The sequence below is a fragment of the Actinomadura sp. SCN-SB genome (assembly GCF_043906805.1).
GTDB lineage: Bacteria > Actinomycetota > Actinomycetes > Streptosporangiales > Streptosporangiaceae > Spirillospora.
Map to the genome: position 1 here is coordinate 1 of NZ_JBIMPP010000057.1, position 52,730 is coordinate 52,730.

Sequence of the window (52,730 nt, forward strand, 5' to 3'; positions counted from 1 at the left end):
CCCCTTGCATTGCGCCCATTGTGTTCTTCACATGCATCGCCATGACGATAATCTAGACCGTCCAGGCGGTCAATTAGTTTTATTCGATGCTTGAAGCGCTTGTCATCATATGAAAGGCAATGCCTACTTCGAACTGGGCCCCGGACTCGCCGTCTTCAAGGCGTCGCATATTCCACATCACCCCATTGAACTGTTTGCGCAGGTCAGGGATCGGCCCACGGGCGCCCAGCGAGAGATGCGGCTCGATCAGAGCCCGCTCATCATCGGTCAGATCACCACGGGTCACGCCACCGTGTTACCGCCCACTCACACGTGCGAGCGCAAAGTCACCGAATCGGTCTGGACTCCGTGATCCGAACTCCGAACAGGCCCCTAGTTCCGTTCGGCGCACCAGGTCGGGTGGATCCACACGTCTGACTCAGGGTGCATCTGCGGGGCGACCTTGTACCGGACCAGGTAGGCGACCTTGGCGTCCTATGGGGCAGAAGAGTGCCGCAGCGTGTGCTGCGGGGCTGGGCTTGGGGTGACACGTCGGTGGCCTGGCTTGTTGACTAGGCTCGGCTCATCCTTGAGCCCTTCATCTCGCGAGCGATTGGGGAATGGATGGTCTTGAGGGATCCCGCTGCGCGGTGGGTGCTTCATTACGACTTCGATAAATATGGTGGCGCGTGGATCCAGGCGGTGGAGGTTCGGACACCGGTCCGCAGCACCGTTCATCGGCTGGAGCATCCGCTGCCGGCACGGCCTGATCTGTTGCCCAGGGATGGCTCGCCCGGAGAAGCACGTGCAGAGTTGCTGATGGCCGAAGCGAAGCTTGTGGTGCTGCCCGAGCCGGTGCGGATGGCGTTCACACTGGCTGAGACAGCGGGTGATGCCCTGAAGGGCGAATCGCCGCAGGAGGCGGGCTACGCGATCCTGGGTAAGGCGCTGGAAGTCGTCACGCTCGCGATGTTCCAGACGGTTGACCTGGCCGCGATCGCACCCCTGGTGAAGGCGGCGAACGACGAAATCGGCGGCAAGACCGCGATCGTGGACCCGGGAACACTCCAGCACTTGGTCGATGGGATGGAGGGGCCTCATCGAACCGCTGCGCAGAAGCTGCTGGACGGGGTCAAGAAGTTCACCGAGACGCTTCAGGAGCCCGAGCCGCCTCCTCCACCCGTCCCCCAGCGACCTGTGCCCGAGCTTGAGAGACCACAGGAACCGAAGGTAGGTGACGACACCGGAACGCCACCTCCGCCGAAACCCCCGAGCCCCCATCCTTCTCCCCCGCCTCCCGAACCCCCAGGGCTTGACTTTGGGTGGCATTGAGTGTGAGACCACCCCGAACCATTTGCAGGGCGTTGGTGACTTCGGCCACATCGTAGAGGATGGCGCATGTAGATGACATAAGTCCGGTCCCATAGGGCCTGCAAGCGGCCGTTAGCTGCACCCGTACCGCACATTGAAGCAGCCATTAGAAAACCAATGATCGTCATCATTAATTGTGGATGGCGAGCTAAAATATGGATCATTAGGCCAGCCACCCGGTCTGCTCTCGCGAACGTCCCGTCTGCGGCTACGCGTCAGTCCTTCCCGTGGCGGGCGGATCAGGGGGCGGCGTGGCGTTCCCTGGCGGTGGCGATGTCCGCGCCGTGCGCAACCGCCCAGTCCGCGAGGGCGGACAGCGGCTCGAGGAGCGTACGGCCGAGGGGCGTGAGGTCGTACTCGACCGTTGGAGGGTTGGTCGGATGGACGGTCCGGCTCACCAGGCCGTCGTGTTCAAGGCCACGCAAGGTACGCGTCAGCATCCGCTGGCTGATCCCCTCGATCGACCGGTGCAGCTCATTGAACCGGTACGAGCGCTTGCCCAGCAGGATCATGATCAGCACGCTCCACCGGTCGCCGACGCGCCGCAGGACGTCCGTCACCGGGCAGGCCTGATGCTCCTCCAGCGGTACCGGGATCGGCAGCGGCGCGCTGACCACCGAGGGCACATCGGTGTGCGTATCAGACATCGAATTGCCTTCTTTCGCCCGGACGAGTGGTCGCTTGATGATTGTCGCCGAACGACCGAGGAGCGAGCGCATGTCCGGGCATACGACCAAGACAGTGGTGGTCAGCGGTGGGACCGACGGCATGGGCCGGGCCACGGCGCTCGCGCGCCTTGGCCGGGGTGACACCGTGATCGTCATCGGCAGCAGCGGGCCGAAGGGCCGGGCGCTGGCCGAGGAGGCGACCCGTACGGGTGCCGGCGAGCGGTTCCGGTTCCTGCGCGCGGATCTGAGCGCTGTGGGTGAGGTCCGCCGAGTCGCAAAGGAGATCACCGATCGGCATCCCGTGGTCGACGCGCTCGTCCTGTGCGCGAACCGGCAGAGCCCGAAACGGCGGGAGACGGCCGACGGGCTGGAGTTCACCTTCGCGCTGTACTACCTGAGCAGGTACCTGCTGGGCGACCTGCTGCGCCCGGTGATGGACGCGGCGCCCGCGCCGCTGATCGTGAACGTCGCCGGGGTCGGCAACACGGCCGGTTCGGTGCATTGGGACGACCTGCAGCTGCGGCGCAAGTACGGCATGGCTCGGGCGCAGCTCCAGGCGGGGAGGGCCAACGACTTGCTCGGCGTCTCCTTCGCCGACCGGGCGGCGGGCAAGGCCCGGTACGTGCTCTACCATCCCGGCTTCACGCGCAGCGGAGACCTGTCCCCACTGAACCCGCTGGTGCGCGGGGTGATCAGGCTGCTGGCGCGGTTCAAGGCCCGGCCGGTGGAGACCGCGATCCGGCCCATCGTCGAGTGGATCGACGAACCGCCGTCCGCTCCGCTCACCGCCGTCGACCGTGGCAGGCCCGTGGACCTGTCCCTGCGGACCCTCGACAAACACGACGCCGAACGCCTCGCCGAACTCACCGAGGACCTCTTGCGCTCGCTCTCCCACCGGTAAGCCGCGCTACACCGGCTGAAGTGCCATGCGGTGGGATGAAGGGCTACACCGCGATCGGCGGGTGGATCGCAGACGCGCCCGCCAACGTCCTGTTTGACTGTGCTGTATTCGTGTAGCTACTTCAGTGCCTTGGGCGACCGGGGGTCGAAGTTGGCGGACCCAGCTACCAGCCGAACACCTCGGTGTAGACGCTGCGCGGGTTGCGGCCAGGTTCGAACAGGTAGGCATGCATTATCAAGCGTCGCCCCGAACCCCTCGCCGTCATATGGAGACGTGGCCTCGGAATCCTCGGTGTATCGCACCCGCCAGCGACCATCGACCACGACCGCTTCCACGAGCGCACCTTGCAGGGCCTCAACAGGTGGCACCGGACGAGGCAAGTCGTTCATACGGTAATGATTCACTCGACCGGCGGGAACTGGCCGAAGGCCGGGAGCATGGACCCTGCGGTCCGCCTCGCCGCCGGACACCAGGTCGCCGGACTCCTTTAACCGCTTCCCGTTCGTCGAGGACCATCGTGACACCTACGGGGTGAAGCGGTTGTGCCGGGTGCTGCAGATCGCACGCTCCAGCCTCTACCGGTGGCGTAACGCCGCCGCCGCACGGCTGGCGCGGCGGCGGGCCGATGAGGAACTGGCCGCCCGGATCCGGCGCATCCACGCCGAGTTGGACGGCATCTACGGGTCGCCGCGGATCACCGCCGAGCTGCGCGCCCGGGTCGACCACAAGCGTGTCGAGCGGGTGATGCGCGTGTTCGGGATCGCCGGGCTCCGGCTGCGACCGGCCATCCCTCGCGGTCCACCATCCCACCGGCGGTTCGTGGCCGTGAGCGTCCGGTGGCGCGACGTCGCAGTAGGAGGCGAACGCGGCGGCCGAGCGCGTTCTCAGACGGGTGCGGGCATGGCTCGGCCCTCGGGGAATCGGCGGAGGCTCCGGAGCAACTTGACGTCCCGGTCTCCGGGAGGGCTTGTGCTGTCACGGTGGGCGAGCACACCGGTGGGGACGGTGGCCTCTTGCTCCTGTCGTGGGGGGTGCATAATATGACGTTGACGTCATTTTCAGAATCTATGCTGCGACGGGAACCACTGGTGCACTCCTACGAATCCGTACGACCCCAGCGAGCGGCATGAGCGCCTCCCCCAGCGAGGACGCCGCCACGACCGTGATCCAGAGCGAGCCGCTCCCCGGGGTCCGGCTCATCGAGCTCAACCGTCCGCACCGCCTCAACGCGATGTCGACGGACCTGCTTCGGGAACTCCACGAGGCTCTCGACGCGCTGACCGACGACACCGCCTGCCGGGTGGTCGTCCTGACCGGCCGCGGCCGGGGCTTCTGCGCGGGACTGGACCTCGTCGAGCACGAGGGCAACCGCGACGGGTCGCCCCAGTCGCGGTTGTGGCTGCAGAAGCACATCGCCGCGCTGGTGCCCAAGCTGCGCGCCCTCCCCCAGCCTGTGATCGCCGCCGTGAACGGCCCCGCCAGCGGCGGCGGCCTGGCCCTCGCGCTGGCCTCGGACATCCGGATCGCGGCGCCCAGCGCCAAGTTCAACGCCTCCTTCGTGCGGATCGGGCTGTCCGGCTGCGACATCGGGGTGAGCTGGCTGCTCCCGAGACTGGTCGGCGCCTCCCGGGCCTTCGAGCTGCTCCTCACCGGACGCCTGATCGACGCCGCCGAGGCCGACCGGATCGGCCTGGTGACCAGGATCGCCCCCGAGGGGGAGGTGGTCGCCGCCGCGCTGGAGACGGGACGGGCCATCATCGGCAACAGCCCGATGGGCGTACGCATGACCAAGGAGGTCATGTGGAGCCAACTGGAGGTCTCCAGCCTCGTCGCCGGCCTCGACCTGGAGAACCGCACCCAGATCATGACCTCTTTCACCGAAGACCACGGCGAGGCCGTGGCGGCGTTCCTCGCCCGGCGCGCGCCGGTTTTCGAGGATCGCTGATCGGGTCACCCGCACGTTGACATCCGGAGGTGCCGTGAGCGATCCTCAAAAAGTGACATCGACGTCACAATCATACTAGCCCCAGCCGTGCCGGGACGGGACAGGAGATCGTTCGCATGATGACGGGATCGGAGTACAAGAAGTCCCTCAAGGACGGCCGCAAGGTCTACTTCGAGGGCCGGTTGATCGAGGACCTGGAGGCCGAGCCGACCCTGCGCGCTCCGCTCGACGCCATCGCCAAGGGCTACGACGAGTTCCACTCCGCCGAGCCGGGCGCGGTCAACAAGCTGATGACGGCCCCGCGCAGCCCGCAGGAGCTGCGCGACCGGATCCCGATGGTCGTCGACCACGACCTGGCGCTCAACGTCACCTACCAGTCCCTGATGACCCTCCTGGTCTCGGCCACCCGGATCGCCGACACCGCGCCCCAGTTCGTCCCGCGGATCCATGCCTACGTCGAGGACGCCCGGCGGCGCGACATCCGCATCGTCGAGTGCATCACGGACGCCAAGGGCAACCGCAGCCGGCACCCGGCCATGCAGGACGACCCGGACGCCTACGTCCGGGTCGTCGACCGCAAGCCCGGCGGCGTGGTGATCCGCGGGGCCAAGCTGCACATCACCGCGGCGGCACTGGCGCACGAGCTGATGGTCATCCCGACGAAGAACATGAAGGAGGGAGAGGAGGACTACGCCATCGCCTGCGCGGTCCCGGTCAACTCCCCCGGTGTGCACATCGTCAACACCACGTACCACCCGGTCGGCCGCGACGAGCGCGACTACCCCACCAGCAGCAGGCTCAGCATGCCCGACTGCATGTGCATCTTCGACGACGTCTTCGTCCCCGAAGAGCGGATCTTCCTGGACGGCCAGACCAGCCAGGCCGCGGTGTTCGCCCACTCGCTCGGCCTCTGGGAGCGGCTCGGGGGCACCTCGCTGATGGTCCACCAGGCCGATGAGCTGGTCGGGCTCGCCCAGCTCATCGCCGAGGCCAACGGCACCGCGAAGATCGCGCACATCCGGGAGAAGATCGATGAGATGATCATCCACGCCACCCTGCTGCGGGCCGGCCTGGAGGCGGCGATCGCGCACGCGCACGCCACGCCCGAGGGGTACTACTACCCCGACGACATGTTCACGAATGTCACCAAGTATCAGGGGGCCACGCAGTTCGGGAAGATGGTCCGGCATCTGCATGACATCGCCGGCGGTGCCGTGGTCACGGCGCCGTCGATGTCGGACTTCGACAACTCGACGCTCAGGCCGTTCCTGGACAAGTACATGTCGACCGGGGACGGGGTCTCCGGCGAGTACCGGACCAGGCTGTTCCACGCCATCCGGGACACCACCGCGGACGCGCTGGGCGGTTGGCACCTGGTCACCAACCTGCAGTCCGGCGGTGGCCTGTTCGCCCAGCGCCTCGTCACCCGTCGCCACTACGACATGGACCGAGCGAAGGCCCTGGCCCGCAAGGCCGCCGGTCTGCCGGACGAGTGATGGACGACAGGGAACTGGTGGAGCGGGCCGCCCGGCGGGTGGTCGCCGAGCACGACCCGCGGAAGGTCTCCCAGCGGGAGTTCCTGGGGGCCGTGTACGACGCCGGCCTGGCCTGGGTGCGGTTCCCGGTCGGGCTCGGCGGTCTCGGGGTCGCACGCGGCCTGCAGGAGGCGGCCGACCGGATCCTGCGGGCGGCCGGCGGCCCGGATCCGTTCGTGGTCAACGCGATGGGCTACGGCATGGCCGCGCCGACGATGCTGGAGCACGGCCGCCCGGAGCTGTACGAGAAGCTGCTGCGGCCGCTGGCCACGGGCGAGCACATCTGGTGCCAGATGTTCAGCGAGCCCGGTGCCGGCTCGGATCTGGCGGGCCTGGCCACCATGGCGGTCCGGGACGGCGCCGACTGGCGCGTGACCGGGCAGAAGGTGTGGACGAGCAGGGCGCACGAGGCCCGCTACGGACTGCTGCTCGCCCGCAGCGACCCCGACGCGCCCAAGCACCGGGGCCTGACCTACTTCGTGATCGGCATGGACTGGCCCGGGGTCGAGGTCCGGCCGCTGCGGCAGATGACCGGCAACGCCGAGTTCAACGAGGTCTACCTGACCGACGTCAAGGTGCCCGACCTGTATCGGCTCGGGGAGGTGGGCGACGGGTGGCGGGTGGCGATGACCACGCTGATGAACGAGCGGTCCGCGCTCGGCGGGCACACGCCGCTCAGCGGCGCCACCACCATCGCCGACGCGCTGGAGCTCTGGGCCGAGCGGCCCGACCTGCACACTCCGGTGATGCGGGACCGGCTCGCCGGCCTGTGGATCGAGGCACGGGCGCTGCGGCTCGACGGGGAGCGCGGGCGGGCCATCGCCGCCACCGGTGCCCCCGGCCCGGAGGCGACGGTGTCCAAGCTGGCCGGTGCCGAGCTCAACCAGCGCATCTACGCGTTCTGCATCGAGCTGCTGGGCCTGGAAGGCACCCTCTACGGGTCGTACGACGCGCCCGCACCCGACTTCAGCGGCCCGATCCAGCAGCGTTTCCTGAGGTCGCGGGCCAACACCATCGAGGGCGGCACGTCGGACATCCTGCGCGACATTCTGGGCGAGCGAGTGCTCGGGCTGCCCGGCGAACCGCGTGACGACACGCGCCGGCCCTGGCGGGAGGGCCCCGTGGCTGACCGGGAACGTGCGGAGACCTCGCGGCGGTACGTGTTCTCCCCCGCGCAGGAGGAGTTCCGGGAGGTCGTGCGGCGCTTCTGCGCCGAGACGGCTGGCCCGGCCGCGGCCCGGCGCCTGATGGAGTCCGAGCTGGGATACGACCCAGGCGTCTGGAAGCGCCTCGGCGCCGAACTCGGAGTGCCGGGGCTCACGGTGCCGGCCCGATACGGCGGTTCAGAGGAGGGCCTGGTCACCCTGGCCATCGCCGTCGAGGAACTGGGGGCCGCGCTGCTGTGCGGGCCGGTTCTCGGCACGCTCGGGCTGGCCGTCCCGGCCCTGACGGCGCTCACCGCCGAGGCTCCGAAGGCCAAGCTGCTCCCTCGCCTCGCCAAGGGCGAGATCACCGCGGCCTTCGCCGTTCCGGACCGCGGCGGCCGCTTCGCCCCGGACGCCGTCCAGGTGGAGGAGATCGCCCCCGGAACGCTGGAGGGCACGGTGCGGCACGTCGTCGACGGGCACGCCGCCGACGTCCTGATCGTCGCGGCCCGTACGGGCGGCGGCGTCGCCCTGTTCGCGGTCGACGGCACGGCCGAGGGCCTCAGGCGCGAGCCGATGTCGACGATGGACCTGACCCGGCGCCAGGCGGAGGTCACGCTGCGGTCCTGCAGCGCGGAGCCGATCGCCCCTCCGCGGGAGGCGGCCGGGGTCTGCGACCACGCGTTCGCCACCGCCGGCGCCCTGCTGGCGGCCGAGCAGGTCGGCGGCTGCCGGCACCTGCTCGAACTGTCGGTGGCCTACGCCCGGGACCGGTTCCAGTTCGGCCGCCCGATCGGCTCGTTCCAGGCCGTCAAGCACAGGCTCGCCGATATGCTGGTGCGCTCGGAACTCGCCCGTTCGGCCGCCTACCATGCCGCCTGGGCGCTCCAGGACGGCTCGGAGGATCCACATCTGGCGGCCGGGTTCGCCCAAGCGGTCTGCGGGCCGGCGTACCAGGAGGTCGCGGCGGCGGCCGTGCAGGTGCACGGTGGCATCGCGTTCACATGGGAGCACCAGGCCCACCTTTATTACAAGCGGGCCGTCACCGACGCGCTGTTGCTCGGCGGCGAGCACTCCCACCGTGACCGGATCGCGGCGCTGGTGCTGGACGCGGCGGGCACCGATGAGTGAGTGCCCGGAAAGGACGGAGCGGGTGCTGCTGACGGAGCGCACCGGCGCCGTCCTCACGCTGACCCTCAACCGGCCGCACGTGCGCAACGCGCTCGATTCGGCCCTGATCGCCGCACTGCGGCGCGGGCTGGCCGGGGCGGCCGCGGACCCGACGGTCGAGGCCGTGATCATCACCGGCGCCGACCCGGCCTTCTGCGCCGGCCTCGACCTGAAGGAACTCGGCGACACCGGCGAGCAGCTGACCGCGACGGACGGGCGGCCGCCGGCGGGCCGCGCGTGGGCGCCGCTGCCCAAGCCGGTGATCGGCGCGGTGAACGGCGCCGCCATCACCGGTGGCCTGGAGATCGCGCTGAACTGCGACGTGCTGATCGCGTCGGACCGGGCGGTCTTCGCCGACACCCATGCCCGGATCGGGGTCCTGCCCGGCTGGGGCCTGTCGGTGCTGCTGCCGCGTCGCGTCGGTTTCCCGATGGCGCGCCGGATGAGTTTCACCGGCGATTTCGTGCCGGCCGGCGAGGCGCTGCGGATCGGCCTGGTGACCGAGGTCGTGCCGCACGAGGAGCTGCTCCCGGCGGCCCGGAGGCTGGCCAGGGCGATGACGGGCGGGCACGCGCCCGCGGTCGCCGCGCTGGTGGAGTCCTACCGGCGGATCGAGGAGGTGGCGGCCGGGGAAGGACGAGTGATCGAGGCCGAGGCGTCCCGGTCCTGGCTGACCGGCTTCGATCCGGCCGAGGTGGCGCGTCGTCGCGCGGGGGTGATGGCACGCGGCCGCGCCCGCCGAGCTGCGGCGACCGCCGGGGAGAACGAGGACGGGACCTGACCGCGCCGCGGGGCGGGGCCCGCGTTCAGCGCTCCACAGGCTTCGCCGCCGGCCGGACGCCGACGGCCCGGGTCCAGATGCGGGTGAGGCCGTCGAGGAGGCGGTCCTCGTCGAACTCCTTGCCCAGGCTGAACCAGATGTAGCAGGTGTGGTCGACCATGGCGCCGAGCAGTTCCGCGAGCAGCTCCACATCGGCGTCGGGGTCGGCGTGCCCCTCGGCCTGCAGGCGCTTGAGGCCCTGGACGGTGCGCTGCACGAACGCCTCGCGCAGCGTCAGCCGCAGCTCGCGCATGGCCGGGGTGAAGGTGCCGACCTGCTCGATCAAAGCGATGATCTTCGCGTGCGGGCGGTAGGCCTCCACGAACCGGCGCATGGCCGCGTGCGTGCGGACGATGGGGTCCTCGTAGTGGACCTCGGTGTGCAGCGCCTCCAGCATGGAGCGGGTGGCCTCCTGCGCGACCTCCCGGAACACCGCGTCCTTGGAGTCGAAGTAGCTGTAGAACGTGCCTTGCGCGACGTTCGCCTCCTGGACGATGTCGGCGACCCGCGCGTCCAGGAAGCCCTTGCGCTCGAAGACCCTGCGGGCGGCGGCGAGCAGCTCCAGCCGGCGCGCCTGTCCCTTGTCGGTCACCGGACCGGCCTGGCGGCGCGCCTGCTGAGCCGGCGGCGAATCCGCCGGGCCCATCCGCCTATTCCCGACACCCACCATGCGTTCCTCGTTCCCGGATGGTGACAACGGCACGCCCATGGAGGGGAACTGAGCCACTCGTCCCCCATCGTCGCGGAGCGAGGCACCGCGGTCAAACGCCTTGCCCGCAGGGCCTTGGAAGTCTGGGGGGAGCATCCCGACCAATATGACGATGATGTCACACTCGACTTTTCTCCACTACTCACTATAGCATGACGTTGACGTCAACCTCAGATCTGGGAGCGCGCATGGCGGAATCGCTGTCGACGGTCCGGACCGGTCCGGTCACCACGATCACCATCGACCGGCCGCATCGCATGAACGCCATCACCCCAGAGCTGTGGGCCGACCTGCTGGCCGCCTTCCGCCAGGTCGCCGACTCCGACACGCGCGTTCTGGTGCTCACCGGAGCGGGCGGGAACTTCTGCACCGGCGCCGACCTGTCCGGCGACGAGGACGCCGGACGGCCGCTGACCTTCATGCGGACGGTGGAGGAGACATGCCTCGCCCTGCACCGCCTGGACGTTCCGGTCATCGCCCGGGTCGACGGATACGCGGTCGGAGCAGGCATGAACCTCGCGCTCGCCTGCGACTTCGTGGTGGCCAGCGACCGGGCGCGATTCTCCCAGATCTTCGCCCGCCGGGGCCTGACCATCGACGCGGGCGGCTCGTGGCTGCTGCCGAGGCTCGTGGGCCTGCACCGGGCCAAGGAACTGGCGATGCTCGGCGACATGATCGGCGCCGACACGGCCCGCGAGTACGGGCTCGTGCACAGCGTCGTCCCCGCCGCCGACCTGGACGCGGCCGTCGCGGCCCTGGCGGAGCGCCTGGCCGCCGGACCACCGGCCGCGCTCGGCCTCATCAAGCGCCTTCTCAACCGCTCCTTCGAGAGCGACTTCGCCGGGGCCCTGGCCAACGAGACCGTCGCCCAGAGCCTCATCATCGGCTCCGACGACGCGCGGGAGGCCCTGGACGCCTTCCGCGAGAAGCGTGAACCCCGGTTCACCGGCCGCTGACCGGCCCCGGGACAGGGGCCGGCCCGCTCAGGGTCCGGGGTGCCCCGGCCGCCGGAGGGATCAGGCCCGGAACGCCCGCCCTTCGGTCATAGCGCCGGCCCCAGCCGCTCGGCCGGCTTCGCGGAGGAGGCGTACCTCTCGCGCAGCACGCCTTTCTGGATCTTGCCGATGGCGTTGCGCGGCAGCTCGGGCACGATGTCGATCCAGGACGGCGCCTTGAAACGGGCCAGCCCGCTCGCCAGCGCCGCCTGGCGGATCTCCGCGGGGGTGGCCTCGGCGCCGGGCCGCAGCACGACCGCCGCCGCGACGTTCTCGACCCATTCGGGGTCCTCCACGCCCACGACGGCCGCTTCCATCACCGCGGGGTGCCGGTAGAGGGCCTCCTCGATCTCCTTGCTGGCCAGGTTCTGGCCACCGCGCATGATGCGCGCCCGCGGAGATCGTGGGCACGGTTCTGTACGCCGCCACGAGCGCCTCCTCGTACACGACCGGCGCCGACATCCGTGTGGACGGCGGCCACGTCTGACCAGAGAAGATGGCCTGCTGCGAGAAACTCGCCGAACAGCCTGGATCAGGGCGATGTCTCCGTGGTCCCCGACGCGGGCGGTGTGTCGGTCTGCAGGGCGTGGAGGACCAGTGTGCTGAGTTCCACGTAGGCGTCGCCGGAGGAGAGGCCGGTTCGGTCCAGGAGGCGTCCGTGCATGATGCCCTCGATGAGCAGGCTCACCGCCTCGCCGACGAATTCCGCGTTGACCTGGCGGAACGCACCGGCGTCGACGCCTTCGCGGATGAACTCGCGGACCCGGCGCGCCGACGCGCGCGCGTTCAGGCGGTAGATGTCGTCGGTGGCCTCGAAGATCGTCATGTCGTCGTAGCAGGACGGCGACATGCGCCGCATCTCCTCGCCGACCGAGGCCAGATAGACGGCGATGCGTTCCGGCGGGGAGGTGATCGGGGTGATCCGCTCCTCGATCCGCCGTGTCGCTTCCCGGAAGAAGTGCTTGATGGCCGCGGTGACCAGTTGTTCCTTGCTGGAGGCCACCGCGTACAAGGTGGACTTCGAGCACTGCAGGCGCGCCGCGATGTCGTCGACGGTCAACTGGCCGAAGCCCTCCGCGAGAAACAGATCTTCAAGGCGCTGGAGCAGCTCCTCTCGGCGTTCGGCTTTGATCCTGCGGCGGGGAAGCCGCACGGACCGGGGTGGTCCCGTTCCCGCGTGCGGACGGGTCGGCATGCTTTGCGCTCCTCGTCGGCCCTCTCGGCGTGCGTCTGACGCTACTCCACGGTACTTCTCATGGTACTGGCGTATGGTAAAGCGTACTCGGTCACCGGAGGGCGGAGCCGATCCCGATGCCGCCGTCGACGTCGAGCACGACGCCGGTGACGTAGCCCGCCGCCTCCGAGCAGAGGAACGCGGCGGCCTCCGCGATGTCCGCGGGCCGGCCGATCCGCCCGAGCGGTACCTTGGCGGCCAGCTTGGCGCGGATCCGCGGGTTCATCGACGCCAGCATGGGGGTGTCGATGAGGCCGGGGGCGATGGCGTTGACGGTGATCCCGTACTGGGCGCCCTCCAGCGCCAGCGTACGGGTGAGGCCGATGATCCCGGCCTTCGCCGCGGCGTAGTTCGCCTGCCCGAAGTTCCCGCGCCAGGACATCGACGACAGCGAGAGGATCCGGCCGTACCGTTGCTCCTTCATGAGCGGTACGGCGGCGCGCGCGCAATGGAAGGCGCCGCCGAGGTTGACGTCGATGACCGCGCGCCAGTCCGCGTCGCCGATCGTCTCGATCCGGCCGTCGCGGATGATGCCGGCGTTGCAGACCAGCACGTCGATCCGGCCGAAGCGGTCCCGGATCCCGCCGATCCACGCGGCGACCTCGGCGGCGTCGGCGACGTCGACGCGGGATACCGCGGCGTGGCCGGGCGCGCCGTCGATGGTGCCGACATCGCAGGCCGCCACGGTCGCCCCCTCGTCGCCGAACCGGGCGGCGATGGCGGCGCCGAGCCCGCGAGCGGCGCCGGTGACCGCGACGACCCTCCCCACGTAGCGCTTCACGACGTGCCCGCCTCACGGTCGTGCCGGGCGAACCGGCGCAGTGCCGCGGTCATGTCGGCGCCGGCCCAGTGGACGGCGAACGCCTCCATCTCGGCGGCCAGCGCTTCCTCGTCGTTCCGCCGCGGGGCCCCACCGTCCAGCAGGTCCTTCATCCGCCGCTGCACCGGTCCGTACGCGGCGGCGAGCCGGCGCGCCAGAGCGTCGGCGCCGGTCACGAACCCCTCCTCCGGCAGGACGGCGTGGACCAGGCCGCTGGGGGCCAGCCGTTCGGCCGGGACCAGTTCGCCGGTGAGCAGCAGCCAGCGCGCCAGCGGCTCGCCGATCCGCCGCGGCAGGCGCAGGGACGACCCTGCGGCCGGCAGCAGCCCGTGGCGCAGGTGTCCGTCGCCGATCAGGGTTCCCTCCCGGGCGACCACGACGTCGCAGGCCAGCGCGAGTTCGAGCCCGCCGGCCACGACGTGCCCGTGCACGGCGGCGAGCACCGGTTTGCCGCTCCCGGCGACGGCGGTGAACGTGTCGGACACCCGGGTCAGGAAGTCCAGCGGGTCACGCCCCGTACGCGCGCAGGCGTGCAGGTAGCCGAGGTCGGCGCCGGAGCAGAAGCCCTCGCCGACGCCGCCGATCACCAGGACGCGGACCGTGTCGTCGGCGGCCGCGGCGGCGACCTCCGCGGCCAGCGCGTCGGTCAGGGCCGGGTCGAGGGCGTTGCGCCGGTCGGGACGGTTGAGCAGGAGCCAGGCGGCCTCGCCCCGCCGCCGCACGAGCAGTGGCCGGTCTGAGTCCGCCTCCGCGTCCAGTGGCCAGTCGGGAGGCCGCGTGTTCACCTGGCTCATCGCGCTGGGTGTCCCGGCAGAGCCGGCCGCTGCCCGCGCAGCAGTTGCCGTTGGACCTTGCCGCTGGGCGTCTTCGGAAGCTCCGGTACGAAGTGAACGGCACGGGGGTAGGCGTGGGCGGCGTAGCCTTCGCGGACCTAATCCTGGAGCAGGGCGGCCAGTTCCGGCCCGCCCGACCCTCCGTCGGACGTCACCACGAACGCCTCGATCACCTCGCCGCGGACCTCGTCGGGCACGGCGACGACGGCGCACTCCGCGACGGCCGGATGGGTGGCGAGCACCGACTCGACGTCGAACGGTCCTATGCGGTAGCCCGCCATGATGATCACGTCGTCGTCCCGGGCGGAGAAGTGGAAGTGCCCGTCCTCGTCCCGGCTCCCGGTGTCGCCCGTGAAGTACCAGCGCCGGTCGGCGCTGAACTTCCTCGCGCTCGCGTCCGGGTCGCCGTCGTAGCCGGTGAACCAGGCCAGCGGGCTGGCGTGGAGGTCGACGGCGATACGGCCGAAAGTTCCCGGCGGTACCTCCTCGTCGCGTTCCTCGTGCAGCACCGCGGCCGACCAGCCCGGCGCGACGCGGCCCATCGAGCCGGGCCGCAGCGGCCCGGCCAGGTCGGGATGATGATGGTTGCTCACCAGCATGCCGAGCTCGGTCTGCCCGTAGTGGTCGTGCACCGGCACGCCGAGGGCGGTGGGCGCCCATGCGTTGACCTCCGCCGTCAGCGGCTCGCCGGCGCTGGAGGCGCGGCGCAGGGCCAGGCCGCCGGCCTGTGGGCGCCGCGAGGTCCGCAGTGACCGGTAGACGGTGGGCGCCGCGGTGACGTTCGTGACCCGGTGGCGGTCCAGGACGGACCAGGTCAGCGCCGGGTCGAACCGCGGCCGGACGAGAAGCGAGCGCCGGCCCGCGGCCAGCGGGGCGATGATCCCCGCATAGAGGCCGTAGGTCCATCCGGGGTCGGCGGCGCACCAGTACACGTCATCGGGTGTCACGTACAGCCCGTACTCGAGATAGACCTGCCAGGTCGCGAGGGCCGTCAGCGGGATCAGGACGCCCTTCGGCCGGCCGGTGGTGCCGGAGGTGTGGACCAGGACCAGCGGGGTCCGGCCGCCCCCGGCGAACGGCTCGACCGGGCGCGCGCCGCCGCTCGCGACGGTCGCGTAGTCGATGCCGGAGTCCGCGAGCGCGTCCGCGGCGCCGGCGGTGACGATCCGCCAGGGACGATCGGCCGGTTCCGGCGGTGGCCCGAGCTTGGGCCGCTGGTCGGCGTCGCAGACGACCACCTTCGCCGCGCTGTCGGCCAGCCGCGCGGCGACCGCCGGAGCGGCGAACGCGGTGAACAGCGGGACGTAGACGGCGCCCAGCCGCCAGATGGCGAGCTGGGCGACGACCAGTTCGAGGCTCTTGCCCATCAGCGTCGCCACCCGGTCGCCGGGGCCGACGCCCAGCTCGGCCAGCCCGGCGGCGAAGCCCGCCGAAGCGGTGCGCAGCCTTCCGTAGGTGATGTCCACGGCGGACAGGTCCGCGTCCACGATCGTGAACGCGACGGCGTCGGGGTCGTGCCGGTCGCACAGGATGTCGGCGGGGCACGCGTCCGCCGCGCCGTACTCCTCGAGCAGTCGCCGGCTCCGATCCAGGGGTGTGGCCACGGCTCACCTCCTTGGGTACGAATTCTCGGACTGTAGTACCCATTTGCGTCCCATTACAAGGTCAGAGCGGTGCGGCGAGCCGGGGACGGGTATTGCGGGCGCCGGACACATGGGGTTAACGTAACCGCAACTAGGTACTGCCGTATCGAAGTTAGTACCCAAGGTGTGGACGCACCTGGCAGAGCCCCCACGGAGACGGCCATGCCTGAAGCCGACCCCCCGGACACCCGCTACGACGTCACGCTGCGGCGTGACGTCCGGATCCCCACCGCCGAGCGCGACGTCACCCTGTCCGGCGACCTGTTCCTGCCGGTGGGAGCCGGTCCACGCCCCCTGCTGCTCACCGTCCTGCCGTACCGGCGGGATCTGGGAGGCATGGTCGACCGGTCCGCCAGGCGGTGGTTCGCCGCCCGCGGCTACCCGTCGCTCCTGGTGGACTTCCGCGGCACCGGATCCTCTGACGGCGCCCCCCGCGCGCCGTTCGATCCGGACGAGGCGGACGACGCCCTGGCCGCCATGGACTGGGCGGTCCGGCAGCCATGGTGCGACGGCACCGTCGGCATGTGGGGCATCTCCTACGGCGCGATCATGGCGATGCGGGTCGCGGCGCGCCGGCCGTCCGCGCTGCGGGCGATCGTGCCCATGATGGGCATGATCGATCCCGGGCGGGACTTCGTCCATCCCGGCGGGACGCGCGGCGCGCTCGCCGCGCACGGGACCTGGGCGCTGAGCACGCTGGTCGCCCAGTTGCTGCCCCCGCTCGACGACTACGCCGACCCGGAGGAACAGCGCCGCTGGCGGCGGCGGCTCGGCGCCGAACCGTACCTGCTCGACCTGCACCGGCACGGGCCCGGCGACCCCGCCTGGGACGCGCGCCGGATCGACGCCTCGGCCATCGACGTGCCCGCCCTGTGCGTGACGGGCTGGCGCGACCTGTTCGTCGACGGGATGGTCCGCGCGTACGAGCGGATGCGCGGGCCGAAGCGCCTGATCGCCGGGCCGTGGATGCACACGATGCCGCAGGACTCGCCGTTCGCGCCCATCGACTTCCTTGAGGAGGCGCTGGCGTGGTGGGACCGCTGGCTGCGCGGCGTCCCGAACGGAGCCGGCGACGCCGCGCCGGTGTCCCTGCATGTCCAAGGTCACCGGCCGCGCTGGCTGGCGTTCCGGAGCTGGCCGCCCGAAGGCACCACCCTCGCCGCCACCCCGTCCGTCTGGGAGCGCGCCGGGCCGCCGACCCCCGACCCCGCCGTCGGCGCGCTCAGCGGCCTGTGGGCCATCCCCACCACGGGCTATGGGCTGCCGCTCGACCAACGGGACGACGACGCCCGCAGCCACTGCCACACCTCGCCGCCGCTGGAGGCGCCGCTGCTGATCGGCGGCCGGCCGCGGGTCCGGCTCGCCCGTTTCCGCGGCCGGATCTCGGTCAAGCTGGCCGATGTCGACCCGGCCGGCCGGTCCACCCTCATCTGCGCCGGCCTGGCCGTCTCCGGCACGGGCACCGACGGTGGCGAGGACGGCATCGACATCGACTGCGCGCCGATCGCGTACGAGGTGGCGGCCGGGCACCGGCTCCGCCTGGTGATCGCCACCGGTGACTTCCCGCGCGTCTGGCCGGTCGCCTCCGGACCCGGCGGGCCGCCGGCCGTGCTCACGCTCGCGCTGCCGCTCGCGTCCACCGGCGCCGCCACCACCCTCGACCACCCGCCGCCCGCCGGCGACCCGGCCGACCCCGGCCACCCGGCCGCCGGGGCGGAATGGGAGATCCGCACCGGCGGGGAGGGCGACGCGGTGTCCGTGCGCCTCGCCGAAACGTTCACCGCCCGGCCCTCGGGCCGCACCCACTGCCTGCGGCAGGAGCGGGAGCTCATCGCCACCGCCCGCCGCGCCCACCCCGAAGCCTCGGCGATCGACGGATACGCCACGACGACCGTGCGCACGGAGACGGGCGCCCAGGTCACCGTCCACGTCGAGCTGTCCCTCACTCCGACGACCGCCGAAGCCCGCGGCCGGATCACCGTCGACGGGGAGACCGTCCTCGACCGGCGCTGGCACGGCCGCCACCCCAGCGACGACCCCCGGCCGCAAAGGACCCTCACGCCATGAACGACGTCACCGTTCCCCCGGGCCCCGTCCTGTCCAGACGCGGCTTCACCACTGCCGGACTGCTGCTCACCACGGGGCTGGCCGCCAGCGCGTGCGGCGGGACGCCCCGCACGGCGGCCGGCCGGTCCGGCACCCTGCGGATCGGCTTCAGCCGGCCCAACAGCCTCGACCCGGCCAAGATCAATCAAGCGTTCGAGTGGTACGTGAACCTCGCGTACGACCCGCTCATCTACAAGGCGCCCGATGGCGCCCTCCGGCCGCGCCTGGCCACGGCATGGCGGTACGTCGGCGGCCGTAACACCGAGTTCGAGCTCACCCTGCGCGAGAACGTGACCTTCAGCGACGGCACCCCGCTCGACGCCGATGCCGTCAAGGCGAACATCGACTACTACCGCAAGGCCGGCGGCCAGGCCGTGAGCCTGCTCACGCCGATAGCCTCGGTCCAGGCCGTCACCCCGCTGACCGTACGGTTGAAGCTCTCCGAGCCGCATCCCCAGTTGCCCACGGTCTTCAGCCAGGACTACCTCGCCGGGAACCTGATCAGCCCGGCGGCCATCGCGGCACCGCAGACGCTGGCCACGCGGACCTACGGCGCCGGCCCCTACATGCTGTCCCCCGGCGAGACCGTCGCCGACGACCACTACACCTACGTCCGCAACCCCAAATACTGGAACCCGCGAGACGTCCACTACCAGAAGGTGTTCGTCAAGGTCCTGCCGAACCCGAGCACGGCCCTCGCCGCGCTCAAGACCGGTCAGGTCGACGTCATCCAGGGTGATTTCACCACGGCCGGAAGCGCCGGGTCCGCGGGGCTGCGGGTCAGCCACGTCCCGCAGGTGTTCGTGGGGCTGGCCCTCGCCGACCGCGACGGGAAGATCTGCCGCCCGCTGGCCGACGTCCGGGTACGGCGGGCGCTCAACTACGCCGTCGACCGGCAGAAGATCACCAAGGCGCTGCTCGGCCCGTACGGCATCCCGACCGAGCAGGCGGCGGCCCCCGGCCGGGACGGCTACAACGCCACCGCCTTCTACCGCCACGACCCGGCGGAGGCCCGGCGGCTGCTCGCCGAGGCCGGCCACGCCGGCGGGTTCACCCTGCCGGTGCTGAGCATCGCCGGATCCTTCGGCGCCATCGGCCTGGTCACCCAGGCCATGTCCGGCGACCTGGAGCGGATCGGGGTGCGGCTCAAGACCACCACCGTGAACGACGCGGCGCAGTACGTCGACCAGCTCACCAGCGGCCGGTTCCCGGCCTACGGGATCGGCTACGGCCTTCAGCCGATCTACCTCATGGGCCGGGGCCTGTTCCTGCCGGACGCCCCCGTGTTCAACCCGATGCGCAGCTCCGACCCGGTGCTGATCGACCTCGACCGCAAGGCCGCCTCGGCGTCCGACGCGGACCGGCCCGGCCTGGAGCGCCGGATCATCCGCCGGCTCGTCGAACAAGCCTGGTTCGTGCCCGTCTCGCTGTCGCCGGTGTTCTTCTTCGCCCGCGACTCCGTGGCGGGGATCCGCCCGACCCCGGCGCAGCCCATCGCCAACCCCGTCTCCTGGTACCCGGCACGGTGAGGCGCATGGCCGGCCGCACGGACCGCACGGACCAAGAAGGAGCCCACCGGTTCGGAAGGGAGGCGGGCGGCATGCCGCGACTGGTGCCGCGCCGACTGCTGATCTCCTTCGCGCTGGTGTTCCTGGTGTCGCTGCTGACCTTCCTGCTGCAGTCCGCCGCGCCGGGCGACACCGCCCGCACGATCCTCGGCGAGAACTACACACCGGAGGCGTACGCGCTGCTGCGCCACGAACTGCTCCTCGACCGGCCCCTGCCCGTCCAGTACTGGCACTGGCTCGGCTCCGCACTGCGCGGCGACCTCGGCACCTCGCCGATCAGCGGATTGGACGTCGCCGCCGAGATCGGCGGACGGCTTCCGGTCACCCTGTCGCTCGTGGCCTGCGCGACCGTGGTCGCGGCGGTCACGGGCGTGGGCCTGGGCGTGGCGGGAGCCGTGCGCGGCGGACGGCTCGGGCGGGCCATCGACGCCCTGTCCCTCCTCGGCTTCGGCCTGCCCAACTTCTGGCTCGGCCTGGTCCTGGTCATGGTGTTCGCGGTGAGCCTCCGCCTGCTGCCCGCGACCGGCTACGTGCCGCTCGCCGAATCCCCGGGCGGCTGGGCCCGCAGCCTCCTGCTTCCCGTGGCCACCCTCGCGGCGTACGGCATGACCGTGTTCGCCAAGCAGACGCGCGACGCGATGCTCGACGCGCTCTCCCGCGACTTCGTCCACACGCTACGCGCCAACGGCGCGACCGAGACGTCCATCGTGTTCCGTCACGCCCTGCGGAACGCCTGCATCCCGGTGGTGACCGTGGCCGGGCTGGTCTTCGTCCAGACGCTCAGCGGGACCGTGCTGGTGGAGGCCGTGTTCGCCATGCCCGGCCTGGGCGGTCTGGCCGTCCAGGCGACGACCGGGCACGACGTTCCCATGATCCAAGGGGTGGTGCTCGTGTTCACGCTGTTCGTCGTGGCGATCAACCTCGCCGTGGACCTGGCGTACGGCCGGCTCAACCCGAAGGCGAGGGTGCGGTGACCGCCGCCGTGATCCGCGGCGGCCGGATCGCCGCCCGCCGGGTGGCCGCCGTGTGGCGTCCGATCGCGCGCCGCCCCATCGCGGCCGTGTCGCTGGCCTACCTCGTCCTGGTGCTGGTCGCCGCCGTGACGGCACCGGCGCTCGCACCGTACGGGCCGACCGAGACGGACCTGGAGCGCGTCCTGTCCGGTCCCACCGCCGACCACCCCTTCGGTACCGACAACCTGGGACGGGACCTGCTCAGCCGGCTGATGTACGGCGGTCGTGTCAGCCTCCCCGCCGTGGCCGAGGCCGTGCTGACCTTTCTCGTCCTGGGCGTGACCGGCGGCGTGGTGGCGGGCTTCCTCGGCGGCTGGTGGGACCGCGTGCTCGGATGGGTCGTGGACGTGATGCTCGCGATCCCCGCGATCGTCATGCTGCTGGTGGTGCTCGCCGTCTTCGTCCGCAGCGAGACGGCGGCGATGGTCGCGTTCGGCGTCCTCGGCTCTCCGGCGCTGGCCCGGGTGGCGCGCGGAGCCACGCTCGCCGTGCGCGGGGAACTCTACGTCGCCGCCGCCCGGGTCTCGGGGCTGCCCGACCGCCACATCATCGTCCGGCACGTGCTGCCCAGGGTGGCGGGGCCGATCATCGTCCAGGCGTCGCTGTTCGCCGGTGCGGCGCTGCTGGCCGAGACCGGCCTGGGCTACCTCGGGCTCGGGCCCGAGCCGCCGGCGCCGACGTGGGGCGGGATGGTCGCCGACGCGGCGGCGGTCATCGACCGGCGGCCGTGGCTGCTCGTGCCGCCCGGCCTGGTCATCGGCCTGGCCATCCTGGCGTTCGGCCTGCTGGGCGATGCCGTACGGGACGCGACGGCCCAGGCGGCGGACGGCCCGCGGACGCCACCCCGCCCGAAACGTCCGCTCCGCCGGGACCCGGTCATGCCGCCCGGGGACGCGCCGCCCGCGGCGCTGCTGTCGCTACGGGGCATCACGATCGCCCTCCCCGGTACGCGCGAGATGACCACCGTCGTGCAGGACGTCAGCATGGACATCGGGCGAGGGGAAACGGTGGGCCTGGTGGGCGAGTCCGGATGCGGCAAGAGCCTCACCGGCCGGGCCGTTCTCGGGCTGCTCCCCTCCGGCGGCGTCGTCCGTACGGGAAGCGTCCTGTTCGATGGCGCCGACATGACGGGGGCCGGGCCGGCGGCACTACGCCGGCTGCGCGGACGCGAGATCGCGCTGATCTCCCAGGACCCCATCGCGGGCCTCGACCCGGTCCACCCCGCCGGCCGCCAGGTGGCCGAGCTGGTGCGGCGGCACCACGGCGGATCGCGGCGGTCGGTCCGCGCCCGCACGCTCGACCTCCTCCAGAGCGTCAACCTTCCCGATCCCGAGGCCGTCGCACGGCGCTACCCGCACGAACTGTCCGGTGGGATGGCGCAGCGCGTCGCCATCGCGATGGCGCTCGCGGGCGAGCCCCGGCTCCTGATCGCCGACGAGCCGACGACCGCCCTCGACGTGACCGTGCAGGCCGAGATCCTCGGACTGCTGCGCCGCCTCCAGCGGGAGCGCGGCATGTCCATCCTGCTCATCACCCACGACTGGGGTGTCGTGGCCGCCATGTGCCGCCGGGCGTACGTCATGTACGCGGGCCAGGTGGTGGAGGAATGCCCGGTCACGCAGATGGTCGACCGGCCGCTGCACCCGTACACCGCCGGCCTGCTCGGCTGCATGCCGAGCCGGGGCACCCCCCGCCGGCGTCTGGCCGCGATACCCGGCACGGTGCCGGCGCCGGGGGCCTGGCCGGACGGCTGCCGTTTCGCGCCGCGCTGCGGGCTGGCCACGGCGGAATGCGGCGAGGCCGCGATACCCCTGCTCGAACCCTCGGGCGGGCATCACACCCGGTGTGTCCACCACACCGCCGTCGAGAGGGGAGGCCGGCATGGGCACGCCCCTGCTTGAGATCGACGGCCTGAGGGTCGAACACCGCGGTGAACGCGGCACGCCGGTCCTCGCCGTCGACGGGGTGAGCCTGTCCCTGTCGCGCGGCGAGACGCTGGGCCTGGTCGGGGAGTCCGGCGCGGGCAAGTCGACGATCGGCGACGCGATCCTCGGGCTGGTCCGGCCCGCCGCCGGGCGCATCCTGTTCCGGAACGAGGACATCACCCATGCCGGACCGCGGCGGCGCCGCGAACTCGCCCGGCGTCTGCAGGTCGTCTTCCAGGATCCGTACGGCTCGCTGAACCCGTCCCGCACGATCGGCCAGACCCTCGCCGAGCCGCTGCGCGCCGGACGGGTCACGCGGCGGGAGACCGCCGGCCGGGTCGCCGGCATCCTCCGCCGGGTCGGCATGCCGCCCGAGATCGCCGCCCGCCGCCCGGGGCGGCTCTCCGGCGGCCAGCGCCAGCGCGTCGCCATCGCCCGCGCCCTGATCGTGGAACCCGAGCTGGTGGTCTTCGACGAGCCGACCAGCGCGCTCGACCTGTCCGTCCAGGCGCAGATCCTCAACCTGCTCCTCGACCTGCAAGAGGACCTCGGGCTCGGCTACCTGTTCATCTCCCACGACATCGACGTCGTACGGCACATGTCCCATCGCGTGGCCGTGCTCAAGGCCGGACGGATCGTCGAGCAGGGCCCCGTGGACGCGGTCATCGAGCGCCCGGCCCATCCGTACACGCGCAAGCTGCTCGCATCCGTACCGGCCCCAGACCCACGCGCCCACCCGGAACGAGGCGAAGCGACCACGGCCGAACCAGGGTCACCGTATGTCACGCCACATCATTAGCCTGCCTGCGAGCAGGTCGTCGGCGGCCTTCAGCTCTGGACCTGTTTGCGGACCTCGCTGACGATCTCCTCGACGCTCGGCATCCATGCCTCCTCAAGGTTCGCCGCGTACGGGACCGGGGTGTCATCCGCGCACAGCAGCAGCGGGGGCGCGTCGAACAGGAAGAAGTGGTGCTGGACCATACGGGCGATCAGGGAGGCGCCCCAGCTGCCGCCCGCGGGCGCCTCTTGGACGACGGTGAGGCGGGACGTGGTGTTCAGGCTCTCCACGACGGTGTCGTCATCGAAGGGGACGAGGGTCCGCGGATCGATGACGGTGGCCTCGATGCCTTCGGTGGCCAGCCGTCCGGCCGCTTCGAGGGCGCGCCAGCGCATCTGCTGGGTCGCCACGATCGTGACGTCGTCGCCGCGGCGGACCACGTCGGCCCGGCCCAGCGGGATCGGATCGGCGTCCGGCGGGATCGTGCCCTTCACCGCGAACAGGTTCTTGTGCTCGAAGATCAGCACCGGGTTGTCGTCCTGGATCGCCGCCCGGGTCAGGCCGTACAGGTCGGGGACCGTGCCGGGAACGGCGATCTTGAGGCCGGGGATGTTGAGGAACCAGTTCTCGGCCGCCTGGGAATGCTGGGCCGCGAAGCCGCTCCCGGCGCCGCCCGCCATCCGGATGGTGACCGGAAGGCGCACCTGCCCGCCGGTCATGTAGCGGTACTTGGCGAGCTGGTTGGCGATCTGGTCGAAGCACACGCCGGCGAAGTCCGCGAACATGATCTCCGCGACCGGGCGCAGGCCGCACATGGCCGCGCCCATCGCGGCCCCCACGATGGCCTGCTCGGAGATCGGGGTGTCGCGCACCCGCTCCGGGCCGAACCTCTCGAACAGTCCCACCGTGGACTTGAAGGCTCCGCCGGCCGCGGCCACGTCCTCGCCGATCAGGATGACGTCGGGATCGGCGGCGAGCGCGTCGGCGAGCGCCCGCGCGATCGTCTGCCGGTAATTGATCTGCTCACTCATGCTGTGTCCTTCCTGGGGGCGGTCCCCCAGACCCCCCGAACGGCTCCGCCGCTCACGCTGTGTCCTTCCTGGGGGCGGTCCCCCAGACCCCCCGAACGGCTCCGCCGCTTATGAGTAGATGTCCTCGAATCGGGTCTGCGGGTCGGGGGCGGGCCAGGCGATGGCGCGCCTGGCCGCCTCGGCGACCTCCTGGCGCACCTCCTCGCGCAGCGCCGACAGTTCCTCGGACGAGGCACGGCCCGCGGCGACCATGGCGTCCTGGAGGAGTTTGATGGGGTCGCGCTGCAGCCAGGACTCCAGCTCGCCCGGAGGGCGGTAGGTCCCGGGGTCGGAACGGGAGTGCCCGGACTGGCGGTAGGTCTCGGCCTCGATGAGCGTGGGCCCCTCCCCCGCGCGGGCCCGCTCGACGGCCTCGCCCGCCACCGCCCGTACGGCCACGACGTCGTTGCCGTCAACGTGAACGCCTGGCATGCCGTACGACGCCGCCCGGTCGGCCAGCCGCGTGATGGGGGTCGTCGAGGCCAGCGGGCTGTACTCGCCGTACTGGTTGTTCTCGATGACGAAGACGGCCGGCAGCCGCCATATCGCCGCCAGGTTCAGGCTCTCGTGGAACGCGCCGATGTTGGTGGCGCCGTCGCCGAAGAAGGCGACCGCGACCGCGCCCGTCCCGCGCTGCCGTGCGGCGAGGGCATGGCCGACCGTGATGGGCAGGTGGGCGCCGACGATGGCGTTGGAGCCGTACGCGCCCACCGACACATCGGTCAAGTGCATCGAGCCGCCCTTGCCGCGGCACAGTCCCTCGGCCTTGCCGAGCAGTTCACCGAAGGCGCGGTCGAGCGGGGCGCCCATCGCCAGCACCGCGCCGTGCCCGCGATAGGTGCAGGTCATGGCGTCGCCGTGGCGCAGCGCACGGCACACGCCGACGGACACGGCCTCCTGCCCCTGGCACAGGTGGGTGCTTCCGCGCATGAGGCCACGGGTGAACAGGTCCTGGGTCTCGTCCTCGAAGAAGCGGATGCGGAGCATGTCCCGCAGAAGGTCGGCCGCGTCGCCGGGCGGGCCTGCGGCGAGGGTGCGCGGCTCGGCGGCGGGGCCGGACGGGGTGGTACTGATGTCGGTCACGTTTCCTCCAGGTCGCCGGGTGGCGGTGGCGCCGCGCAGCTGCGGGCGGGACGGAACACCGCCGGCAGCGTGGTGACACGGGCCGATCGGCCTTCCGTGTGGTCGAGCAACAGCCGTGCCGCCTGGCGCCCGATGTCCTCGGGATCGCGGGAGATGGTGGCGATGGGCGGCTCGAACAGCTCGGCGAGCGGCACGTCGTCGCAGGTGATCAGGGAGATCTGGTCGGGGATCCGGAGGTTCGCGCGGCGCAGCGCGCGCAGCACCCCGGTGAGGATCTGGTTGCCGCCGGCGATGATGGCGGACGGCGGTCCGGCCGCCGACAGCAGCGACTCGGTGGCCGCCTCGCCGTGCTCGGCGCTGAACGCGCCGGACCGGACGATGGCGGTGACGTCCGGGTGCGCCCGGCACGTCTTGCGCAGGGCCGCGGCGCGTTCCCTGGCGGGACGCACCGCCGGGTTGCCGTTGATCAGCGCGATGCGGCGGTGGCCGAGGGAGATCAGGTACTCGGCCGCGTCGGCGATCCCGCGGCGGTGGTCGCTCAGCACCGCGCTGGCGTCCGGCAGGGGCGCCGGGTCGCGGTCGACCAGCACGTAGGGGCTGTCGCTGCCGCGCAGCGCGTCGAGGGTCTCGGCGTTGTCCTCGTCGGCGAGCAGCAGGAGCAGGCCGTCCACCCGGCGCTGGCGGAGCATCCGCACGTGGGCGGCGTCGAGCGCGGGGTCGTTCATCGAGTTCATCAGCAGGATCGAGTAGCCCGCCGAGCGCAGTTCGACCTCGGCGCCGAGCGCGATCTGCGAGACCAGGGAGTTGGAGATGTCGCCCGCCACGAACCCGGCCGTCATCGTGGCGCCGCGGCGCAGGCTCTGGGCCAGCAGGTCGGGCTCGTATCCCAGGGCGGCCACGGCGTCGAGCACCCGGTTGCGCATGACCGCGCTCACGTCCGGGTGACCGGACAGGACGCGGGAGACCGATGACGGCGCCACCCCGGCGCGCTCGGCGACCTCCTTCACCCCCGCCCGCCGTGCCGGTGCCGCCGCGCCGCCGTCCGCTCGTCGTGTCCCGCCCGTGGGCCTGCGCTGGTTCGCTGCCATATGGTCCCCGCCGTGTCCGTCGTCAGGCGCCGGCCGGGCTGGACGCTGTCGCGGCGACATCGTCGAGCGCCCGGCCGAGCACGTCCCGGAGTTCCACCGTCTCGGTCAGATTGTCGACCTCGTTGCAACGATGCCACTCCGACCACACGTATTCGGTGGCAAGGAAACCTTGGTAGCCGGTGGCGGCGAGACCGCGGACCATCCGGGGGAAGTCGATGGTGTTGGCGCGCATGTCGGCCTGCAACGTCCCGGGACGTCCTCCCCGGCACTGGACGTGACCCGCTGCGGGCAGCAGCGGCTCGATGTCGTCGTCGCTGGAGCCGCCGAAGACGAAGTGACCGTAGTCGAGGGTGAGCCGCAGGTCCGGGACCATCTCCAGGAACCGGGCGGTCAGCTCGGGCGTGTCGATGAACGACCCCTGGTGCGGCTCCACCGACAGCCGCAGCCCGGCCTCCGCCGCCCTGTCGATCCGGATGCGCAGCCCTTCGGCGGCACGACCGGCCGCGTCCTCCCACGGCTCTCCGCCGAAGACGACGCCCGGCAGGATCGTCATGCCCGGGCTGCCGACGCGGCGTGCGAACTCCAGCGCCCGGTCGAAGAACTCCAGCGAGCGCTCCCGCTCGGCGGGGTCGGGGTGGTTGACCGCCGCGTCCTCGAAGCCGGCGGTCTGGGCGAACACGTCGGCCACGGCCAGCCCGCGCTCCGCGCAGCGCTCGGCCACCCGCCCGGCATGCTGGGCGATCTCCGCGCCGACGTCCTCGGGACGGACATGGCTGCGGCCGGTGAAGTAGCCGAGATCGACGGCGGCGAAGCCGAGGCCGCTGATGAGGTCCAGCGCCGTCGTGTGCGGCGCCGCCGGCCAGGTGTAGTCGGCGCAGGACAGCTCGATCGCCACAGCTGCATCCTTTCCTGGAAACCTTTCCAGTCCCAGAGCATGCCAGTGTCCCTACTGCTTGACAAGTACGACGCAGGATGAATGGGATGGTGCCCGCTCACTCGTTGGAATCGATTCTAGGAGTCGGGATGGAACGGGTCTGCTTCTCCTTCGAGCTCGTGCCGGGACAGGAGGACGAGTACGACCGGCGGCACCGGGCGGTGTGGCCCGAGCTGCTGGACGCGCTGCGCGAGAACGGCGTCCGCAACTACTCGATCTTCCGTGACGGCCGCACGGTGATCGCCTACGCCGAGTGCGAGCCGGACGCGGCCACGGCGTTCGGCGCCGTCGGCGAGACCGAGGTCAACGCGCGCTGGGCGGACTGGTTCGACGGCGTGATCGTGGGCATCGCGGACGGCGACTGGCAGACGTCCTACAAGGAGGTCTTCCACCTGGAATGAGCCCGCCCCTCCCCGGGGAGCGGGGTCGTCCCCCCACGAGGCGGCCGCTTCAGTAGGCGAGCCAGCCGCCGCTGACGTTGAGGGTCGCGCCGCTGATGAACGAGGCGTTGTCGGACGCCAGGAACAGGGTCGCGGTGGCGATCTCCTCGGGGGTGCCCAGGCGCCGCAGCGGGGTCGCCTCCAGGACGCCGTCCAGGACCTCCGGTGCCAGGCCGGTGCGGAGCATGGGGGTGTCGACGCTGCCGGGCGCGACGGTGTTGACCGTGATGCCGTCGGGCCCGTACTCCCTGGCCAGGCCCCGGGCCAGGGAGACCACTCCGCCCTTGCCCGCCGCGTAGACGACCGAGCCGCCATAGCCGCCCGTCCACCATGCCTGCGAGGCGAACAGGACGACACGGCCGCCACGGCCCCGCCGCCGCATCAGGTCGCCGGCGGCGCGGGCGAGGAAGAAGGTCGCCTTGAGGTTCACCTCGGTCTGGAGGTCCCAGTCCGCCTCGCTCACCTCGCCCAGGGGTTTGCGCAGCAGTACCGCGGCCATGTGGACGAGCACGTCGCACGAGCCGAGCCGCTCCTCGGCGGCCTCCGGCAGGGAGGCGGCGGCATGCGGGTCGGACAGGTCGGCGGCGAACGGCTCGTGACCGGAGCCGGGCAAGCCGCCGGCCACCTCGCGGCAGGCGGCCTCGTCGCGGTCGGCGACCAGGACCCGCGCACCGGCCAGCGCGAACTGGCGGCACACCGCGCGTCCGATGCCTCCGGCTCCGCCGGTGCAGAGCACGCCCCGGCCGGCCAGGCCCTCGCCCAGCAGGCGTCCCGGCACGGTGGTCTCGCTCATCGCTCCACCCGGTGACGCTCGATGTAGTCCCAGTCCAGTTCCCAGCCCAGCCCCGGCGCGTCCGGCAACACCAGGTGCCCCCCTTCCAGCCGCACTCCGCGGACCATGTTCCACCACATCGGGTCCCGGTCGGGGTGGAAGCACTCGGCGTAGGTGCCGTGGGGCTGGCTGGCCAGCAGGTGGGACGCCACGTGCGGTTCCTCGTGGTGGCCCATCTGCACGTCGTAGCCGTGGGCGATCGCGGCCGTCCGGCGCCAGGCGGTCGGGCCTCCGGACCAGGACGCGTCGAAGTTGCAGACGTCGACGGCGCCGGCCTCCATGAGGTCGCGGCAGCCGCTGGCCGACAGCTCGCTCTGGCCCGCGCAGACCGGGATCCCTCCGATCATGCGCACGTCGCGAAGCGAGCGCCGGTCGTTGTGCCAGCGCACCGGCTCCTCGAACCACCGGATGGAGAGTCCCTCGATGCGGGCGCACAGCTCCAGGGCCTCGGCCGTGGTGTAGCCCTGGTTGGCGTCGATCGTGAGGATGAAGTCCTCGCCGCCGGCCAGGCGGGCGGCCTCGACGCGCTCGGCGTCCTCGGCCGGTGACCGCCCGCCGACCTTCAGCTTCATCCCGGCCAGCCCCATCTCCCGGTACTGGGCGATCTCGTCGGAGAGGGCGCCGACCGGTTCGCCGTAGTAGCCGCCGATCGCCACCAGCGGGATCCGGTCGGTGAACCCGCCCCACAGCCGCCACAGCGGCTGGCCGAGCGCCTTGCCCACCGCGTCCCAGATGGCGGTGTCGACGCAGGCGAGCGCCACCAGGCCGAGCCGGCGGTCGCGCAGGATGTCGTAGGTCGCCGGATACCCGGCGTGCCAGCACCGCTCGGTGGCCATGGCGTCCATGCCCATCAGGGCGGGGGCGATCTCGGCCTGCACGATCCGCTCGATCTCGAGCAGGCTGGCGTCCTCGTCTCCGACGTAGCACTCGCCGACGATGCCGTCCGCGGTGTGGAGCCGCGTCACCAGGGTCGAACGGTGGGTCATCTGGTAGTGGCTGCCGCGGAAGACGGTCGGCAGGGGCACCCGGACGGGCGTGGTCTCCACTCTCGTGATGATCAGGCCGCCGCCGCGGCCGTCCCCGGCCGGGTGCCGGTCGGTGCGGTCCGCCGCGGGCGCGTCGTGGGACGTCATCGGGTCTCTCTTTCGGTCACGGGCTCTCTCGGTCACAGATCGTGCGATCCACTGGTAACGATTCCAGGAACGTGGGCACCGTAACCCGCCAACGGCCAAGTCATCAACCATGCGGCGCGGCGACGCCGGCTCGCCGAATGCCCGCTTCACAAGCCATGATCTGCCAGTCAAGGCGCCCTCAGGTCTTGACAGCGTCGCGGCGCACGGACTACGAAAGGGATCACTTCTGGAAAGGATTCCAGGATTTGGTTCCGGATCGACTGCCATATCGACCGCTGTATCGACGAGGAGGCCGGCATGTGGCTCGGTGACGGAAGGCTCGGCGCGCGAGTGGCGAAGGGCGCGGCGCTCGCCGGTTCGCTCGCGCTCGCCGCGGCCTGCAGCACAGGTCCGGGCCAGGGCGGTGGCGCCGAACCGGACGCCGCCAAGGCCCGTGAAGCGCTCAAGGCCGTGACGGCGGCACCGGCCGCCTCCACATCGGCGGGCGCGGTGGACTTCCGCCAGGCCGAGCCCGGCAGCGGACGCGGACTGAAGCTGGGATACATCTCCCTGGGTGAGAACGTCCCGTTCGGCAAGCTGGTCAGCGACGGCGTCCGCAAGCAGGCCGCCGCCGCGGGCGCCCAGCTCGTCTTCTGCGACTCCAAGGGGGACGCGGCCACGGCGCTCGACTGCGTGCGGAACTTCAAGACCCAGGGCGTCCAGGGCTACCTGAACTTCCAGCCCGACTCCAAGGCGGCGGCGTCCATCTGCCAGGCCGGGCCGCAGGTGCCCGTCATCGGCATCGACATCCACCAGCCGCCGTGCGAGCGCGCGTTCATGGGAGCCGACAACGCCCACGCGGGCTATCTCGCGGGCAAGGCCCTGGGCCGGTACTTCAAGCAGGTGTTCGACTGCGAGTACGACGCCTTCGTCTCGATGGAGCAGCCGGAGGCCGGCGAGGTGAACCAGGCCCGCATGGGCGGTCAGCGCAAGGGCTTCACCGAGGAGTGCGGCCAGATCAAGAACCTGAAGCAGGTCAACGCGTTCCGCATCGACAACGCCCGCACCACCTTCACCGACGTGCTCACCTCGCTGCCGGGCGCGAAGCGCATCGTCGTCGCGGCCATCAACGACGACGCGATCCTGGGCGCGCTGGCCGCCGCCAGGACCGCCGGACGCCAGAACGACCTGTACATGGCGGGCCAGGGCGCCGACCCCTCGGCCCACTGCGAGATCTCCAAGAACACGCACTGGGTGGCCGACACCGCCTACTTCCCCGAGCGCTACGGCGAGATCGGCGTCCCCTACCTCATCGACCTGATCAAGGGCAAGGACGTTCCGAAGCAGCTCTTCGTGAAGCACGCGATCATCAACTCGTCGAACATCGGGTCCTTCTACAAGCCCTCGGGCTGCTGACGTCCATGACCGCGGAAGCGACCGAAGCGACGACGGCGCGGCCCTCGCTGCTCACGGCGACCGGTATCCGCAAGTCCTTCGCCGGGGTGCCGGTCCTGCACGGGGTGGATGTGAGCGTGCGCCCCGGCGAGGTGCTGGCGCTGCTGGGCGAGAACGGCGCGGGCAAGTCCACCCTCGTGAAGATCCTGGCGGGCGACCACCGGCCCGACGGCGGGACGATCTCGCTCGGAGGCGTGTCCGTCCCCGCCCTGGACCCGAAGCGGGCACGCGCGCTCGGCATCCGGATGATCTTCCAGGAGCCGGCCGACGCGCCGTCCCTGAGCGTCGCGGAGAACGTCTTCCTGGGACGCTGGCCGACCACCGCCGGCCGGGTGGACTGGGCGGCCATGCGGTCCCGCGCGGCGAGGATCCTGGCCGAGCTGGACGCCGACCTCGACCCGCGCGCCACGGTCGGCGCGCTGCGCATCGGCGAACGGCAGATCGTGGAGATCGCCCGCGCGCTGACCGACGACGCGCGGGTGCTCATCCTGGACGAGCCGACCGCCGCGCTGTCGTCGGAGGAGGTGGCGCGGCTGTTCCGGTTCGTCCGGCGGCTCCGCGACCGGGGCGTGGGGATCATCTACATCACCCACCGGCTGGACGAGGTGCGGGAGCTGGCCGACCGTGTGCAGGTACTGCGCGACGGGCGGACGGCCCTGTCGGCTCCGGTCGGCTCGGTCGGCAGGGACGAGCTGGTCTCCGCGATGATCGGCCGCTCCGCCGGCACGGTGGCCAGGCCGGCCGCCGCCGCGCCGGCGCACGAGGGGGCGGAACCCGTGCTGCGCTTCACGGAGGCGTCCATCGACGGCGTGTTCACCGATGTCTCGCTGTCGGTCGCGCCCGGTGAGGTCGTGGCCCTGTACGGGAAGGTCGGCTCGGGGATCGCCGAGGTGGCGGAGACGGCCTTCGGGCTGCGCACGCTGACGTCCGGCACCGTGGAGGTGGACGGGCGCGCGCGGTCCTTCCGCGACCCGGCCGCGGCGATCCGGGCGGGTGTCGGGCTGCTGCCCGCCGACCGGCAGCGGGACGGCGGATTCGCCGTGCGCCCCGTGGCCGAGAACCTCGCGGCGCCGTCGTGGCCGCTGATGTCCAGGCTCGGCGTCCTGACGTCCCGCCGCGAGGACGCCGCGTACGGGAGATGGCGCGAGGCGCTACGGATCAGGGCCGGGCGCGGCCCGCGGCAGCCGATCGCCACGCTGTCCGGTGGCAACCAGCAGAAGGTGCTGCTCGGACGCTGGCTGGAACGCGGCTCCAAGCTGCTGATATTGATCGAGCCGACCCGGGGCGTGGACGTGGGGGCCCGGCAGGAGATCTACACGGCCCTGCGCGAGCTGGTGACGGGCAGGGCCGGGCTTCTGGTGGCCACCTCCGACTACGAGGAGGTCGTCCAGCTCGCCGACCGGGCGCTGGTGATGGCCCGCGGCCGGGTGGTGGCCGAGCTCGGCGGCGACGACGTCACGACCAGGGCACTGACCGACGCGGCCGGAGGATGAGGACATGGCGTACCAGGACAGAGCCGGAGGGAGCCGGGCCGTGGCCGATGACGTGGTGACCAAGGCGCCGGAGCGGCGGGACGCGCCGCCGTCCGAGGACAGGGTCGGCCGGAGCCTGCCCGAGTTCGCGGCGCTGCTGGCCGTGCTCGTGGTGCTGGTGATCTTCTTCAGCCTGCAGAGCGACTACTTCCTGCGCTCGTCCAACCTGCTCAACATTCTTACCGCGATCTCGGTGACCGGGATCATCGCGGTACCGGGCACGATGCTGCTGATCTCGGGTCAGTTCGACCTGTCGGTGGGGTCGGGGGCCGCGTTCTGCGGTGTGGTGCTCGCGACCGTCGGGACCGATCACGGCATCACCATGGGCGTGCTGGTCGCGTTGCTGGCCGGGCTGATCGTGGGAGTGGTCAACGGGGCGCTGGTGTCGGTCGTGGGCGTGAACGCCCTCATCACGACGCTGGGCATGCTCGCGGTGCTGCGCGGCTTCACCCAGCTGCTGGCCGGCGGGCAGACGGCGCTGTTCCCGGGCTTCACGCTGCTGGGCACGTCCCGCTTCCTGGGCGTCCCCGTCCCGGTGGTCATCTTCGCCGTGATCGTCGTCGCCGGGGCGCTGGTCATGCGCTACACCGTCTACGGGCGCTCGCTGTACGCGACGGGCGCCAATCCCGCGGCGGCGCGGCTGGTCGGGATCCGGGGACGGTGGAGCGTGTTCACCGGGTTCGTGCTGTCCGGGGTGGCGGTGGCCCTCGCGGGGCTGATCCTGACCTCGCAGCTCAGCGCGGCCTCGCCGGTGGCCGCCACCGGGCTGGAACTGTCGGTGATCGCCGCGATAGTACTGGGCGGTGCGAGCCTCTCCGGTGGCCGCGGGACGGTGATGGGAACGGTGCTGGGGCTGGTCCTGATCGGGGTGCTCAACAACGGGCTCACGCTGATGAACGTCAGCTCGTTCTGGCAGGACGTCGCACGCGGATCGCTGCTGATCCTGGCGGTGTCGTTCGATCAGATCCGGCAGCGGTTCTCCGCGTCGTGACCCGGGCACGGCGTGACCACGAGAGGCATGGGGCATGGGCAAGCTGAGACTCGGTGTGATCGGAGCGGGGTCCTGGGCCGTGGCGGCGCACCTTCCCGCCCTGGCGGAACGGGGCGAGGAGATCGAGTTCGCCGGGGTCTGCCGCAAGGGAGGTGAGGCGCTGCGCCGGATCAAGGACCGGTACGGCTTCCGCGTCGCCTCCGAGGACTACCGGGACGTCCTCGACGCGGGAGTCGACATCTGCGTGGTGGCCTCGCCGACGGCCCTGCACCACGAGCAGGTCCGGGCCGCGCTTGAGGCGGGCGCCCACGTCCTGTGCGAGAAGCCGATGACGATCCGGCCGGAGGACGCCTGGGACCTGGTCGAGACCGCCCGCCGGGCCGGGCGGGAACTGCTGATCAGCTTCGGCTGGAACTACTCCCCCATGATCCGCGCGGCCAAGCGGCTGGTGGACGAGCACGGCCTGGGACGGCTTGAGCACATGACCGTTCACATGTCGTCCCAGACGCGCGAGCTGCTGTCCAACACCGGCGCCTATCCCGACGCGGATCCGGACACCGTCCCCGAACCGGCGACCTGGACCGACCCGCGGGTGTCCGGCGGCGGATACGGGCAGGCGCAGCTATCGCACGCGCTCGGGCTCGCCTTGCACCTGGTACCCGAGCGCGTGGAGTGCGCGTTCGCGCTGATGAGCGGGCCCGACGAGGCGCCGGTGGAGCTGCACGACGCCATCGCGCTCCGGTTCACCGGCGGCGGCGTCGGGACGCTGTCGGGAGGGTCGGCGCACCTCGGCGCCGGTGGCAACAAGCACGCTCTGGAAGTACGCGCCATCGGAAGCGAAGGTCAGCTCCTGGTGGACGTCGAGCGCGAGCTCGTCTGGCTCTACCGGCCGGACGGCACCGATATCAGGCTGCCCGTGTCGCCGGGTGACGGGGCGTACCGGCCGTGGGGACCGGCGAACGCCCTCGTCGACGCGGCCCTGGGCCGTGCCGGCGCCAACGCGGCTCCCGGTGACCTTGGGGCGCGCACCGTCGAGGCGCTCGACCTGGCCTACCGGAGCGCCCGCAGCGGACGGCTGGAGGCCCGGTCGTGAGGATCGACGCCGTCGAGGCCGTCCCGCTCGCCTACACCGAGCCCAACGACCACGGCGGGACCCGGCATGTCTGCCTGGTACGGGTGTCGGCGGCCGACGGGCCGGTGGGCTGGGGCGAGGCCGTCACGATCTGGCCGGAGGCCACGCTCGCGACGGCCGAGATCGTCCGCGGCCTGTCCGAGGTCCTGGTCGGACGAGACCCGTGCGACACCTCCGCGCTGTGGCAGGCCGTCCGCGACCACACCTGGTGGTACGGCGTCGGGGGCATCGCCACCTTCGCCCACGCGGCCATCGACACCGCCCTGTGGGACCTCAAGGGCCGCATCACCGGGCAGCGCGTCCTCGACCTGCTCGGCGGCCCCGTCCACGACGGGCTGCCCGCCGTGGTGTCCTGCCACGCCGCCCGCGCCGGGCTGCGGGAGGGCGCCGAGGAGATGGCGGGCTGGGTGGCCGATCGGAGGGCGGCCGGGATCAAGGTCGGTTTCGGCAAGCGGGGCGAGGCCCACCTGGGCTTCGACCATGACCGGGACGTGGAGTTCGTCCGGTCGCTGCGCGCCGCGCTCGGGCCGGAGCCGAAGATCATGGTGGATCTCGGCGTGCGCAACCGGTGGACCGTGGCCGAGGCGGTACGCCGGGTGCGGGCGTTCGAGGAGCACGGCCTGCACTGGATCGAGGAGCCGCTGGGCGCCGACGATCCCGAGGGCTACGCGACGCTGCGGGCCAAGACGACCACGCTCATCGCCTACGGCGAGCGCGAGTGGACGGTCCGCGGCGTGCGGCGGATCCTCGCCACCGGAACCGTGGACGTCGTCGGGATCGACCCGGGGCGCACCGAGGGCGTGACCGGCTTCAGCCGGTCCTGCCGGCTCGTCGAGGCCGCCGGGCGGCAGGCGAACGCGCACGCCTGGGCCGGCCCCATCTCGTTCGCCGCCGCGCTGGCGGTCTCGTACGCCCATCCGTGCTGCCGGCAGTTCGAGGTGCAACCACTGACCAACCCGCTGCACAGGGACCTGGCCGCCGCGCCGAAGCCGCGCGACGGCGTCCTGCCCCAGCCCGACGGGCCCGGCCTCGGCATCGAGGTCGACCCCGCCGCGGTGGCCCACTACCGCATGGACCGCTGAACCCCAGGCCGCCCAAGCTTTCAGCCCCCCAACCCCGAGCCCAAACCCCGAGCCGCCCAAGCCCCGAGCCACCCCCGAGGGGAGATCGCGCCGTGAACCGACGCGTCCGAGCCGCCATCGCCGTCGTCACCGTGCTCTTAGTGAGCCTGACCCTCACCGCGGGGCCGCTCCGGCCCCCCGCCGCCCACGCCGCGCCGACCGGGTACTCCGTTCTGACGGACCAGCAGAAACGTGAACTGCTGCTCTCCGTCCTGGAGAAGTTCGTCCCGCACGCGGAGAGCTTCTGGCGGGACTCGGACATCCCGGAGCCGAACACCGGCCGCTACCTGGCCACGGGTTCGGGCGTCACCCAGCCGCGCGGCGCCGGCGACATCGCGTTCGTCTACGCCACGCTGCTCAAGGCCAGGCCGCGGCAGCGGTCGTTCGGCGGGGTGGCGCGCGAGGTGATGCTCGACCACACCATCCGCTCGATCCGCTACACCGCCCTCACCAACAAGCTGTCCGGCGCCGGGTACGACCAGTGGGGCGGCGGCACCTGGCAGGCGTCCCTGGAGACCTACCTCTGGGGCTTCGCCGCCCAGGTGCTGTGGGACCGGCTCGACGAGGACACCCGCGCCCTGGTGCGCAAGGTCGTGGAGGCCGAGGCCGACATCCTGGTCACCAAGCCGATCGCGACGGCACGGGACGGCGACACCGGCGCGGAGGACAACGCCTGGAACGCCCCGACCCCCGCCCTGGCGGCCGCGCTGTCACCGGACGACCCGCGCGCGCCCACCTGGCGCGAGACGTCGATCAAGCTCGCCCTGAACGCGTCGTCCACCGCCGCCGACGCCGAGTCGGAGCAGGTCGTGGACGGACGTCCGGTCAAGGACCGGATGGCCTCGGTCAACCTCAAGCCCGACCTGACCCTGGAGAACCACGGCTTCTTCAACCCGATCTACCAGCAGGTCACCCACCTGAACGTCGGGGACGCGGCCATCATCGAAGCGCGGGCCGGGCGCCGTCCGCCCGAGGCGTACTCGTTCCGGATGCGGGAGATCTGGGACCGCGTCCTCGGCCCGCTCGCCGCCGACGACGGCGACCTCGTCATGCCGGCCGGCCAGGACTGGACCAGCAAGGACTACCAGCACCTGGGCTACCTGTCGATCCTGGCCACCCGGTTCGGCCGGCCGGACGCCTCGGTGCTGGAGTCGCGGGCCCTGACCACCGTGGCACGGCGCCAGTCGACCCACCAGAACGGCTCGATCCTCGGCCAGCCCGAGCTCGGTTACGAGAGCATGCTGGTCAAGCGGCTCGCGGGCGCCTGGTGGAACCACGCGCTCTTCGGGCCGTCGCCCACGCCGTCCGAGAGCGAGTACCAGAAGGAGCGCGCCAAGACCGCCGGGGTCCGGCACCACCCTGACGCGCAGCTCGTCCAGGGCCGGTTCGCCCGATCCATCGCCACGATGTCGTGGGACGACGCACGGCCGATGGGCCTGGTCGTCCCGCGCGCCGAAGGGCACCTCGGCGACCCCGTGTTCACCTACTACGCCCCGCAGAGCCTGATCGGGACGGCGCGGGGTCCCGGCGACCACACCTGCGACTGCCGGGAGGACCGGTTCTCCACCGCCGGGACCATCGGCGACCGGGGCTTCTCGATGACCGCGTTCCCCGACGGCGTCACCCTGCTGCTCGACCGCGGCACCGGCAGCGCCTTCACCTATTCGATGGAGCACATCCCGGGCGTCACCGGCGAGCGCCCGGTGCGTTCCGCCGGCGGCACCGGCCTCGGCGACCTGAGCGGGAACTGGGTGAACCTGGCCGGCCGGCTGGGCATGATCGTGCTCGGCGGAAGCGGCATCAGGGCACAGCGGACCACGGGGACCAACGACACCACCCTGGTCACCGGCTCGGTCGGCGACGGCAGCGGCAACAGGGGCGCCGTGGTGCTCCCGCTCGCCGACCACGAGACGACCGCCCGGCTGGCGGGGGCCGCGCGCCAGCCCTCCGTTCCGGCCGGCTGGTCGGCGCTGCTCGCCCGGTCCGACGACGGCACCGGCAGGCTCGCGGTCGCCCGCTGGTCCGGCGAGCCCACCGCCAGGCTGTCCCTGGACGACGCCCGAGGCGCACCGGTCACGCGCGAGCAGGCCGAGATCACCGGGAACACCGCCGCGGTGACCATGGGGCTCGGCGCGCCCGCCTCGACCGGCGAGGTGCTCCGCTTCTTCGTCCACTCCGACGGGAGACTGCTCGCCCGCCAGGACGGTGAGGACCGCGCCGTCCTGACCAACCCCGGCGCTTCGGCGGTACGGGCGGCGGTGCGGTACGTGCGCGACGGCCGGACCCGGACCGGTGCCCGGGTCATCGAGCCCGGCGAGACCCTCACCGCGCGGATGGTGGACGACCGGCTCATCCTGGCCGGGCCCGAGTACGAGCATCTCCGCGCGGCGCACGCCACGATCGGCGACCTGCGGCGGAAGGTGGCCGGCTGGCGGGCTTCAGGCCGGCTCGGCCCGGCCGAGGCCGCGCGCCTGACCGCCACCGCGGCGCAGGTGGACCGCGCCATCGCCGACGCCCTCGGCGCGGTGACCGCCGAACGGCCGGACACCGGCCGCGCGGCCGTCGCCGTCGCGAACGCCCTGCGGCAGACCGGCCGGCTTTCCGCGGGCGAGGGCGACGTCGCCGCCGCGGTCGCGGCCGCCCGGCGAAGCGTGGAGACCGAACTGATCGCCGCCCAAGGTTCGCTGCGGGTCGTCGTCGGGCTCCGCGCGTCCGGTCCCGCCTTCCCGGGCGAGCCGCTCGGGCTCACCGCGACGCTGCTCAACCGGGGAGCGGCGGCCGCCGTGGAGGGACGGCTGTCGCTGCGCGGGCCCGAGGGGTGGACACTGCCCTCGAACGTCCCGGCGTTCACCGCGCTGCCGCCCGGCAAGGCGGCCACCGTCCAGCTCACCGCGACCGTGTCACCATCGGCGCGCCCCGGGACGGCGGCGGACATCGGCGCGTCCCTGACCTACCGCGCCGCCGGACGGCCGATCACCACGACCGGCTCGGTGACCGCGCCGGTACTGCCACTGATCACGCTCGTCCCGGACGCGCCGTCGCTGCCCCTGGCCGCGGGCGGCTGGAACCAGGCCGGCGTGACCGTCCGCAGCAATGCCGACCGGCCCCTCGACGTGCGCCTGACCGCCACCGCGCCGGACGGGATCACCATCAGCCCCTCCACCGCCGATCTGCGCGTCCCGGCGCACGGGTCGGCGAACGCCGCCTTCGAGCTGTCGAACGGGTCCCGCGTCAGCGGAACCGGACGGCTCACGGTCAGGACGGCGGGCGGTGTGGCGGCCGAGACGGCCATCGATCTGTCCTTCTCCGACAACCTGGCGCGCAACCCGTCGGGGTCGCGGTGGCCCGCCGCGTTCGCCGTCGACCACCAGAGCGCGTACCCGCCCGGCCTCGCCTTCGACGGCGACCCGGCGTCCTTCTGGGTGAGCAACGGCACGGCCGCCGGCGACGGGCCCTCCCCCACGCGACCGATCACGCTGGGCGTCGACTTCGGGCACCCGCTGAGCCTCGGCTCGGTGACCATGCGTCCCCGCACCGGGTACGGGCCCAAGGCGTACCAGATCCAGGTCAGCGACGACGGCCGGACCTGGCGCACCGTGGCCACGGTGCCCGACGCCGCGAACGGCCCCGTCACCACCGCCTTCCCGGCCGTCACGGCACGCTTCCTGCAACTGTCGATCACCGATTCCTGGGACAGGATCCGTCCGCCGCGCAACGTCCAGACGGCCGAACTGGAGGTGCGCCGCCCATGAGCGCCGCATCGTGGTCGTCGCGAACCTTCTGAGCGATCTCAGGGGCCGACGATGGCGCGCAGTGCGGCGTGGTGGGCGCGATAGGCTTCGCGGCCCTCTGGGGTCAGTTTCAGCCACACCCGCTGCCGGGTGTCGCGGACCGCCTTGCGCTGCTCGACGTATCCGGCGTTCATGAGCACGGTGACGTGCTTGCTGAGCACGGACGCCGATATGCCGAGCTGCCGCTGGACCGCGCTGAACTCCGCCTCGCCCGCGGTGTCCAGCAGGGCGCAGATGCGCAGCCTGTTGGGCGCGTGGATGGTGGTGTTGAAGCCGGCCACCGGGTCGGAGGTGGTCACGGTGCCTTCCGGTGCAGGCGGACGAACCAGAGGTGGGAGCCGATGGACGCCGCGGCGCCCACGGCGGCGGCGCCGAACAGCCAGAGCGGCCGCCCGGTGTACCGGAACGCGTACCCGGCGCCCACGATGAGCAAGGGCAGCAGGGTGAACGCCGGCACGGCCGCCCACTTCGGCAGGATGTCGAGCCGCAGCGCCACGCCCGTCTTGGCGCGCCAGTTCCTGGCCGCGAGGCCGAGCAGCGCGCCGAACACCGCCTCGGTCGCGACCATGGTGACCACCCACGCCCACTGCGGCATCAGCCACTCGGGCTCGGCCAGCGCGCCGCCGAGGAAGATCGGCAGCGCGATGAACATCGCCGTGGTCGTCGCGGCGAACCAGGGCTGCCACGGAGTGGCCGAGAGCGCCGCGACGGACGCGCGGACGTGGTCGGTGTCGGCCAAGGCCGCGCGGGCCTGCTCGGGCGTCGGCAGGTGCGCTCCAGCGTCGGTTTCCATGCCGGAAACTCTAGCCCCCGAGTTTCCAGTATGGCAACAGTAAAGTTTCCGATGCGGAAACGCCCGCCCCGTAGGGCCTGGCGAGGTCCCACGCCACAGGGGCCGATCACCCGTGCCGGCGGCCTGCCCGCGCCCCCCATGGAGCGGCCCTCCGGGGGAATAAAGCCGGCCTGTGGGATGTCTGTATGTGCACGTCCAGGCGCGTTTCACCTGGTTTCCACGCTTCACTCTGAAGGGCCTGGGAAGGGGGAGGTATGCCCCAGCAGTCCCGCTACCACAAGAACCCGGAAGCCGTTTCGAGGCTCGATCCGGAGCAGTACTGCGTGACCCAAGAGGACGGCACCGAGCGTCCGTTCGCCAACGCCTACTGGGACAACCACGAGCCCGGCATCTACGTCGACGTCGTGTCCGGCGAGCCGCTGTTCGCGTCGGTCGACAAGTACGACAGCCGCACCGGCTGGCCGAGCTTCACGAAGCCGATCGCCGAGACGAACGTCGTCCAGCGCGAGGATTCCAGCCACGGGATGATCCGTACGGAGGTCCGCTCGCGGCACGGGGACAGCCACCTCGGCCACGTCTTCGACGACGGCCCCCTGGACAAGGGCGGACTGCGCTACTGCATCAACTCCGCGTCGTTGCGGTTCATCCACCTCGACGACCTGGAGGACGAGGGGTACGGCGAATACCGCACCCTGTTCACCGGTGACACCGACGACAAGCAGGGAGACGACGTGACCACCGAAAAGGCGATCCTCGCCGGCGGCTGTTTCTGGGGCATGCAGGAGCTGTTCCGCCACCAGCCCGGCGTCGTGTCCACGCGCGTCGGCTACAGCGGCGGCGACGTCCCGAACGCCACCTACCGCAACCACGGCACCCACGCGGAGTCCATCGAGGTCGTCTACGACCCCGAGAAGACCGACTTCCGTGAGCTGCTGGAGTTCTTCTTCCAGGTGCACGACCCCACGACGAAGAACCGCCAGGGCAACGACATCGGCACCAGCTACCGCTCGGCGATCTTCTACACCAGCGACGAGCAGAAGCGGATCGCCGAGGAGACGATCGCCGACGTCGACGCCTCGGGCCTGTGGCCCGGCAAGGTCGTCACCGAGGTCGCCCCGGCGGGCGACTTCTGGGAGGCCGAGCCCGAGCACCAGGACTATCTGCAGAAGTACCCCAACGGCTACACCTGCCACTTCCCCCGCCCCGGGTGGAGGCTTCCGAAGCGGGCGAACGCCTGACACCTCCGGCGCGCGGACCCTGTCCGCGCGCCGGCGCGTTTCCGGGGAAAGCGCCGTCAGGCGTTCGGTGACGTCACGGGGAGAGCACCCGGCGGAGGAGAGGAGTTCACGCAGGCTCTCGGCGAGCGGTTCCACCCGGTCCATGCCGGTGGCCAGCGCGAGCTCCGGCGGCAGCCAGAGACTGGCGAACACGATCGGTGCGTCGCCGGCGCCGATCACTCGTTGCCGCAGGACCAGCGCCGCTCCGGCCTCCACGTCCAGCAGGCCCGCGACCTCCGAACGCGCCGGACGCTGCTCGGCCGGCGTGACCTCGCCCGGGTCGTCGCTCTCGGCCGCTTCCTAACCCTCGCGCGATCGTCCGCGCCGCAGGCCCGGCGCCTCGTTGTCCGTACCGTTGGACGCGGTGACCACCGAGAAACTCGCCGTTCCGAGGGTGAGCACTCCGTCGGACAGTGGCGTGCACCGCACCCCGCCTTTTCCGAGCATCGCGCGCTGGGCGCCGGGGCCGATGACGGCGGTCATCCACGCACAGGGCCTTGCCGGGCGGTTCACCGCGAGCGTCACGGGACCCTCGCCGCTGTCCAGGGTCACCGTCTCGCCCACGAAGGAGTCGATGTCGATGCCCCGGAGCAGGATGTTCCGGCGTGTCTGCCGGAGGCCCACCGCCGGGTCGATGTCCACGGGCAGGTTCTCCGCGGACATGATGGTGATCGAGGCGTTCCGGTGTGCGGGCTTGCCGAAGTACCGGTCCCCGACGATGCGCAGGTTCCGCCGCACCTCGATGCGGTCGACCAGCTCGTCGTCAGGGCCCGGCGCCGCGCCGTCCCCGGGCCGTCCCGCGTACCGGTGCACGGGCGACACCAGCAGCTCGACCACCTCGACCGTCGTCATGGTCTCACTGTAGATGCCCAGGTGAACGCCCTTATCGACAGGCGAACGCCCGCGCGCGGCGCGTTACGGGCGGGCGTCGAGGCCGTCCGCCTTGGCCTTCTCGGCTTCCTGGCGGGCCGCGGAGGCCGCCTCCTGCGCCGCCCTGGCCACCTCGGCCGCGCGGTCCCGGGACGGTGCTTCCAGCGCCGCGGGCCCGGAGTCGTCCTCTCGCTTCTCGGCGGTCACCGCATCGTGCGGGGGTTCCTTCGGGCCCGCGCTCTCGCCGGTGTCCTTGGCGAACGCCCTGCTGACGCCCTGCAACGCGTTGGTGACCTCGCTCGGGATCACCCAGAAGGTGTTGCCCTCGCCCTTGGCGAGCTCGGGAAGCACCTGTAGGTACTGGTAGGCCAGCAGCTTGGGATCGGGGTCGTTGCGGTGGATCGCGGTGAACACCCGGTCGATCGCCTGAGCCTGGCCGTCGGCCCGCAGAATGGCGGACTGCCGGGCGCCCTCGGAGTTCAGGATGGCGCTCTGCTTCTCGCCCTCGGCGGTCAGGATCTTCGACTGCCGCACGCCCTCGGCGGTCAGGATCGCGGCCCGCTTGTCCCGCTCGGCCCGCATCTGCTTCTCCATGGCCTCCTTGATCGAGGGCGGCGGGTCGATCGCCTTGATCTCGACCCGGTTGACCCGGATCCCCCACTTGCCGCTCGCCTCGTCCAGCACGATGCGCAGCTGGCTGTTGATCTTCTCCCGCGAGGTGAGGCACTCCTCCAGGTCCATCGCGCCGATCACGTTGCGCAGCGTGGTGACCGTGAGCTGCTCGATGGCCTGGATGTAGTTCGCGATCTCGTACTCGGCCGCCCGCGGATCGGTCACCTGGAAGTACAGGACCGTGTCGATCCGCACGACCAGGTTGTCCTCGGTGATGACCGGCTGCGGATCGAACGACACCACCTGCTCGCGGAGGTCGATCCGGGGCCGGACCTTGTCGACGAACGGCACCACGAAGTGCAGCCCGGCCTCCAGCGTCCGCAGATACCGGCCGAAGCGCTCCACGTTCTGGGCGCGCGCCTGCGGCACGATCCACACCGTCCGCAGCACGACGACGACCGCCACCACCGCGGCGATCGCACCGATGACGGCTTGGGTCATGACGTCCATAACGGTTCCTCTCGTGGGTGCACGAGGGCGGTCGCGCCCTCGATGGCGAGAACGTCGACGCGGGCACCCTCGGGAATGACGACACCGAGGTCCGGCGCGAACGGCCGCGCGGACCACTCCTCGCCGCCGATGCGCACCAGGCCCGAATGCCTGGTCACCTCGGTGAGCGCCACGGCCTCCCGCCCCACCAGCGCCGCGGCGCCCGACCTGAGCACCGGAGGCCGCCGCACATGGCGGAGAGCGAACGGGCGGACGACACCGAGCCCGGCCGCCGACGTCGCGGCGAACACGGCGATCTGCACGCCTACCGGAAGCCCGACCGCGCTCGCCACGCATGCGGCCGCGGCGGCGACCGCCAGCAGTCCAAGGCCGAAGGTGAAGGTCAGCACCTCGGCGACCGCGAAGAAGCCGGCGATGATCAGCCAGACGACCCACGCCTCCATTGGCGTCTCCTAGCGGGCAGGCAGTCCGTTATGCCCCTTTTCTCACCGTATCTCCGTTGGAGCCGCGTGAACCATCAGCGCGGGCGGCAATTCCGAGCGGTGCGGGTGACCTCGCCCGGCGTCGGCGTGCAGGCGAAGGGACGGGTGTTGACCGCGTGCCGGACTGTTGGCAAGGGGCGCGCTTGCGCTGGTGTACGGGGACTGGTCTACTGGCGGTTCCATGGGAACGGCCGCCTCACCTCAGCGTTCGCGTAGCCCGGAGCAGACCCGCAGGGCGATCACCGAGGCCCTATTGGACCTCCTGCGCGAGTCCGGGCGGGTGCCGACCGCCGCCACGATCGCCACCCGGGCCGGCGTGTCCCGCCGGAGCGTCTTCGTCCATTTCTCCGATCTGGACGAGTTGTACGTGGAGGCCGGGCGCCGCCAGGCCGAGCGGCTGCTCGCCACGGTCGAGCCGATCGACCCCGCCCTCCCGCTTCCCGAGCGCATCGACCTGTTCGTCGAGCAGCTTGAGCGGGTGTACGAGACCATGACACCGGTCCGGCGCGTGGCGCTCGCGGCATCCAGCTCCCCGGTGGTGTCCGGGCTGATCAACGAGGGCGACGAGTGGCTGCGGGGCATGCTCGTGGAGGTGTTCGCGGCGGAGTTCTCCGGGCGGGACCCCCTGCTTCCCGACATGGTGGACGCCGCCGTGAGCTGGGGCGCCTGGTACCACCTGCGGCGGCTGGGCGCGGAGGACAGGCGGCGCTGCTTCCGCGAACTGCTCGGCAGGCTGATAGCCGCCTGATCGCGCCGCGCTCTGGCGCATTTGCACTCCGAGTGCAATAGTGTGGTCATGCTGATGCGGTACGCGGAACGGATGTGGCATGGCGAGGCCCGCATGGAAGGGCTTCTCAACGGCGACCTACCCCAGGGAGTGGCATTCGAAATCGCCGACGGCATAGCCGTGGTGCCCACATTCGCGAACGTCATCGTCTTGGCGACGGACGAGGGCCTGGTGCTCTTCGACACCGGGGCGCCGAACACGGCCAAGCGCAATCATCGGGCCATTCGAGCCTGGCGGGACGATCCCGTTCGCTATGCGATCTACTCACACGGGCACATCGACCATGTCCTCGGTGTCGGCCCCTTCGACGAGGAGGCCGACCGGAACGGCCGGGAACGCCCCGTCGTCATCGCGCACGAGGCGGTCAAGGCCAGATTCGACCGCTATACCTTGACCAAGGACTACAACCAGGTGGCCAACGCGCGGCAGTTCGCGAACCCGAACTTCCGCTGGCCCGAGACCTTCAGATATCCCGACCTCACCTATCGCGACGATCACCGGCTGCGCGTCGGCGGGCTCACCTTCGAGCTGCATCACGCGCGGGGCGAGACCGACGACCACACCTGGGCCTACGTCCCCGAACGGAACCTCCTCCTGGCCGGTGACCTGTTCATCTGGAACTCGCCCAACTGCGGAAACCCGCAGAAGGTCCAGCGTTATCCGGCCGAGTGGGCCGCGGCGCTGAGGGCGATGGCCGAACTGGACGCGTCGCTTCTGCTCCCGGGGCACGGCGTTCCCATCGCCGGGAAGGACCGCGTCCGGACGGCGTTGACCGATGTGGCGGAATACCTGGAATCGCTGGTGTCCCAGACCCTTGAGCTGATGAACGGCGGCGCGCGCCTTTCCGAGATCATCCACACTGTTCGCGCTCCGGAACACCTGGCCGCCAAGCCTTACCTGCGGGCCGCGTACGACGAGCCGGAATTCATCGTCCGCAACATCTGGCGCCTCTACGGCGGATGGTGGGACGGCGATCCGGCCTCGCTCAAACCGCCTCGACCGGACCGGCTCGCCTCAGTGCTGGCGGAACTCGCCGGCGGCCCGCACGATCTCGCCGAACGTGCCCGGCGGGCGCTGGAGGAGGACTCCGAACCGCGGCTCGCGGCCTCCCTCATCGAATTGGCCCGCCAGGCCGCGCCGGAGGACGACGCCATCAAGGACGCCTACCGCCATGTCTTCTCCGCGCTTTCCCAGTCGGCCACGTCCCTGATGACCCGAGGCATCTATCTGGCGGCCGCCAACCGCTGAACGTCCGGATCACTCCGCACTGTCCGTACGCCGGCTCGTGAGCGTGACCCGCTCGACGTGGGGCACGACCGGCTCGTCCGCGAGCAGCCAGCGGAACAGGACCCATCCCTCGGGATGGCCTGCGGTGTCGAGCCAGTTCGGCGACCCGGGGTCGGTCCCGGACACCACGACACGGACCCTCCCGTCGGCCTCGGGCGTCGCGGTACGGCCGTTGAGCGCCGTCCGCCGGGTCCGGTGGTCCAGGGACTGGCCCCATCGGTTGGCCAGGTGAACGCCCCAGTAACGGCAGTCCGGAGGTCGCACGTCGATGAGCAGCGCCTCGTCTTCGCCGAGCCGGTACCAGCAGGCGAGGTAGTCGTTGTCCGGCGTTCTGTAGGGACCGTGCTCCCCGGTTCGGACGAATCGGTTCGGTGTTGCGCGCAGCGCCTCCACCCGTTGGACCGCCAGCGACGTCGCCGCCTGGACGAACATGGCGGTCGTACGTACGGCACGCGCGAAGCCGAGGTCGTCCAACGGTGGATCGGCAGGCGGGTCGTCCAGCGCCTCGATCCGGTATTCGGCGGGGACCTCGGTCCGGCGGTCGAGGAAGTACTGCCGGGCGATCACCGCCCGCGAGCCCGCGTCGACGCGAAGCCAGTTCCCCGGCACCTCCTCGGGCGACAGGATCACCTCGAAGTCACCGTCCGGCGAGAAGTGCATGTCCCGGTCGGACAGGTTGACCAGCCGGGTCGTCGCGTCCCGGCCCAACGCGGAGTACACGCAGAACGACAGGTAGGTGCAACTCCCCCGGTTCCCGTAGATCCGGTAACGCGAACTCCTGCCGAGCACGGCGATGTCGTAGTCGGTGTCGGGATTGTCGAAGAAGAACTTGCGCACCGGTGTGACGCCGGGCAGGAACACCGGATGGCGGGATCGCCGCAGCGCCGCCCGCTCGAACTGGTCGGCCAGGACGTTGAGGATGTGACCGAAGCCCTCCGCCACATCGACGGCGGGCACGCCGTCCGCCAGGCTCGTCACCACCTCGCCCGACTCGGCGAGCGTGTCGAGCAGCTCCCGCCAGGCCGCCACGCTTTCGAGGGCGCGGGAGCCGTTCGGGGCATGCGAGCCCGTTTCGGCTGGAGACGACTCGGTAGGTCCTGCGGTCATGCGTGCTCCTTGAGGTCGGTATCGCGCGTGGGCGCGGAGGCGGCCACCGGACGGCCACCCCGCCTGGAACGAGCCGCCACATACACCGCGAGGAAGGCCGTGCCGAGGACGGCCGCGGTCAGGGGCAGGATCGTCCGGATCAGCGCGATCTTGCGGGCGGTCCTGTCCGCCCGGATCGCCCGGTCCCGCCGGTCCGCCTCGGACAGCCTGAACGTGAGATCGCCGGCGACCAGCCGGTCGACCCCGTCCTTGGTGCGGAGGACGGTCTTGCTCCGCTGGCGCTGGTCGATCCGGGTACCGGTGCGCGGGTCGACCCACACCGTGAGCGTCCCCTCGTAGACCCGGTCCACCTCGATGTCACCGCGTCCGGGGTCATAGCCGGGGAATCCCGCGCGGAGCCCGTCCAGATCGAGCAGCGACACCGGAACCCGGGTCGGCGCCGAGGCGAGCACCGTCGGTTCGACGCGCTGGACGAACCGGTACACGGTGACGCCGTGGATCCGTTCGACACCGGCGAAGGTCATCGCGCGGCTCGTGCGGGTCTTGGTGTCGAAGACGTGGTACGTCCGCTTCTGCACTCCGATCGGCCAGAACAGCCCGATCCCCGTTTGCCTGACACCGGTGTCGCCGTCCACGGCGGCGCCCCGGATGGTGTGCAGCCGCGCCGTGCGGCGGTCGAAGGCCACCCGCTGCGACTGGAGCTCCAGCTCCGCGCCGGTGGTGGCGTCCCCGATCCAGGTGAACGAGTCCCAGACGGCGATCTGGTCGTCGCTGGCACGGACATCGCCCCGCACGGTGTTCACGGCCGTGATCCGTGCGCCGCGCCTGACGGTGAGGTCCGTGGTGTCCAGGTACGTGGCGTTGTCGGCGTGCAGCCTCGTCACCTGGTGAATGTCGGCGGGCGCGATGATGATCTGCGGTGCCACGTGATAGCGCAGCAGCGGCGCGAGGGTGAGCAGGAAGGCACCACACGCGACGGTCACCGGGCCGAAAGCGCGCACCGTCCTCATCCCGGTCTCCCCTCGCGGCGGCCGGCCCGTTCCCCGGTCGTGAGCTCGGATCTCGACATGAAAACGACTATTGCACTCCGAGTGCAAGTGCGCCACTATTTACCTGGAGAACATCAAACGGAAACATCCCACCGGCGCCGGACCGGCCTCGCTTGAAGGCGGGCGGAGGATGTCCGATCGCTATGCCCGCGCAGTTGGGAAAGACAGATGATCAAGGACGACTTCGAAAGCCGCCGAGCACCGGACCTGGCGCCGCCCCGGCCCGGGTCCGGCTCACCGGCCGACCACGCGCCCTACGGGTGGAAGCCCCTGGCGGTCGTCGCGGCGGCAGGGTTCATCGACCGTTTCGAGCACCAATTGCTGCCCGGTGTACTTCCTTTCATTCAGGACGAGTGGGGATTCGGCGACACCGCCGCGGGGCTGCTGCCGCTGGGCGGGGCGCTGGCCGCGATCACGCTGACCCCGCTGGCCGGCTACCTCGCCGACCGGTACCGCCGCACCCGTATCCTCACCGTCATCGTGCTGTGCTGGGCGGTCGTCACGCTCGCCTCCAGCCTGGCCACCGGGTTCGCGATGTTCTTCGTCATCCGGCTGCTGCTGGCGACCTCCGAGGGCTTCTACGGCCCGCTCTCCGGAAGCCTGCTCGCCGATTTCTATCCCTCGCAGAGCCGGGCGAAGGCGTACGGCTGGAGAGGGCTCACGCCGTATCTCGCGGGCATCGGCGTGGTGGTCGGCGGGCTGCTGGCACACCTTTTCGGCTGGCGTGCCGCCTTCGTCATCGCCGCCATTCCCGGACTGATTGTCGCCGCGCTGTGCGCGCGTTTGGTGGAACCTCCACGCGGCCTGCTCGACCGGATGGCCGGTGCCGCCGGCACGACCGCGGTCAAGAATGATTCCGGCGGCCCGCGCGAACATCCGAGTTTCTGGCGGCAGCTCCGGCGGGTGCCGGCGATCCCCACGATCGCCCTGCTCTCGACCGCCTTGGCGGCCGTGGCCTTCGGCCTCTCCGGAATCTCCTACTGGACGCCCAGCCTGATCCATCGGGAGTTCGGCGTCAGCGAGGGGCTCGCGGCGTCGGTGAGCGGAACGGTCACGGTGATCGGGGTCGTGGCGGGCGTGATGGCCGGAACGTGGCTCGGCCGCCGCTGGCACGACCGGCGCAACGGCGGCCGCCTGCTGGCCGGAGGCAGCGGGATCGTGATCGGCGGCATCATCCTCGTCACGGCGATCTCGATGCCCTCGCTCTTGGTGTTCGCCGGGCTGCTCCTGCTGTCGAAGGCGGCCATGGCGATGGCCATCCCCAACCTCACCGCCTCCATGGCCGACGTCCTGGACGCGTCGTCGCGCGGTCTCGGTTTCGCGGTCGTGCACGTGTTCGGCGCCTTCGGTGTCGCCTTCGGCCCGCTGCTGGTCGGCGCGATCTCGGACCGGACCGGATCGATGATCACGGCCATGTACGCGCTGGCCGTTCCGTTGCTGCTGGGCGGGCTGCTGACGATCACGGCGCGCCTCTCCTTCGAACGCGACCGGGTCCGCGCGCTCGCACGCTGAGGACCACCCCACCCAAGGGCGACGTTGCACCGCGCCCTGACTCCATTTGCTCCTGCCCGGAAATCCGCGACATCCGGGTGGGTCCCGAGGAGGCAGTCAGATGCTCAACCCGACACGAGGCACCACACCCAAGACGGCGTCCAGAAGAACATCGATCCTCACTCTGATCATCGCGGTCGTCATGCTCATCGGACCGGCACCCGGCGCGCTCGCCGGGCTCGCCGCCGAGGCCACGCCGCCCACGCAGCCCGCGTCCGGTCCGGGAGGTGCGGACTACCAGTGGTCGGCGTCCACCGTTCGCTACATCACCTTCACCGACCGCACCAAGGACTACTGGGTCTTCGGCCCCTCGGCCTGGCAGGGAAGCGGACCCGCGCCTTCGGCAGCGCCCCTGGTCGTCCTCCTGCACGGGTGGCTCGGCGACGACCCCAAGTGGTACGAGGACTGGATCACGCACCTCGTGCGCAAGGGGAACGTGGTCATCTTCCCGCGCTACCAGACGAGCGCGCTGACACCACCGCGGAATTTCACGTCCAACGCCATCTACTCCCTCAAGCACGCGCTGGCGCCGTCCAGCCCGGCGTTCCCCGCAGGGTCCGTACAGCCCGACACCACGCTCGGGATGACGCTCATCGCCCACTCCTACGGCGGGCCGGTCAGCGCCAACATCGCCGCCCGCTGGTCGGCGGAGTCGCTCCCACAGCCCAAGGCGATCCTGTTCGCCGAACCCCACAACGGGACCATCGACCCGTCCCTGGCCGGCATCCCGGCCACGACCAAGATCGGCTGCCTGGTCGGTGACGTGGACACGATCGTGGGCCGCGCCGGCTGTGACGCGCTCTGGGACCTGACCGGCCACGTGCCCGTGACCAACCGCAACTACCTGTGGATGTTCAACGACACGCACGGGTCTCCGGACCTCATCGCCGATCACCGCGTGCCGACCAGCAACCGGGACGGTGGCGTGGTCAACGCGCTCGACTGGTACGGCATCTGGAAACTCGGGGACGCGCTGCGCAACTGCGGATTCTTCGGCACCGACTGCGACTACGCGCTCGGGAACACGGCGCGGCAGACCTCGCTCGGCGCGTGGAGCGACGGGGTGCCGGTCCGCCCGCTGTCCGTCTCGACCACCAAGCCGCCCTGCCCGCCGGGCAGCGGCGCGAAGGGCTGCTGACATGCCGGGAAAGCTCGTCAAGGCAACGGCCCTGGCGTTCCTGGCGCTGGCCTCACTGGCGGCGTCCTCGATCCCCGACGCCCCTCGCGCCCCGGACCGGCTCCCGTCGGTCTACGGGCCGGGCTGGTCCGCCGCCCACGCCGACGCCAAGAACACCGACTATTCACCGGTCACGGGAGCGAGGAACCTGACCCGCGCATGGCAGCGCAGCTTCCCCGGCAGCATCTACCTGGGAGCGACCAACGACGCCACCGGGCGGGTGTACGTGACCACGAACGGCCTGGGATGCCACCTGCACGCGCTCGACGTGGCGACGGGGAGAACGGTCTGGTGCTCCAGCGCGGTCGATCGCCAGGCCGTCGCCTCCTCGGCCCTTCTCGACCGGGACGGACATCTCTACCTCGCCGACAGCCAGGCCATGCGCTCCTTCGACGCCGACGGGAGCGTCCGATGGGAGACCCCCATCGTCGGAACGCCTCTCTCGGCACAGTTCACACCCGCCGGCAACCTCATCTTCATCACTCACATCGGGCGGATCTACGTACTGGACCGCGCCACCGGCCGGCCCATCCTCCCGCCCATGGAACTCATCCCGGGCGCGCCCGTAACCGACGACACACGAGCGTGCATGCGCGGCACCGAAGAATGCCCGTCCTCCAACACGCTCGCGGTCGATCTCGACACCGGCCGCATCTTCTTCACCTTCTGGGACAAGGGCGCGCCGAGCGCCGACATCCGGGCCATGCAATTGGACGAGGGAACCAGCCCTTCGATCCGGCCACTATGGAAGAACGAGTCACTGCCCGGAGGAAGCGCGACCAGTCCCGACCTCTCGGCGGACGGGTCCCGCGTCTATGTCGGCGACAACGAAGGCGGAATCCACGCCTTGGACGCCGCGACCGGTGACACGATCTGGAGTCACGCCACCGGCTACGCTGCCGGCGGCAGCCCGTCCCTCTCCCCCGAGGGCCTCATCATGCCGTCGGGCGGCGGAGACGGCGGACTGATGGCGATCAAGGACCTGGGCGACAGGGCCCAGCGGGTCTGGACGAAGGACGCCCTGGTGAACCGCGGCATCCCCACACAGGCCGCCGGTGGGGTCGCCTACGCGGCGGTCTCGACGACGCTCGGCAACGACCTCGTCGTGGTCGACACCGCCACCGGCGCCGAACTCGACCGGGAACCGATGCCGGGACTGACCCTCTTCACCGTCGGCACGACCGTCGCCCCCGACGGAACCGTCCTCGTGCCGACCATCACCGGAGACCTGTTCGCGTTCCGCCCCGCGCAAGGTTGATCCCCCGGTGCCCGATGCCGAGCGGCGTTGGCCGCTCGGCATCGGGCATCCGGCACCTGCGAACGCCGAGGGAGGCGCCCCAGGGCGAGCAGCCCGGAGTGAAGTAGGCCAAGACGGCGCCCTCCGCGCAACGCGGCCCGTCCCGCCCTCGTCGGCACGGTGGTGTTCGATCACCCGGAGTCGTCCAGGAACTCGGCGAACGCGGTGCGCAGCTCGGGAAGGGCGGCGTCC

Annotated in this window: 46 protein-coding genes and 2 pseudogenes; 26 read left to right on the plus strand and 22 right to left on the minus strand. The window is 71.4% G+C overall.

Features of this window, described 5'->3' with window-relative positions:
• Positions 1 to 79: 79 nt before the first annotated feature.
• Positions 80 to 286, minus strand: coding sequence for a hypothetical protein (locus ACGWYJ_RS29020; RefSeq protein ID WP_395109605.1), 207 nt, complete (start codon positions 284 to 286; stop codon positions 80 to 82).
• 512 nt (positions 287 to 798) lie between these two features.
• On the opposite strand from ACGWYJ_RS29020, the gene ACGWYJ_RS29025 reads away from it, so the two are divergent.
• Positions 799 to 1,311, plus strand: a complete 513-nt coding sequence (locus ACGWYJ_RS29025) for a hypothetical protein (RefSeq protein WP_395109607.1) — start codon at positions 799 to 801, stop codon at positions 1,309 to 1,311.
• A 278-nt stretch (positions 1,312 to 1,589) separates the two neighbouring features.
• Here ACGWYJ_RS29025 and ACGWYJ_RS29030 read toward each other — a convergent pair whose 3' ends face one another.
• Entirely contained in the window at positions 1,590 to 1,997 is a 408-nt protein-coding gene (locus tag ACGWYJ_RS29030) for a winged helix-turn-helix transcriptional regulator (RefSeq protein ID WP_395109608.1), read from the minus strand.
• A gap of 70 nt (positions 1,998 to 2,067) precedes the next feature.
• Between ACGWYJ_RS29030 and ACGWYJ_RS29035 the strand changes: the two genes are divergently transcribed.
• From ACGWYJ_RS29035 to ACGWYJ_RS29060, 6 genes are all read left to right on the plus strand, one after another.
• Positions 2,068 to 2,919, plus strand: a complete 852-nt coding sequence (locus tag ACGWYJ_RS29035) for an SDR family NAD(P)-dependent oxidoreductase (protein ID WP_395109610.1) — start codon at positions 2,068 to 2,070, stop codon at positions 2,917 to 2,919.
• Between the two features lie 549 nt (positions 2,920 to 3,468).
• A complete protein-coding gene (locus ACGWYJ_RS29040; RefSeq protein WP_395109611.1) occupies positions 3,469 to 3,963 on the plus strand; it encodes an IS3 family transposase in 495 nt (164 codons plus the stop codon).
• 82 nt (positions 3,964 to 4,045) lie between these two features.
• Positions 4,046 to 4,864: an enoyl-CoA hydratase/isomerase family protein gene (locus tag ACGWYJ_RS29045; protein ID WP_395109612.1), complete on the plus strand. Its 819-nt coding sequence runs from the start codon at positions 4,046 to 4,048 to the stop codon at positions 4,862 to 4,864.
• Positions 4,865 to 4,980: 116 nt separating this feature from the next.
• Positions 4,981 to 6,360, plus strand: coding sequence for a 4-hydroxyphenylacetate 3-hydroxylase N-terminal domain-containing protein (locus ACGWYJ_RS29050; protein ID WP_395109613.1), 1,380 nt, complete (start codon positions 4,981 to 4,983; stop codon positions 6,358 to 6,360).
• The gene (locus tag ACGWYJ_RS29055) at positions 6,360 to 8,675 is read left to right on the plus strand and encodes an acyl-CoA dehydrogenase family protein (protein ID WP_395109614.1); all 2,316 of its coding nucleotides are present in this window, start codon (positions 6,360 to 6,362) and stop codon (positions 8,673 to 8,675) included. Before ACGWYJ_RS29050 ends, ACGWYJ_RS29055 begins: the two co-directional genes overlap by 1 nt.
• Before the next feature lie 22 nt (positions 8,676 to 8,697).
• On the plus strand, positions 8,698 to 9,495 hold the full coding sequence (locus ACGWYJ_RS29060) for an enoyl-CoA hydratase (RefSeq protein ID WP_395109615.1): 798 nt from the start codon (positions 8,698 to 8,700) through the stop codon (positions 9,493 to 9,495).
• A gap of 25 nt (positions 9,496 to 9,520) precedes the next feature.
• Here the strand turns inward: ACGWYJ_RS29060 and ACGWYJ_RS29065 are convergent, their stop codons facing one another.
• Entirely contained in the window at positions 9,521 to 10,126 is a 606-nt protein-coding gene (locus ACGWYJ_RS29065) for a TetR/AcrR family transcriptional regulator (RefSeq protein ID WP_395109616.1), read from the minus strand.
• Between the two features lie 305 nt (positions 10,127 to 10,431).
• Between ACGWYJ_RS29065 and ACGWYJ_RS29070 the strand changes: the two genes are divergently transcribed.
• Complete coding sequence (locus ACGWYJ_RS29070) at positions 10,432 to 11,199, plus strand: enoyl-CoA hydratase/isomerase family protein (protein ID WP_395109617.1); 768 nt, start codon at positions 10,432 to 10,434, stop codon at positions 11,197 to 11,199.
• 86 nt (positions 11,200 to 11,285) lie between these two features.
• Here ACGWYJ_RS29070 and ACGWYJ_RS29075 read toward each other — a convergent pair whose 3' ends face one another.
• The 5 genes and pseudogenes from ACGWYJ_RS29075 to ACGWYJ_RS29095 form a co-directional block, all read right to left on the minus strand.
• Positions 11,286 to 11,621, minus strand: a complete 336-nt coding sequence (locus tag ACGWYJ_RS29075) for a hypothetical protein (RefSeq protein ID WP_395109618.1) — start codon at positions 11,619 to 11,621, stop codon at positions 11,286 to 11,288.
• A gap of 149 nt (positions 11,622 to 11,770) precedes the next feature.
• A complete protein-coding gene (locus ACGWYJ_RS29080) occupies positions 11,771 to 12,433 on the minus strand; it encodes a TetR/AcrR family transcriptional regulator (protein WP_395109619.1) in 663 nt (220 codons plus the stop codon).
• A gap of 91 nt (positions 12,434 to 12,524) precedes the next feature.
• Positions 12,525 to 13,253, minus strand: coding sequence for an SDR family oxidoreductase (locus tag ACGWYJ_RS29085; RefSeq protein ID WP_395109620.1), 729 nt, complete (start codon positions 13,251 to 13,253; stop codon positions 12,525 to 12,527).
• Entirely contained in the window at positions 13,250 to 14,086 is an 837-nt protein-coding gene (locus ACGWYJ_RS29090; protein ID WP_395109621.1) for an enoyl-CoA hydratase/isomerase family protein, read from the minus strand. The genes ACGWYJ_RS29085 and ACGWYJ_RS29090 overlap by 4 nt, the downstream gene beginning before the upstream one ends.
• Positions 14,083 to 15,729: pseudogene (locus tag ACGWYJ_RS29095) on the minus strand (AMP-binding protein). Before ACGWYJ_RS29095 ends, ACGWYJ_RS29090 begins: the two are co-directional and overlap by 4 nt.
• Before the next feature lie 201 nt (positions 15,730 to 15,930).
• Here ACGWYJ_RS29095 and ACGWYJ_RS29100 point away from each other — a divergent pair.
• The 5 genes from ACGWYJ_RS29100 (at position 15,931) to ACGWYJ_RS29120 (ending at position 23,179) form a co-directional block, all read left to right on the plus strand.
• On the plus strand, positions 15,931 to 17,835 hold the full coding sequence (locus tag ACGWYJ_RS29100; protein WP_395109622.1) for a CocE/NonD family hydrolase: 1,905 nt from the start codon (positions 15,931 to 15,933) through the stop codon (positions 17,833 to 17,835).
• Complete coding sequence (locus ACGWYJ_RS29105; protein WP_395109623.1) at positions 17,832 to 19,403, plus strand: ABC transporter substrate-binding protein; 1,572 nt, start codon at positions 17,832 to 17,834, stop codon at positions 19,401 to 19,403. The genes ACGWYJ_RS29100 and ACGWYJ_RS29105 overlap by 4 nt, the downstream gene beginning before the upstream one ends.
• A 71-nt stretch (positions 19,404 to 19,474) precedes the next feature.
• On the plus strand, positions 19,475 to 20,416 hold the full coding sequence (locus ACGWYJ_RS29110; protein WP_395109624.1) for an ABC transporter permease: 942 nt from the start codon (positions 19,475 to 19,477) through the stop codon (positions 20,414 to 20,416).
• Positions 20,413 to 22,356 (plus strand): dipeptide/oligopeptide/nickel ABC transporter permease/ATP-binding protein, encoded by a 1,944-nt coding sequence (locus ACGWYJ_RS29115; protein ID WP_395109625.1) that lies wholly within the window; start codon positions 20,413 to 20,415, stop codon positions 22,354 to 22,356. Before ACGWYJ_RS29110 ends, ACGWYJ_RS29115 begins: the two co-directional genes overlap by 4 nt.
• Positions 22,337 to 23,179: an ATP-binding cassette domain-containing protein gene (locus ACGWYJ_RS29120; RefSeq protein ID WP_395109626.1), complete on the plus strand. Its 843-nt coding sequence runs from the start codon at positions 22,337 to 22,339 to the stop codon at positions 23,177 to 23,179. The genes ACGWYJ_RS29115 and ACGWYJ_RS29120 overlap by 20 nt, the downstream gene beginning before the upstream one ends.
• Before the next feature lie 29 nt (positions 23,180 to 23,208).
• Here the strand turns inward: ACGWYJ_RS29120 and ACGWYJ_RS29125 are convergent, their stop codons facing one another.
• The 4 genes from ACGWYJ_RS29125 to ACGWYJ_RS29140 form a co-directional block, all read right to left on the minus strand.
• Entirely contained in the window at positions 23,209 to 24,189 is a 981-nt protein-coding gene (locus tag ACGWYJ_RS29125) for an alpha-ketoacid dehydrogenase subunit beta (RefSeq protein ID WP_395109627.1), read from the minus strand.
• A 108-nt stretch (positions 24,190 to 24,297) separates the two neighbouring features.
• The gene (locus ACGWYJ_RS29130) at positions 24,298 to 25,311 is read right to left on the minus strand and encodes a thiamine pyrophosphate-dependent dehydrogenase E1 component subunit alpha (protein WP_395109628.1); all 1,014 of its coding nucleotides are present in this window, start codon (positions 25,309 to 25,311) and stop codon (positions 24,298 to 24,300) included.
• Positions 25,308 to 26,399: a LacI family DNA-binding transcriptional regulator gene (locus ACGWYJ_RS29135; RefSeq protein WP_395109629.1), complete on the minus strand. Its 1,092-nt coding sequence runs from the start codon at positions 26,397 to 26,399 to the stop codon at positions 25,308 to 25,310. The genes ACGWYJ_RS29130 and ACGWYJ_RS29135 overlap by 4 nt, the downstream gene beginning before the upstream one ends.
• Positions 26,400 to 26,421: 22 nt before the next feature.
• Positions 26,422 to 27,294, minus strand: coding sequence for a sugar phosphate isomerase/epimerase family protein (locus tag ACGWYJ_RS29140; RefSeq protein WP_395109630.1), 873 nt, complete (start codon positions 27,292 to 27,294; stop codon positions 26,422 to 26,424).
• 128 nt (positions 27,295 to 27,422) lie between these two features.
• On the opposite strand from ACGWYJ_RS29140, the gene ACGWYJ_RS29145 reads away from it, so the two are divergent.
• Positions 27,423 to 27,734 (plus strand): L-rhamnose mutarotase, encoded by a 312-nt coding sequence (locus ACGWYJ_RS29145; RefSeq protein ID WP_395109631.1) that lies wholly within the window; start codon positions 27,423 to 27,425, stop codon positions 27,732 to 27,734.
• 49 nt (positions 27,735 to 27,783) lie between these two features.
• On the opposite strand, the gene ACGWYJ_RS29150 is transcribed toward ACGWYJ_RS29145, so the two are convergent.
• On the minus strand, positions 27,784 to 28,566 hold the full coding sequence (locus tag ACGWYJ_RS29150; protein WP_395109632.1) for an SDR family NAD(P)-dependent oxidoreductase: 783 nt from the start codon (positions 28,564 to 28,566) through the stop codon (positions 27,784 to 27,786).
• Positions 28,563 to 29,738, minus strand: coding sequence for a mandelate racemase/muconate lactonizing enzyme family protein (locus ACGWYJ_RS29155; RefSeq protein WP_395109633.1), 1,176 nt, complete (start codon positions 29,736 to 29,738; stop codon positions 28,563 to 28,565). The genes ACGWYJ_RS29150 and ACGWYJ_RS29155 overlap by 4 nt, the downstream gene beginning before the upstream one ends.
• A gap of 297 nt (positions 29,739 to 30,035) precedes the next feature.
• Between ACGWYJ_RS29155 and ACGWYJ_RS29160 the strand changes: the two genes are divergently transcribed.
• The 6 genes from ACGWYJ_RS29160 to ACGWYJ_RS29185 all read left to right on the plus strand — a co-directional run bounded on the left by ACGWYJ_RS29160 (position 30,036) and on the right by ACGWYJ_RS29185 (position 39,700).
• On the plus strand, positions 30,036 to 31,133 hold the full coding sequence (locus tag ACGWYJ_RS29160) for a sugar ABC transporter substrate-binding protein (protein WP_395109634.1): 1,098 nt from the start codon (positions 30,036 to 30,038) through the stop codon (positions 31,131 to 31,133).
• Between the two features lie 5 nt (positions 31,134 to 31,138).
• On the plus strand, positions 31,139 to 32,665 hold the full coding sequence (locus tag ACGWYJ_RS29165; protein ID WP_395109635.1) for a sugar ABC transporter ATP-binding protein: 1,527 nt from the start codon (positions 31,139 to 31,141) through the stop codon (positions 32,663 to 32,665).
• A 40-nt stretch (positions 32,666 to 32,705) separates the two neighbouring features.
• Positions 32,706 to 33,695: an ABC transporter permease gene (locus tag ACGWYJ_RS29170; RefSeq protein ID WP_395109636.1), complete on the plus strand. Its 990-nt coding sequence runs from the start codon at positions 32,706 to 32,708 to the stop codon at positions 33,693 to 33,695.
• A 34-nt stretch (positions 33,696 to 33,729) separates the two neighbouring features.
• The gene (locus tag ACGWYJ_RS29175) at positions 33,730 to 34,788 is read left to right on the plus strand and encodes a Gfo/Idh/MocA family protein (protein WP_395109637.1); all 1,059 of its coding nucleotides are present in this window, start codon (positions 33,730 to 33,732) and stop codon (positions 34,786 to 34,788) included.
• Positions 34,785 to 35,909, plus strand: a complete 1,125-nt coding sequence (locus ACGWYJ_RS29180) for a mandelate racemase/muconate lactonizing enzyme family protein (RefSeq protein ID WP_395109638.1) — start codon at positions 34,785 to 34,787, stop codon at positions 35,907 to 35,909. The genes ACGWYJ_RS29175 and ACGWYJ_RS29180 overlap by 4 nt, the downstream gene beginning before the upstream one ends.
• Positions 35,910 to 36,001: 92 nt before the next feature.
• Complete coding sequence (locus tag ACGWYJ_RS29185) at positions 36,002 to 39,700, plus strand: discoidin domain-containing protein (RefSeq protein ID WP_395109639.1); 3,699 nt, start codon at positions 36,002 to 36,004, stop codon at positions 39,698 to 39,700.
• 38 nt (positions 39,701 to 39,738) lie between these two features.
• On the opposite strand, the gene ACGWYJ_RS29190 is transcribed toward ACGWYJ_RS29185, so the two are convergent.
• Together ACGWYJ_RS29190 and ACGWYJ_RS29195 are read right to left on the minus strand one after the other, a co-directional pair.
• Complete coding sequence (locus tag ACGWYJ_RS29190; protein ID WP_395109640.1) at positions 39,739 to 40,038, minus strand: transcriptional regulator; 300 nt, start codon at positions 40,036 to 40,038, stop codon at positions 39,739 to 39,741.
• Entirely contained in the window at positions 40,035 to 40,532 is a 498-nt protein-coding gene (locus tag ACGWYJ_RS29195) for a hypothetical protein (RefSeq protein WP_395109641.1), read from the minus strand. Before ACGWYJ_RS29195 ends, ACGWYJ_RS29190 begins: the two co-directional genes overlap by 4 nt.
• 254 nt (positions 40,533 to 40,786) lie before the next feature.
• On the opposite strand from ACGWYJ_RS29195, the gene ACGWYJ_RS29200 reads away from it, so the two are divergent.
• Positions 40,787 to 41,770 (plus strand): bifunctional methionine sulfoxide reductase B/A protein, encoded by a 984-nt coding sequence (locus ACGWYJ_RS29200; protein WP_395109642.1) that lies wholly within the window; start codon positions 40,787 to 40,789, stop codon positions 41,768 to 41,770.
• 48 nt (positions 41,771 to 41,818) lie between these two features.
• Here ACGWYJ_RS29200 and ACGWYJ_RS29205 read toward each other — a convergent pair.
• From ACGWYJ_RS29205 to ACGWYJ_RS29220, 4 genes and pseudogenes are all read right to left on the minus strand, one after another.
• Positions 41,819 to 42,067: pseudogene (locus ACGWYJ_RS29205) on the minus strand (UTRA domain-containing protein); the annotation flags it as partial.
• 42 nt (positions 42,068 to 42,109) lie between these two features.
• The gene (locus ACGWYJ_RS29210; RefSeq protein WP_395109643.1) at positions 42,110 to 42,661 is read right to left on the minus strand and encodes a hypothetical protein; all 552 of its coding nucleotides are present in this window, start codon (positions 42,659 to 42,661) and stop codon (positions 42,110 to 42,112) included.
• A gap of 63 nt (positions 42,662 to 42,724) precedes the next feature.
• Complete coding sequence (locus ACGWYJ_RS29215) at positions 42,725 to 43,792, minus strand: SPFH domain-containing protein (RefSeq protein ID WP_395109652.1); 1,068 nt, start codon at positions 43,790 to 43,792, stop codon at positions 42,725 to 42,727.
• Positions 43,789 to 44,244: an NfeD family protein gene (locus tag ACGWYJ_RS29220; protein WP_395109644.1), complete on the minus strand. Its 456-nt coding sequence runs from the start codon at positions 44,242 to 44,244 to the stop codon at positions 43,789 to 43,791. Before ACGWYJ_RS29220 ends, ACGWYJ_RS29215 begins: the two co-directional genes overlap by 4 nt.
• Before the next feature lie 220 nt (positions 44,245 to 44,464).
• Here ACGWYJ_RS29220 and ACGWYJ_RS29225 point away from each other — a divergent pair, with 220 nt between their 5' ends.
• Both ACGWYJ_RS29225 and ACGWYJ_RS29230 read left to right on the plus strand, forming a co-directional pair.
• Complete coding sequence (locus ACGWYJ_RS29225; RefSeq protein WP_395109645.1) at positions 44,465 to 45,031, plus strand: TetR/AcrR family transcriptional regulator; 567 nt, start codon at positions 44,465 to 44,467, stop codon at positions 45,029 to 45,031.
• A 48-nt stretch (positions 45,032 to 45,079) separates the two neighbouring features.
• Positions 45,080 to 46,318: an alkyl sulfatase dimerization domain-containing protein gene (locus tag ACGWYJ_RS29230; protein WP_395109646.1), complete on the plus strand. Its 1,239-nt coding sequence runs from the start codon at positions 45,080 to 45,082 to the stop codon at positions 46,316 to 46,318.
• A gap of 9 nt (positions 46,319 to 46,327) precedes the next feature.
• Here the strand turns inward: ACGWYJ_RS29230 and ACGWYJ_RS29235 are convergent, their stop codons facing one another.
• Positions 46,328 to 47,464: a DUF1214 domain-containing protein gene (locus ACGWYJ_RS29235; RefSeq protein ID WP_395109647.1), complete on the minus strand. Its 1,137-nt coding sequence runs from the start codon at positions 47,462 to 47,464 to the stop codon at positions 46,328 to 46,330.
• Positions 47,461 to 48,474: a DUF3068 domain-containing protein gene (locus ACGWYJ_RS29240; RefSeq protein ID WP_395109648.1), complete on the minus strand. Its 1,014-nt coding sequence runs from the start codon at positions 48,472 to 48,474 to the stop codon at positions 47,461 to 47,463. The genes ACGWYJ_RS29235 and ACGWYJ_RS29240 overlap by 4 nt, the downstream gene beginning before the upstream one ends.
• A gap of 207 nt (positions 48,475 to 48,681) precedes the next feature.
• Here ACGWYJ_RS29240 and ACGWYJ_RS29245 point away from each other — a divergent pair, with 207 nt between their 5' ends.
• From ACGWYJ_RS29245 to ACGWYJ_RS29255, 3 genes are all read left to right on the plus strand, one after another.
• Positions 48,682 to 50,025 (plus strand): MFS transporter, encoded by a 1,344-nt coding sequence (locus tag ACGWYJ_RS29245; RefSeq protein WP_395109649.1) that lies wholly within the window; start codon positions 48,682 to 48,684, stop codon positions 50,023 to 50,025.
• A 100-nt stretch (positions 50,026 to 50,125) separates the two neighbouring features.
• Positions 50,126 to 51,202: a hypothetical protein gene (locus ACGWYJ_RS29250; RefSeq protein ID WP_395109650.1), complete on the plus strand. Its 1,077-nt coding sequence runs from the start codon at positions 50,126 to 50,128 to the stop codon at positions 51,200 to 51,202.
• 1 nt (position 51,203) lies between these two features.
• Positions 51,204 to 52,499 carry a PQQ-binding-like beta-propeller repeat protein gene (locus ACGWYJ_RS29255; protein ID WP_395109651.1) on the plus strand — a complete coding sequence of 432 codons (1,296 nt, stop codon included), beginning with the start codon at positions 51,204 to 51,206 and terminating at the stop codon, positions 52,497 to 52,499.
• Positions 52,500 to 52,730: the final 231 nt, after the last annotated feature.

Coding starts and splice junctions, on each gene's coding strand:
- ACGWYJ_RS29195 (WP_395109641.1), bottom strand. CDS start 40,532: ATGGAAACCGACGCTGGAGCGCACCTGCCGACGCCCGAGCAGGCCCGC.
- ACGWYJ_RS29245 (WP_395109649.1), top strand. CDS start 48,682: ATGATCAAGGACGACTTCGAAAGCCGCCGAGCACCGGACCTGGCGCCG.
- ACGWYJ_RS29045 (WP_395109612.1), top strand. CDS start 4,046: ATGAGCGCCTCCCCCAGCGAGGACGCCGCCACGACCGTGATCCAGAGC.
- ACGWYJ_RS29145 (WP_395109631.1), top strand. CDS start 27,423: ATGGAACGGGTCTGCTTCTCCTTCGAGCTCGTGCCGGGACAGGAGGAC.
- ACGWYJ_RS29220 (WP_395109644.1), bottom strand. CDS start 44,244: ATGGAGGCGTGGGTCGTCTGGCTGATCATCGCCGGCTTCTTCGCGGTC.
- ACGWYJ_RS29225 (WP_395109645.1), top strand. CDS start 44,465: ATGGGAACGGCCGCCTCACCTCAGCGTTCGCGTAGCCCGGAGCAGACC.
- ACGWYJ_RS29120 (WP_395109626.1), top strand. CDS start 22,337: ATGGGCACGCCCCTGCTTGAGATCGACGGCCTGAGGGTCGAACACCGC.
- ACGWYJ_RS29240 (WP_395109648.1), bottom strand. CDS start 48,474: ATGAGGACGGTGCGCGCTTTCGGCCCGGTGACCGTCGCGTGTGGTGCC.
- ACGWYJ_RS29125 (WP_395109627.1), bottom strand. CDS start 24,189: ATGAGTGAGCAGATCAATTACCGGCAGACGATCGCGCGGGCGCTCGCC.
- ACGWYJ_RS29200 (WP_395109642.1), top strand. CDS start 40,787: ATGCCCCAGCAGTCCCGCTACCACAAGAACCCGGAAGCCGTTTCGAGG.
- ACGWYJ_RS29135 (WP_395109629.1), bottom strand. CDS start 26,399: ATGGCAGCGAACCAGCGCAGGCCCACGGGCGGGACACGACGAGCGGAC.
- ACGWYJ_RS29025 (WP_395109607.1), top strand. CDS start 799: ATGGCCGAAGCGAAGCTTGTGGTGCTGCCCGAGCCGGTGCGGATGGCG.
- ACGWYJ_RS29030 (WP_395109608.1), bottom strand. CDS start 1,997: ATGTCTGATACGCACACCGATGTGCCCTCGGTGGTCAGCGCGCCGCTG.
- ACGWYJ_RS29050 (WP_395109613.1), top strand. CDS start 4,981: ATGATGACGGGATCGGAGTACAAGAAGTCCCTCAAGGACGGCCGCAAG.
- ACGWYJ_RS29160 (WP_395109634.1), top strand. CDS start 30,036: ATGTGGCTCGGTGACGGAAGGCTCGGCGCGCGAGTGGCGAAGGGCGCG.
- ACGWYJ_RS29090 (WP_395109621.1), bottom strand. CDS start 14,086: ATGAGCCAGGTGAACACGCGGCCTCCCGACTGGCCACTGGACGCGGAG.
- ACGWYJ_RS29105 (WP_395109623.1), top strand. CDS start 17,832: ATGAACGACGTCACCGTTCCCCCGGGCCCCGTCCTGTCCAGACGCGGC.
- ACGWYJ_RS29055 (WP_395109614.1), top strand. CDS start 6,360: ATGGACGACAGGGAACTGGTGGAGCGGGCCGCCCGGCGGGTGGTCGCC.
- ACGWYJ_RS29210 (WP_395109643.1), bottom strand. CDS start 42,661: ATGACGACGGTCGAGGTGGTCGAGCTGCTGGTGTCGCCCGTGCACCGG.
- ACGWYJ_RS29075 (WP_395109618.1), bottom strand. CDS start 11,621: ATGCGCGGTGGCCAGAACCTGGCCAGCAAGGAGATCGAGGAGGCCCTC.
- ACGWYJ_RS29100 (WP_395109622.1), top strand. CDS start 15,931: ATGCCTGAAGCCGACCCCCCGGACACCCGCTACGACGTCACGCTGCGG.
- ACGWYJ_RS29070 (WP_395109617.1), top strand. CDS start 10,432: ATGGCGGAATCGCTGTCGACGGTCCGGACCGGTCCGGTCACCACGATC.
- ACGWYJ_RS29155 (WP_395109633.1), bottom strand. CDS start 29,738: ATGACGTCCCACGACGCGCCCGCGGCGGACCGCACCGACCGGCACCCG.
- ACGWYJ_RS29250 (WP_395109650.1), top strand. CDS start 50,126: ATGCTCAACCCGACACGAGGCACCACACCCAAGACGGCGTCCAGAAGA.
- ACGWYJ_RS29035 (WP_395109610.1), top strand. CDS start 2,068: ATGTCCGGGCATACGACCAAGACAGTGGTGGTCAGCGGTGGGACCGAC.
- ACGWYJ_RS29230 (WP_395109646.1), top strand. CDS start 45,080: ATGCTGATGCGGTACGCGGAACGGATGTGGCATGGCGAGGCCCGCATG.
- ACGWYJ_RS29235 (WP_395109647.1), bottom strand. CDS start 47,464: ATGACCGCAGGACCTACCGAGTCGTCTCCAGCCGAAACGGGCTCGCAT.
- ACGWYJ_RS29080 (WP_395109619.1), bottom strand. CDS start 12,433: ATGCCGACCCGTCCGCACGCGGGAACGGGACCACCCCGGTCCGTGCGG.
- ACGWYJ_RS29165 (WP_395109635.1), top strand. CDS start 31,139: ATGACCGCGGAAGCGACCGAAGCGACGACGGCGCGGCCCTCGCTGCTC.
- ACGWYJ_RS29175 (WP_395109637.1), top strand. CDS start 33,730: ATGGGCAAGCTGAGACTCGGTGTGATCGGAGCGGGGTCCTGGGCCGTG.
- ACGWYJ_RS29215 (WP_395109652.1), bottom strand. CDS start 43,792: ATGACCCAAGCCGTCATCGGTGCGATCGCCGCGGTGGTGGCGGTCGTC.
- ACGWYJ_RS29110 (WP_395109624.1), top strand. CDS start 19,475: ATGCCGCGACTGGTGCCGCGCCGACTGCTGATCTCCTTCGCGCTGGTG.
- ACGWYJ_RS29150 (WP_395109632.1), bottom strand. CDS start 28,566: ATGAGCGAGACCACCGTGCCGGGACGCCTGCTGGGCGAGGGCCTGGCC.
- ACGWYJ_RS29255 (WP_395109651.1), top strand. CDS start 51,204: ATGCCGGGAAAGCTCGTCAAGGCAACGGCCCTGGCGTTCCTGGCGCTG.